The organism is Micromonospora sp. NPDC000442, assembly GCF_042898635.1.
Lineage (GTDB): Bacteria > Actinomycetota > Actinomycetes > Mycobacteriales > Micromonosporaceae > Micromonospora.
Map to the genome: position 1 here is coordinate 344153 of NZ_JBIAYZ010000006.1, position 43011 is coordinate 387163.

The following is a 43011-nucleotide window of genomic DNA, read 5'->3' on the forward strand; positions in this document are numbered from 1 at the left end:
CCACCAACGCCGCCTCCACCCCCTACACCCTCACGATCATGACCTGGGTGGCGGTCTTCTTCACCCCGATCGTGCTGGCCTACCAGGGCTGGACGTACTGGGTGTTCCGCAAGCGCATCGGCGTCGCCCACATCCCACAGCACTGACCGCCGGGCGGGCCCGGGTGTCACCGGGCCCGCCCGCCGTCACACCGCCGCCAGGGCCTGCTCGGCGCGCCGCCGCACCACGTCCAGCACCCGCGCCGCGACGACCAGGTCGTCGGCGGCGAGATCGGCCCACAACCGGGCCCCGATCTCGGCGGAGGCCGCAGCGACCAGGCGCTGCGCCTGCCGCCCGGTCGGGGTCAGCGCCACCTGGGAGGCGTCGGTGGCCAGCGGCGCCACAAGCGTCGCCGCGATCAGCTCGGCAAGCGTGCCGTGCGCCGTCGCGGTCGGCACCTTCACCGCGTCGACCAGCCGACGTGCCGCCTCGGCGCGGGGGAGCGGGGTATCGGCGGCGGCCAGCGCGTTGAGCAGCAACGCCTGCGCGAAGGTCAGCCCGAGCCGGCCCAACTCCCGCTCCAGCACCGCCCGGGTGGCGTAGTGGGTTCGGCCGAGGATCTGCCCGTTGAGGGTGGTGGACATGTCAACCCCTGTTCATTGGTTACACCAACGTTGGCCCGGCCAACGTAGCACGGGTCGTGGGTGCCACCAACGAAACCGCGTACAGTCACCACATGGAGCACCCCAGCGCCCCCAGCCGACTGCGCACCACCCCCAGTTGGCTGCTCACCCAGACCGCCGCCCACGCCGCACGCCTCGTCACCACCGCACTCGGCGCCCACCACGCCCGCGGCTACCACTACCGGCTGCTGGCGACCCTCGCCGAAACCGGCCCCGCCAGCCAGGCCGACCTCGGCCGACACAGCGGCATCGACCGCAGCGACATCGTCGCCACCCTCAACGACCTCGCCGACCGCCACCTCGTACGCCGCCAACCCGACCCCACCGACCGACGCCGCAACATCGTCCACATCACACCCGCCGGCCGACGCGAACTCACCCACCTGCAACACGCCCTCGACACCGCCCAGGACACCCTGCTCGCACCACTCGACCCCACCGACCGCCGCGAACTCGTCCGCCTCCTCGACCTCCTGCTCACCCACCACCACGAACCGAAAGGCTGACCATGCCCCGCACCCACCACTACGCCACCACCGTCACCTGGACCGGCAACCTCGGCACCGGCACCAGCGGCTACCGCGACTACCGACGCGAACACGACATCACCACCGACGGCCGCCCACCCATCCCCGGCAGCTCCGACCCCACCTTCCACGGCGACCGGACCCGCTGGAACCCCGAACAACTCCTCCTGGCCGCCCTGTCCCAGTGCCACATGCTCGCCTACCTGCACCTGTGCGCCGACAAAGGCGTCGTCGTCACCCACTACGTCGACCACGCCACCGGCACCATGACCACCGACAACACCGGAAACGGCCACTTCACCGAAGTCACCCTGCGACCCCACGTCACCGTCGCCGACCCCACCACCACCGACATCGCCACCGCCCTGCACGACGACGCCCACCACACCTGCTTCATCGCCAACTCGGTCAACTTCCCGGTCCGCCACGACCCCGTCACCACCACCTGAACACCCGACACCCAAATTCGGTCGACAGCACCACCACGGCCGTTATCGTCGGCCCGTGCCCGACGTGCGTGAACTCACCCCCGACGACCTGAACGACGCCTGGCAACTCGGCCGGCTCGCCTTCGGCTCCGACCCGCAACCACCCCCACCGCCATCCACCGCCGGCCGCACCCTCTACGGCGCCTTCGACGCCACCGGAAAACTCATCGGCAAGGCCGTCGACCTGCACGACGAACAGTGGTGGACCGGACAGCGCGTACCCGCCGCAGACGTCGCCGGCGTCGCCGTCGCCCCCGAGGCCCGCGGCACCGGAATCGCCCGAGCCCTGCTGACCACCCTGCTCCGCGACGCCCGCGACCGCGGCGCCGCCGTCAGCACGCTGTTCCCCACCACCGCCGCCCCCTACCGCGCCTGCGGCTGGGAGATCACCGGCCAACTACGCACCCTCGACCTGCCCACCGCCACCGTGCCCCGGCACCGCCCCGACCCGCGCCTGACCGTCCGCGCCGGCACCACCACCGACCTGCCCGCCACCGCCGAGCTCTACCGACGCGTCGCCCACCACCGCAACGGCCTGCTCACCCGCACCCACCCACGGTTCACCGCCACCGACGAACTGCCCTACGACGGGCTCACCCTCGTCGAACACGACGGACAACTGCTCGGATACGCCGGCTGGGACCGTGGCCGCGGCTACGGCCCCGACGCCGTACTCACCGTCGAAGACATCCTCGCCACCACCGCCGACGCCGCCCGCGCCCTCGTCGGCACCCTCGCCAGCTGGTACAGCGTCACCCCGACCCTGCGCCTGACCCCGCTACCCGGCGACGCCATCAGCAGCCACCTGCCCCTGGAACGCGCCCGCGAACACGAACGCGACGCCTGGATGCACCGACCCGTCGACCTCGTCCGCGCCGTACAGGCCCGCGGCTGGCCCACCCACACCCGCGGCCAGGTCACCTTCACCCTCACCGACGACCTCGCCGACTGGAACACCGGCACCTGGCAACTCACCGTCGCCGACGGCCAAGCCGACCTGCACCGCACCACCAGCGACACCGACCTGCACCTGACCGTACGCGGCTTCGCCCGCCTCTACACCGGCACCGCCACCGCCCGCACCCTCGCCGAAACCGGACTGCTGCACCACCGCACACCCGACCCGAGCGCCCTGGACCTGCTCGCCGCCGGACCCACCGCCCACCTCATCGACTACTTCTGACAAACGCCGGTGGCCCGGCCCGGCAACCACGTGCCGGACCGGGCCACCGGTCGGATCGAACCCACGAAACCCCTCAGCCCGCCTCGCGCAACTCCGCCAACCGGGCCTCGATCTCCGCCAACTCCGCCCGCAACTTCTCCGCCTGCCGCTCCGCCTCCGACCGCTCCGCAGCCAGGATCTGCTCCACCGCCTCATGCACCCCCGGCACATCCACCAACGCCACCATCCGCAGCGCCTCCGCCGGCTTGAGCACGTACGGCTTGGCCAACACCTTCCCACCCTGCTGCGCCGCCACCGTCCACTCACCCTCGGCATAGGCCAACGTGACAGTCAACCCCGCCGGCCCCTTCGGCTTCGCCGCCTTCACCGCCCGCCGAGCCGGCTTCGCCTCCACCTTCGACCCCGCCGCCTCGTCCACCCTCGGCTCCTCTCCACGCGGCTGCTCCTCCCGGCGCGGCAACTCGTCACCGCGCTGCTGCGGCACCCGGTCCAACACGAACTCCGGCTCCACCACCGCCGGCTCGGCCGGCTCCGGCTCCGGCTTCGACTCCACCGGCCGCCGCCCCGCACCCCGAGGCGCCACTGCCACATCGGTGGGGGAGAAGGGCAACTCGTCACGCCCGAACCGCACCACCACGAACTCGTCGGACGTCGCCGGATCGGTCAACTCCACCACCTGACCCAGCTGACCGGCGATCTGACCGGCCGCCGCCGTGAACACCACCTTCGGCTTACGCCCCGCGGCCAACGCCTCCCGGATGCCGCGCACCTCGTCCTCGGACAAACCCTGACCAGCGGCACCCATCGCCCAACCTCATTCCTCGTACACGTGTTCAGCCGCCTGCCTTGATACCAGCCGCCAGCGACAACCCGAAGATCAGCCCCCCAACGCCCGCAACGCCCGCAACGCCCGATCAGCGTGCTCGTTCATACCCAACTCACTGTGCACCACCTCGATCGCCCGCCGATCGACACCGATCACGAACGTCATCCGCCGCGTACTCAACGGCCCCAACGGCAACCGCCGCCGCACCCCGAACCGGTCCGCCACCACACCGTCCGGATCCGACAACAACGGATAGTCGAACCCGTGCAACCGCGAGAACTCCGCCTGACGCCGCACCGAATCCCGGCTGATGCCCACCCGCTGCGCCCCGACCGCCGCGAACTCCGCCGCCAGATCCCGGAAGTGACAACTCTCCGCCGTGCACCCCCGCGTCATCGCCGCCGGATAGAAGAACAAGACCGCCGGCCCCGACGCCAGCAACTCCGTCAACCGCCGCGGCCGACCCGTCTCGTCCGGCAACTCGAAATCCTCGACCAGATCACCGACACCCACACCCGCCACAAGCCCTCCCCACCGAGACCGTCGCCGCGAGCGTAAGCCATCGACCACCACCGGCCGTGCGCTCGACCACACCGCGCTACCCGCCACCGCGACCACGCCGGTAACGTCCCCGACACCGGCTCGGCGCAGGGGAGAGGTCCATTGACCAACGTCACCATCATCACCGGCGGTAGCCGCGGCATCGGCGCCGCCACCGCCCGCCGCCTCGCCCACACCGGCCAGCACATCGCACTCGGCTACCGCCGCGACCACACCGCCGCCGACACCGTCGTGGCCGAGCTGCGCGCCACCGGCGTACGCGCCATCGCCGTCCCCGCCGACACGCGCGACCCCGACCAGGTCACCGCCCTGTTCGACGCCGCCGCCGAACTCGGCACCCTCACCGGCCTGGTAAACAACGCCGGCATCACCAGCCCGATCGGCCCCTTCACCGACCTCGACCCGGACGACCTGCGCCGCGTCGTCGACGTCAACCTCATCGGCTACGTCCTCTGCGCCCAACAGGCCGCCCGCCGGATGAGCGACGGCGCCGCCATCGTCAACCTCTCCTCCGTCGCCGCCACCCTCGGCAGCCCAGGGGAGTACGTCCACTACGCCGCCGTCAAAGCCGCCACCGACGCGCTCACCATCGGCCTGGCCAAGGAACTCGCCCCCCGCGGCATCCGCGTCAACGCCGTCGCCCCCGGCATCATCCGCACCGACATCCACGCCCTCTCCGGCCAACCCGACCGCCCCGAACGCGCCGCCGGCCGCATCCCACTCGGCCGCCCCGGCGAACCCGACGAAGTCGCCGCCGCCATCGCCTGGCTGCTCAGCCCCGACGCCTCCTACACCACCGGCGCCATCCTCCGCGTCGGCGGCGGCCTCTGACCCGCCATGCCCACCCTCGTACCACCGGTCCGGTCACCGGGCAGCCTGCGCCGTCACCGGCAACCCACCATCGACGGCGACGGACTACGCCTGCGGCCCTGGCAACCCGGTGACCGACCCGCCGTCCGCGCCGGCTACGCCGACCCCGCCATCCAACGCTGGCACTGCCGCACCATGACCGACGAGGAAGCCCACACCTGGCTCGTCTCCTGGCCACACCGCTGGCAGGCCGAAAGCGGCGCCGGCTGGGCCATCACCGACCCCCGCGGTGTCCTCGGCCAGATCAGCCTCCGCCGGCTCGACCTCGCCAGCGGCATCGCCGAGATTTCCTACTGGGTCCTGCCGCACGCCCGTGGCCAGCACGTCGCCGGCCGCGCCCTGACCGCCCTCACCACCTGGTCGTTCGACATCGGCCTGCACCGCCTCGAACTCAACCACTCGACGGCCAACCCCGCCTCCTGCGCCGTCGCCCGACGCGCCGGCTACCCGGCCGAGGGGACCGCCCGAGGCGAAGGCCACCACACCGACGGCTGGCACGACACCCACCGCCACGCCCGACTACGCACCGACCCGCAGGTCGAGCACCGCCCGACCTGAGACCCCGCGCCACCCGCTGCCCAGCGTGAGACCCCGCACCACCTACCACCCGGAGCGTAACCGCCGGCCCGCCACACGGCGGCTACCGGCCGCCGCCGCCCGCACGGACACCAGAGCCGCCGCCAGCCGCCGGACCTCCACCTCGTCGGGCAGCAGCATCCGCGCGCTCCACGGCAGCTGCACCCGCACCTGCCGCACCGACGACCGGGCCCCCAGCAGGCCACCGACCAACGCGGCCACCGTGTCGACGTCACCACCGAGCCGCACCGCCGCGAGCAGCCCACCGCGCAGCGAGTCCGCCCGACGTACGCAGTGCAGCACTGCGGCTACCGTCTCACCGGGATCCAGCGAAACGCCCGTCGCCGGAGGTCGCCAGCCACCCTCGACCACCTCACCGAGCAGCGCCGCCAGCCCCGGTGCCGCACCACACAACCGCTGGGCCACCTCCAGCGTCTCCACCGCCACGTCGAGCAGCGCCGCCGCCGACCCACCTGCCGCCCACGGGCCCGTCACGGACCACGACGCGCAGCCCGCCATCACGCACGCCGCCACCAGCGCCTCCGGTGACCGGTGCGTCGCCCGGGTCAGCTCCACCGTGCGGGCCACCAGCAACTCCGGCCGGGTCGACGGCGTCGACCAGCCCACCGGCAACGCCCGCATCGGCGCACCGTTCGTGGCACCCGCCCGGTCGTCGGGCACCTCACCGAACCGCCGGAAATGCGCCACCGCCGCCCTGGTCGACGGACCCGCGCCCTTCACCGGGTCGAGGGCCGCCAAGCGGGACAGGAATGTCACCGCGTCGGCCTCGCCGCCGGCATCCACCAGACACCGTGCCGCCAGCAGGGTTAGCGCCGTGTCGTCCGACGTCTCACCGGCCGCCCAACGGTCACCGGCCCGTGGCCGTTCGATCTCCTCGTCACCGTCGCCTGTCGCTGGTTTCCCTTCGTACGGCAGACCCAACGCGTCACCGCAGACGTACGCGGTCAACGCGGCGGCCACCCGCTCGACCACCACCGAACCGTCCTCATCAGCAGGACTGGGCACGACCAGAAGCCTATGCTGCGTCCCGCGCCGTCGTTGCCGGGGCAGCGCCACAGGTGCGAGGGTTGGCGGCGAGCCCGATAGCCGGACCGAGTAGGCACGTGGGACGAATGGCAATCATTTACCACGAGGCGAAGCTGACGGTGACGGCGGACGTGGGGTGGGACTTCCTGGACCGCTACACGCGCTCGGAGGTGCACGTCTTCTCAGCCTGCACGAGCGAGCGTCAGGAGGACGACTATCGCGTGGTCACGCTGGCCGACGGCACGGCGGTGAACGAACACGGTGCGCAGTCGGCGCGGTCGTGATGACTCGGTGCGTCACCTGGCGGGATCGTGGGCCGACGAGCCACCTGGGGGCAGGCGGCGGGCAAGTTCGGCACGCAGGACGTCCGTCGCGGGCCGGAGCATGCCAACGTTGACGGTGTAGACAGGCTTGCCGGCGCGGATCCGGGCACGAAGTGTGGTGGTGGGTGCGACCACCGCAGGGAGCAGAGTGACCTGAAGGACCGCGAACGGGCCTGGGCGGTGGACCGTCGCCGACTCGATCATCTGCCAGGGGAGCAGGGCCGTCCGTTGCCGCTCGGTGAGCCGCAGCGCCGAGTCGGCAACCTCGACCGCTGACCAGTTACCTCGGTGCAGCAGGAGCGAGAAACCGCTGAAGAGAACGGCGTAGAGGACGCCCGAGCCGACGCTGACCGCCAGGTCGGTGGGCTTGCCGAGGAAGAGTGTCAGCACGGCTCGGACGAGGGCCCAGGCCAACAAGCCGACCAGCAGCAGGAACAGGAACATGAGGCGGGCGGAGGTGCGGAACACCAGCCCGTTGCTCTGGTCCACGACACATCCTCCCGTCGGCACTGGCGTCGACTGTAGACAGGCGATCCAACCCACGACCGGTAAGTTCGATAATGTACATTATGTAAAGTTGAAGTGGGTGAGCCCCTGCCCCTCGCCGCGTCGGGGCCCACCCCACCGAAGCTCGACGGTCAGTCGGTGGGACCGAAGCTGACCTCGCTGGTCTCGACGGTCCCGGCCTGGCGACCGGGCGCACTGTGGAAGCTCCAGTACAGGTTGGTGTGGGCGATGACCTGCTCCGGCGGCGGTGCGCCGTAGACGGTCAGATCTTCCGTGGTGTGCGCGTCGCCGACAAGCGTCGCGTCGTAGCCCCGCACGAACGCGCCGTGCAGGGTCGACCGGATGCAGGCGTCGGTCTGCGCGCCCGTGACGATCAGCCGGCCCACGCCGCGCTCGGCGAGCACCGTCTCCAGGTCGGTGTCCTCGAACGAGTCGCCGTAGCGCTTGTGCACCAGCGCCTCGCCGTCCTCGCGGACCAACTCGGGCACGTACTGCCAGGCTTCGCTGCCCTGCGGGAGGCCGTCGTCGGAGTGCTGCACCCAGACGACCGGCACGCCCTCGGCGCGAGCCTTACCCAACACCGTGTTGATGTTGGCGATGACGCCGTCGCGGTTGTGGGCGCCCGTCACCACCCCGTTCTGCACATCGATGACGAGCAGCGCCGTGTTGGGTCGCTCGGGCAGGGTCGTCATGGTGCGCCTCCGGTGCCGGTGGGATCGATGACCGCACCGTAGACCCCACCACCGACAGAAACGCTCCCCTCCCCTCGGGCCCGGAACACGAAAATCATGCATAATATGCCTTATGCATGACAAACGGGACGAATCGGTAACAACGCTGATCGAGGAGTTCCTGACCGCCCGGGCCACCCGCAAGCCCTCCCCGCACACCCAGGCGGCCTACCGGCGGGATCTGACCGCCGTCGCCGCGCTCGCCGCGGAGCTGTCCACCCTTCCCCTCCCCCTGGCCGAGCTGCCGGTCGACGCGCTCTCCCCCAGGCTCATGCGGACCGCGTTCGCCCGGTTCGCCGCCGGCCGGGCGGCCAGCTCCGTCGGTCGGGCCTGGTCGACCTGGAACGGCTTCTTCTCCTTCCTGGTCGCCGAGCAGGTGGTGCCCGGCAATCCGATGCCGGCCGTGGGACGTCCCCGCACTCCCCTGCCGACGCCCAAGCCGTTGCGCGGTGAGGACACACCGGAACATCTGCTCACCTCGGTCGCACGGGCCGAGGGACGGCAGCGGGACCCGTGGCCGGAGCGGGATGTGGCGGTGCTGGCGTTGGCCCTGTGCGCGGGGCTGCGACTGTCGGAGCTGCTGGCGTTACGGGTCGATTCGCTCGGTGGCCGCCCCGGTGAACGGCGACTGGAGGTGGCCGGCAAGGGCGGGCGTCCCCGGGTGCTGCCGGTCGAGCCGGACCTGGACGCGGTGCTGGCGAGCTATCTGGACAGCCGTGCCCGCCGCTTCGGCGCGCGTACGGTGCGTCAGGTGTCGCCGCTGCTGGTGGATCGTCAGGGTGCGCCGCTGCGCCGGGGCGGTCTGCAGTACCTGGTGGAGTCCTGCTTCCGGCGGGCCGGGATCGGTGACCGGGTGCCGCGTGGGGCGCGGTTGCACGCGCTGCGGCACACGTTCGCCACCCGGTTGGCCGAGGACGGCGCCGGGGCTGCGGAGATCATGCGGCTGTTGGGGCACGCGTCGTTGGCGTCGTCGCAGACGTACATCGAGGTGACGTCGGGGCAGCAGCGGGAGGCGGTACGGGCCAACCGTACGAACCGGGCGTTGGCGGGGCTGTTCTCGGCTCCTGATTGAGCTGTCCCGGGTGGCCGTGTGAGGGTGCTGGCGCGGCCGGTGGTGTGGCAGGGTGACGGGGACGCGACTGGCGGCATCGGGGATGGGATCGACCATCGGGAAGCTCGTCGTGGAGGTCGTCCGCCTGGGCCTGCCACGGGCGAGGTGAGCCATGTCGATGACGAGCGCGCGGTTGCTGCCGGGTGCGCCGGTGGCGGAGGCGGTTCTGGCCCAGGTGGCCGAGGGTGCGGCGGAGCTGCGGGCGGTGGGGGTGACGCCGACGTTGGCGACGGTGCTGGTGGGCGACGACGAGGCCAGCGCCGGTTACATCCGGATCAAGCAGCGGCAGGCGGCGGAGCTGGGTTTCGCGTCGCCGCACGTGCGGTTGGCGGCGTCGGCGTCGCAGGCCGACGTGCACGCGGTGCTGGCCGACTTCAACTCCGATCCGGGAGTGCACGGGGTGTTGTTGCAGTATCCGGTCCCCGGCGGTCTGGACTACGACCGGGCGTTGCAGACCCTCGATCCGGATTCGGACGTGGACGGGATGCATCCGGTGAACATGGGGCGGCTGGCGTTGGGGTTGCCGGGGCCGCTGCCGTGCACGCCGGCGGCCGTCGAGGCGTTGTTGGCCCACCACGGGGTGCCGGTGGCCGGCCGTGAGGTGGTGATCCTGGGTCGTGGGGCGACGTTGGGGCGGCCGTTGGCGATGCTGCTGGCACAGAAGCGGTCGACGGCGAACGCGGCGGTGACTGTGGTGCACACGGGGGTGGTGGACTGGCCGAGGTACACGCGTCGGGCGGAGATTCTGGTGGCGGCGGTCGGGGTGCCGGGCATCGTGCGGCCGGAGCATGTGCGTCCGGGTGCGGTGGTGGTCGGTGGTGGGGTGCGGTACGCGGGGCGTCGGCTGCTGCCGGACGTGGATGAGTCGTGTGCGGCGGTGGCGGGGGCGATCACGCCGAGGGTCGGTGGGGTGGGTCCGGTGACGGTGGCGATGTTCGCCCGCAACGCGTTGCGGGCGGCGCGGTCAGCGGCTGACCAGGCGGTGCGTTGCCAGGGCGGTGGCGCTGAGGCACTACCCGGTGACCGCGCCCCGAATTAGGGAGGCAGCAGCAACCCTGTAGTTGCCGCCTCCCGCGGGCCGGGCACCGCAACAACCCTGATGTTGCTGGGTCGACGGCGGGTTCGCGGGTCAGGGGCGCGTGCCGAGGTCGACGACGAGGGGCCGATGGTCGGAGATGGTGGACAGTGGGGTGCGCACGGCGGTGACCGGGGGTAGCTGGTCGAAGCCGTGCCGGTCGGCGAGGATGTGGTCGAGTTGGACGCGGGGTTGTGCGGCCGGGTAGGTGGGCCGGCGGGCCAGCAGGCGCCAACCGGAGACGGCACGGGTGGCCCAGGCGGGCAGGTTCAGGTCGCCGAGCAGGATGCGTGGCGCGGGTAGGGCGCGCAGGGCCCGGATGACCTGGCGGAGTTGGCGGACGTTCCAGCCGGCGACGAAGGACAGGTGGGTGGCGGCGACGGTGAGCGGGCCGTGGGGGGTGTCCAGTACGGCGGCGAGGACGACGCGGGGTTCGTCGCGGAGCAGGATGAGGCCGCCGCCCGGGCCGGGCACGTAGACCGGGGAGCGTACCGGGGCGGGGTGCAGCCGGGTGACGCGCCAGCTGGTGACCGGGTGGCGGGAGATCAGGCCGACGCCGTAGCAGGGTTCGCCGTGGCCGTCGTCGTCGTGGGTGAGGGGGCGGAACGCTTCGCCGGGGGTGCCGACGACTGCGGCGGCGAAGCGGTGTTCGGGTGCGCCGAGGGCCTGGGCGGCGATGGCGGTGAGGTCGAGGTTGCCGCTGCGGGACTGGTCACGGTCGACTTCCTGTAGGGCGAGGAGGTCGGCGTCGAGGGCGGCGACGGCGGCGGTCAGTCGGGCCGGGTCGACCAGGCCGTCGGTGAGGGACCGGCCGTGCAGCAGGTTGAACGTGGCCAGGCGCACGCTGTCACCTTAGCGACGGCGTGGGACAGTTGCCCGATGCTGCGGGCTTTGTGCTGTTCGGTGCTGGTGTTTGTGGCAGTCGCCGGGGTGGGGATTTGGTTGCGGCGTCGTCGGGGCCGGTGAGGCTGGCCACAGCCGGCGGTGTGGCGTGCTCGGCAGTGGGAAGAATGGCGGCTCGTGGAGTTGGACCCGGCGACCGTGGTGACGCTGCTGACTGCCGCCGCCCTGGCGGGCTGGGTGGACGCGGTGGTGGGTGGTGGTGGGTTGCTGTTGCTGCCGGCGTTGCTGGTGGCGGCTCCGGGGATCCCTCCGGCGACCGCGCTGGGGACGAACAAGTTGGCGGCGATCGCCGGTACGTCGACGGCGGCGGTGACGTTCGCCCGCCGTACGAAGATCGACTGGGTGGTGGCGGGTCCGGCGGCGGCCCTGGCGGTGGTGTGCGCGGGCCTGGGGGCGGCGTTGGCCGGGGCGGTACCGCCCTCGGCGTACCGGCCGGTGCTGCTTGTGGTGCTGGTGTCGGTGGCGCTGTTCGTGGTGCTGCGTCCCGCGTTGGGGGTGCTGGCGGTGCCGCAGCGGCGGACCCGGGCGCGGGTGGTGGTGGCGGTGCTGGTGGCCGGGGTGGGCATCGCCGCCTATGACGGGTTGATCGGTCCGGGTACGGGCACGTTTCTGGTGTTGGCGTTCACCGCGCTGGTGGGTGCGGATTTCCTGCACGGTTCGGCGATGGCGAAGGTGGTCAACGCGGGTACGAACGCCGGTGCGCTTGTGGTGTTCGCGGTGACCGGGCACGTGTGGTGGCTGCTGGGTGCGGCGATGGCGGTGTGCAACATCGCGGGGGCGTCGGTGGGGGCGCGGATGGCGTTGCGGCGCGGTTCTGGGTTCGTGCGGGTGGTGCTGCTGGTGGTGGTGCTGGCGTTGGTGGCGAGGCTGGGTTACGACCAGTGGGTGGCCGGGTGAGTGTGCCGACGCGGTACGTGTGATCATCGGCGGATGTCGGTGCGCGCGGAACACGACCGGGCTGTCCTGGCGGGGCTGCTGAGCCGGGATCCGGTGTTGCACGCCTACCAGTTGGGCGATCTGGACGACTTCTTCTGGCCGTACACGTCGTGGTATCGGCGTGGTGACTCGGTGGTGTTGCTGTACCACGGCGCGACGCCGCCGACGCTGCTGGCGTTCGCGGGACCGGCGGAGGTCGGTGCGATGGCGGCGTTGCTGGGTGAACTGGCGCCGGTGCTGCCGGCGCGGTTGCAGGCGCACCTGTCCCCCGGTCTGGAGTCGGCGTTGGACGTTGCGTTCCGGGTCACCGCGACGGGGCCGCATCTGAAGATGGCGTTGACGGATCGGACGCGGGTGGCGGCGGTGGGCAACGTGACCACCCGGCCGGGCTGGCGGGGCCGGGGGTTGGGGGCGGCGGTGATGGCCCGCCTGTGCGGCCTGCTGGCCACCGAGGTCGACCATGTGACGTTGAACGTGGCGGCCACCAACAGCGCGGCAGTGCGGCTGAACGAGCGGTTGGGGTTCAGCCGGGTGGCCGACTACGGCGAGTTAACGCTTGTGACGCGGGCGGGCTGAGCGCTCGTGCGTCCGCGGGTGGCGGGTTCAGCTGCGGTGGGAGGAGTCGAAGCGGCCGGCGCGGATCTCGCGTAGGGCGCGGCGGCGGGTTTCGCCGCGCAGGGTGTCGACGTAGAGGCGGCCGGCGAGGTGGTCGGTCTCGTGTTGCAGGGCGCGGGCGAGGAAGCCGCTGCCGGCGATGGTGAGGGGTTCGCCGTGCTGGTCGTAGCCGTGGGCGGTGGCGTGCAGGGCGCGGGGGGTCGGGAAGTACAGCCCGGGGATGGACAGGCAGCCCTCGTCGTCGTCCTGGAGTTCGGTGGACAGCTCCAGCGTCGGGTTGATCATGTGGCCGCGGTGGCCGTCGGCGTCGTAGACGAAGACCTGGGCGTTGACGCCGATCTGGGGTGCGGCGACGCCGGCGCGGCCGGGTGCGCCGAGCAGGGTGTCCATCAGGTCGGTGACCAGGGTGCGCAGTTCGGCGTCGAAGCTGGTGACCGGTTCGCTGGGGGTGCGGAGCACCGGGTCGCCGATGATTCGGATGTCCCGCATCGTCATGTCGGCAAGGTTATCGGTCGGTGGCCTCGGGTGGGTGGGGGCTCGGTTCACCGTCCGGTGAGGGCGGCCCGTACCGGGGTGGTCTTGGCTGCGGCTTCGGCGACCTCGGCGGCGGGGTCGCTGTCCCAGGTGATGCCGCCGCCGGCCCAGACGTGTACGGCGTTGCCGTCGACGGCGGCGGTGCGGATGGTCAGGCCGAGGTCGATGTGGTCGGGGCCGACCCAGCCCAGGGCGCCCATGCTGGCGCCGCGGCCGACGGGTTCGAGGGCGGCGATGTGGTCGAGGGCGGCGAGTTTCGGTGCGCCGGTGACGGAGCCGCCGGGGCAGACGGCGCGTAGCAGGTCGGCCAGGCCGAGTCCGTCGGCGACGTCGGCGTGGATGGTGGACTCGGCCTGCCACAGGTCGCACCAGCGGCGTACGGCGAACAGGTCGTCGACGCGGACGCTGCCGGTGCGGGCGACGCGGGCCAGGTCGTTGCGTTCCAGATCGACGATCATGATGTGTTCGGCGCGTTCCTTGGCCGAGGCGAGCAGGTCGGCGCGGCCGGCGGTGGTGGCCGGGCGGGTGCCTTTGATCGGTCGGGTGGTGAGGGTGCCGCCGCGTACCTCGATGAGGGTTTCGGGGCTGGCGCAGCCGATGGCCCAGCCGGGGCCGGTGAGCACGCCGCCGTAGCGGGCTCCGGGCAGGTGGCCGAGGCGGGTCAGGGCCGGCAGCGGGTCGCCGGTGTAGGGGGCGCTGGCGTGGCCGACGAGGTTGACCTGGTAGACCTCGCCGTGGCCGATGGCCCGGCGGATCGCGGTGACCGCGTCGGCGTGCTGGTGGGGGCTCCAACTTTCGGTCCAGGTGCCGTGCCACCAGGGTGGTGGCGGGCCGGGGTGGGTGGTGTTCGCCTCGGTGTGGGCGTAGACGACGACGGCCACCTCGGGCAGGTCGGCGGGGTTGGGTGCGCCGGGTGGGCCGCCGGTGAGCAGGGCCGCGGCGGCGGCGGAGAGGTAGAGGGCGGCCCCGCAGACTCCGTGCCGGTGTTGGTGGCGGTGGGTGGGGCGGGCCAGGTCTCGCAGGTCCAGGCCGTGTTCGGCGAGGAACTGCTCGGCGTACGCGGCGGGGTCGCCGCCGTCGGCGGGGCGCCATTGCCAGCGGGCCCGTTCGACGAGCCGGCCGCGGCAGGCCGCGGGAACCGCGGGTGGATCGACAACCATCCGTGGGAGCGCTTCCACGACGTCTGGGCGGTTCATGCTCATCCGTTCAGCGGATTCCCGCGCACCACGCGCACATCTGCTCGATGCGGCACGCTTTCGCTTGGTACTGTGCGTCACTGGTCATGTGAACCATGACACAGTGCCCCCACAGTCCGGAGAACCCGATGTGCCAGCACCAACCCACCTGTCCCTCCGCCGAAGCCACCGACCGGGAAGCCGCCAGGGTCATCGCCTGCTTCCGTGAACAGGGTTGGAGCCTGCTCTGCAACGGAGTCATCGTCTTCGAGGACACCGGCGAGCTGCTGCCCGACGGCAGCAGCATCGCACCGCACCGAGGCCCCGCCCGACACGCGCTCGCCGCCTGAGGCGACATAACGATCCGTCACGACGTCTTTCCCGCGCCGACCCAGGCTAGTCCCCCGGTCAGGGACCACCACGACCAGGTCGGCGCGGTACCGGACCCGGTCAGCTCTCGTACGCCTGCGGTGACGGGCACGAGCAGACCAGGTTCCGGTCGCCGTACCCGCCGTCGACCCGACGCACCGGCGGCCAGTACTTCCCCACCCGGTCCACCCCGGCCGGCCACGCGCCCACCGACCTCGGGTACGGGTGCGGCCAGTCGTCGCCGCCGACCATCGCCGCGGTGTGCGGCGCGTTGGCGAGGGGATTGTCCCCGGCCGGCCACTCCCCCGAACCCACCTTGTCGATCTCCGCCCGGATGGCGATCATCGCGTCGCAGAACCGGTCCAGCTCGGCCAGGTCCTCGCTCTCGGTCGGCTCCACCATCAACGTCCCCGCCACCGGGAACGACATCGTCGGCGCGTGGAACCCGTAGTCGATGAGCCGCTTGGCCACATCGTCGACGCTCACCCCGGTCGCCTTCGTCACCGGCCGCAGATCCAGGATGCACTCGTGCGCGACGAGGCCCTTGTTGCCCGCGTACAGCACCGGGAAATGCTCCCGCAGTCGCGCCGCCACATAGTTGGCCGCCAACACCGCCACCCCGGTCGCCCGGGCCAGGCCGTCGGCGCCCATCATCCGCAGGTACGCCCACGGGATCGGCAGGATCCCCGCCGACCCGTACCGGGCCGCCGCGATCGCCGGACGCCCGTCGACCGGCGCACCGGCCGGATCACCCGGCAGGAACGGCGCCAGATGCGCCCGCACCGCCACCGGACCCACCCCCGGCCCGCCCCCACCGTGCGGAATGCAGAACGTCTTGTGCAGGTTCAGGTGCGACACGTCCGCCCCGAACCGGCCCGGCCGGGCGAACCCGACAAGCGCGTTGAGGTTCGCCCCGTCGACGTACACCTGCCCACCGGCGTCGTGCACCTTCGCGCACAACTGCGCGATACCCGTCTCGTACACCCCGTGCGTCGACGGGTACGTCACCATGATCGCCGCGAGGGTGTCACGATGCGTGTCGATCTTCGTGTCCAGGTCGACCAGGTCGACGTTGCCGTCGGCGTCGCAGCCCACCACGACCACCCGCATCCCCGCCATCACCGCGCTGGCCGCGTTGGTGCCGTGCGCCGACGACGGGATCAGACACACGTCACGGTGCTGCTCACCCCGGCTGCGATGCCACGCGCGGATCGCCAACAACCCCGCCAGCTCGCCCTGCGAACCGGCGTTGGGCTGCACACTCACCGCGTCGTAGCCGGTGATCTCCGCCAGCCACCCCGCCAACTGGCCGACCAGTTCCCGGTAGCCGGCGGTCTGCTCCACCGGCGCCAACGGGTGGATGTTGGCGAACTCGGCCCAGCTCACCGGCTCCATCTCGGTGGTGGCGTTCAGCTTCATCGTGCACGACCCCAACGGGATCATGCCCCGGTCCAGGGCGTAGTCGAAATCCGCCAGCCGACGCAGGTACCGCAGCATCGCCGTCTCCGACCGGTGCGTACGGAACACCGGATGGGTGAGGAAATCGGTGGTGCGGGCCAGCCCGGCCGGCACCACCTCAGGAACCTCACCGTCGACATCGTCGACACCGAACGCCGCCCACACCACGGCCAGGTGCGCGTCCGTGGTGGTCTCGTCGCAGGAGACACCGACCCGGTCGGCGTCGACCAGCCGCAGATTCACCCCGCGCCGCTGCGCCTCGGCGACCACCTGCCCGGCCCGACCCGGCACCCGCGCCGTCACCGTGTCGAAGAACGCGACGTCGGCGACCTCGACCCCACCGGCACGCAACCCGGCGGCCAGCCGCGCCGCCATCCGATGGGTACGAGCCGCGATCCCCCGCAGCCCGTCCGGACCGTGGTAGACGGCGTACATGCCGGCCATCACCGCCAGCAGCACCTGCGCGGTACAGATGTTGCTTGTCGCCTTCTCCCGCCGGATGTGCTGCTCACGGGTCTGCAACGCCAACCGGTACGCCGCCGCGCCGGCCGCGTCCCGGGACACCCCGACCAGCCGGCCCGGCAGCATCCGCTCCAGACCCGCCCGCACCGCCAGATAGCCGGCGTGCGGCCCACCGAAGCCCATCGGCACCCCGAACCGCTGGGTGGTGCCGGCGGCGATGTCCGCACCGATCTCCCCCGGCGGCCGCAGCACCGTCAACGCCAACAGGTCCGCCGCCACCGTCACCAACGCCCCGACCGCATGCGCGGCCTCGACCAGCGGGGCGTGGTCCCGCACCGCCCCGGATGCCCCCGGATACTGCAGGTGCAGACCGAAGAACTCCGCCGGCAGCGGCTCGACGTCCAGGTCCAGCACCTGCACCTCGATGCCGAGCGGCTCCGCCCGCCCGGCGATCACCGCGATGGTCTGCGGCAGGGCGTCCGCGTCGACCACGTACACCCGGCTGCCGCTCTTCGACGCCCGCCGCGCCAGGGTCATCGCCTCCGCCGCCGCGGTGCCCTCGTCGAGCATCGACGCGTTCGCGGTGCCCAACCCGGTCAGATCCGACACCATGGTCTGGAAGTTCAGCAACGCCTCCAGCCGACCCTGGCTGATCTCCGGCTGATACGGCGTGTACGCCGTGTACCAGGCCGGATTCTCCAACACGTTGCGGCGGATCACCGCCGGGGTGTGGGTGCCGTGATACCCCAACCCGATCATGGAGACGGCCACCGTGTTACGTGCCGCCAAGGCCCGCAGTTCCGCCAGCGTGTCGTGTTCGCTGGCCGGCGGCGGCAGATCCAGCCGGCCGTGCCAGCGGATCACCTCGGGGATCGCCGCGTCCATCAACTCGTCGATCGAGGCGTACCCGACGGCGTCCAACATGCGGCGCTCGTCGTCGGGGCCGGGACCGATGTGACGGTCGGCGAACAGCTCGGCGGTCATGGGCGCTCCTGCGAGGGCGGGGGGTCGACAGGTCGGCCCTCCCCCTCTGTCACACCCGCGGGCGCTCCACAGTGCCTGACCCGACGTGGTCCTTCTGCCTGAGAGGTTCCGGGGAGGATTTGCCCCTTCGGCGCCGCCCCGGCTGTCGCCAGGCGGTCTCTCCCACGTCGGTGCTACCGGCGCGATCAACGCTACCAGCGGGCCCGACGGCCCGCACCGAAGCCCCTGACCTGCCCCCGACTCACCCGCCGACGGGACTCGGCACCGCCGTCGACGTCGTCGGGCCCACCGGCGGCCCGGCACCGACCAGCCGGTCGGCCAGCGCCGGCAACAGCCGCCCCAACGGCGCCTCCACCCGCAGGCACGCGTACCCGTCACCGCGCGTCGGCCCCTGGTTCACGATCACCACCGGCACGTCCCGCTTCGCCGCCCGCAACACGAACCGGCGACCCGACATCACCGTCAACGACGACCCCAGCACCAGCAGCAGCCGGGCCTGCTCCACCATCGCGAAACACGACTGCACCCGCGTCGCCGGCACCGTCTCGCCGAAAAAGACCACGTCCGGCTTGAGCAGCCCGCCGCAGGCCCCGCAGTCGACCGTACGGAACGCCGCCACCTGCGCGTCAGCGAGATCCACATCACCGTCCGGGTTGACCGCGACGGCCTGCCCGACGAATCCGGGGTTGGCCGCCCGCAGCCGCCCGTCCAACTCGGCCCGGGACGTACGGCGCCAGCACCCCAGACAGACGACCTCGTCGAGCCGACCGTGCAACTCCGTCACGTCACGGCTACCGGCCGCCGAGTGCAACCCGTCGACGTTCTGCGTGATGATCCCCGTCACCAGCCCGCCCTGTTGCAGACGAGCCACCGCCCGGTGCCCCTCGTTGGGTGCCGCCCCGGCGATCAACCGCCACCCCAGGTGGCTGCGCGCCCAGTACCGCCGACGCGCCACCGGATCCGCCAGAAACGTCTGATACGTCATCGGAGTGTGCCGCCGTGCGACACCACTGGGCCCCCGATAGTCGGGAATGCCCGACTCGGTGGACAACCCGGCGCCGCTGAGTACCACCACCCCACCAGCGGCCACCAGGCCCGCCAGCGGCTCGATCAGCTCCTGCACCCACCCATCGTGCCCCAGCGCCGCCGCCGGCGACGAACGCCACCGGCGGCGGCGACGAACCGCCACCGGTGGCAACCACAGCCACCGCCGGCCCGCGCGGCACCCTAACGGGACGGCTCGCGTCAGCGCTGCTGATGCCGAGGCAACGACCGGGCCGCCGCTCCGGCCGCCGCCGGCTGCGCGCCGATGCGCTCCATGGTCCGGGACAACTGCTCACTGCCGTCGTCCAGATGCCGCGCCGCCGCCTGCATGTGCGAGATCATCATCTCGCCGTAGATCCGCAGCGCCTCCCGGGCGGCCACACCGTCGTCGAACGTCGGCCCCGCCGCCACGTGGTAGTCCTGCACCGCCCGCTCCGCCTCCTGACGGGCCTCCTCCACCGCCGCCCGCACATAGCTCTCGTACTGAGTACGGGCGTACTCGGCGACCCGCCGCGCGTAGTCGTGCGCCTGAGCGATGATCTGCTCGGCCTCCCGCTGCGCCGCCGAGAGCAGATTCACCTCCTTGGCCGCCGGCACCTTCGCCGTCGGCTCCGAACTGGGAATCACCCCGTGCCGGTGCAACTCCACATGGTCGTTGAGCCGCTCGTTCTCCGCCCGCAGATTCGCCACCTGCGTCGACAGCAGATCCAACTCATCGGCCACCTGCACCCGGAACCGGTCCACGTCGTTCTGGTCGTAACCGCGACGCCCGAACGACGACGACCCGAACTCCCACCGGCGCACCCGGTCGGCGGTCATCCGCACCTGCACACCACCGGCGACCTGCCCACCGTCGTACCCACCGATCGGGGTCGCACTCACCGCACCGGCCCGCCACTCGCGGCCACGAGGCTCACTCACCGGGCACCTCCGGAATCGTCAGAGACAGCGGGGCCTCCCGCCGCCGTCCGCCACGAGGGGCCGTACCAGTGCCGACCCAGACCCTCGTGATGCACCTGCCCGGCGTGGAAGCCGGAGCGGGTCAGGGTCGCCACCGTGTGCGACACCATGTCGTCGGAACCACACACGTACACATGCCGGGACCGCCAGTCACCGTCGGCCAGCGCCCGGTCCACCGGATACACGAACTCCCCCGGCCGGTTCAGGTCCAACCCCACCACCTGGGTCACGGACAACCACGCGTACGAGGCGGCCAACTTCTCCAACGCGTCACCGTCGTAGAACTCGCTGCGCGAACGCGCCCCCACATACACGTCGACCCGACGCCGGGAACCCTCCGCCGCCACCTGCTCCACCAACGCCTTCAGCGGCGCCCAACCGGTACCACCGGCCAGCAGCAGCAGATCCGCCGAACCGGCCGGACGCAACGTCAACCCGTCACCCACCGGAGCGGCCAGATGCAACTGGTCACCCACCGCGCACCCGTACACCAGCCGCGACGACACCGCGCCGCCCGGCGCCGCCCGCACATGCAACTCCACCGTGCCGTCCGAGCGCGGCGCGTTCGCCGGCGAGTAGTACCGCCACGACCGCACCGCCGGATGCGACACCCCGACCGACTGGCCCGCGGTGAACGGCAACAGATACTGCGGACGCAACGTCAGCACCGCCACGTCGAACGCCCGCCGCTCGTGCCCCACCACCTCCGCCACCCACCACGGTGGACTCGTCGCCTCAGCGGCCTGCGCCGCCTCGGACATCACCTGCGCCACCAGCCCGTACGCCGCCGCCCAGTCCTGCGCCAACTCGTCGGTCCACTGGTCGGCGAGGAAATGCCGCAACGTCGCCAGCAACGCCTCCCCCACCGCCGGGTAATGCTCCGCCCGCACCGCGAACTTGCGGTGGTCGACGCCGAGATCCTGCAAGAAACCCACCAGCCGGTCCACCTGGTCCACCTGGGACACGATGTGACCGAGCGCGGTCACCAGCCGGTCCCGCTGACCCGCCATGTTCGTCGGGAACATCTGCCGGGTCTCCGGATACGCCAGGAACAGCGTCGAATAGAAGTAGAGCGGCACCTGGTCGCCGTGGGCGGCCACCAGCGACCAGCTCTGCTTGAGCCGGGGCACGTCCACGCTCAGGCGCCCGCCTGGTCCCCGCCGGCCACCACCTGGTCCTGCACCTGCGCCAGCACCGCCTGCACGTCGGCGATGATGTCACCCGGCACACCCAGCTGCGTCAACGTCGCCGTCAGATGCTCACCCACCAGGACGTAGTGCGCCACCGGAATGTTCAACGGCTGATGCGCCGACGCCAGGTCCCGGCCCGTGTACTCGTTCGGACCACCGAGCACCACCGTCAGCATCAACGCCAGATGCCGACGCTGCCCCACCATGTCCACCTCGGCGAAGTAACCGGCAAGCTCCGGGTCCGCGAGCACCCGGTCGTAGAACAGCTCAACAGCGGCCTTCACCGAACCCGCCCCGCCGATGCGCTCGTAATGCGAGACCGGAGCGGTCTCCTCGGTAACCGTCACGGTTGTTCCTTCCGTCGTGAGGGGACGCGCGGTGTCAACGCGCGCAACGACGACCCGCCGACGCCGAAACCACCCCACGGCAGTGACAGCCGGCAGACCGTGTCGGACGATAGCGTGCCGCGTCCGTCCCGTCACCGCCGGCCCATCGGATTCCCGGCAACAACCAGACACGAAGAGTCACAAATCTCACCCCGGGTCGTCACCCCGAGACAACCGGACCGCACCCAACGTGATCGACCAGGACCGACGGCGCCACCACCCACGCCACCCCGGACACCGGCCGAACCTCACCAGCGGGGCACGCGACCCCACGACGACACAGTGGAACGCCTCAACCCGCCCGCCGCCGGGCCCGCCGCGCGGCCAACTCGTCGCCCACCGCACCGCCCTCGGCAACCTCCGACGGCCCCGGCTCCACCGGCACCGCCGCCGGCTCCGCCGGCAGATGCGACAACGAACCCTGGATCTCCTTGAACGCGCCACCGATCGCGATGCCGAACACCCCCTGGCCGCCCTGCAACAGGTCGACCACCTCCTCCGGCGAACGACACTCGTACACCGTCGTCCCATCGGAGATCAACGTGATGCCGGCCAGGTCCGCCACCCCACGCGACCGCAACGCCTCGATCGCCTTACGGATGTTCTGCAACGACACCCCGGCGTCCAGCAGCCGCTTCACCACCTTCAACACCACCAGGTCGCGAAACGAGTACAACCGCTGCGTGCCGGAACCCGACGCGTCCCGCACGCTCGGCACCACCAGAGACGTACGCGCCCAGTAATCCAACTGGCGGTAGCTGATCCCCACCGCATGGCAGGCCGTCACACCCCGGTACCCCACCGCACCGTCACCGTCAGTTGCCGACCCGGGCATTCCACCCGGCTCACCCGACACCGCACCCTGATCGGAATTCCGCGGCTCGTACATCCGGACAACCTCCCCGTCAGTGCGGTGCCACGCCGCTTCCGGAACGCGCACCCCTCGACACGGCAACCCTATAGCGACCGCCAGGAGTTACCACGGAGAAACCGTCGCGACACGCCGCGCATCGACAGCGATGACCATCACCATCACCGACAGTCACCGCCCGCGCGGCCTTCCCACCGACACCGGCAGGGCCGAACTCTCAGCCGGCGAAATCCTCCGGGCGAACCTGCTCCAGGAACTCCCGGAACTTCTCCACCTCGTCCTCCTGCTCGTCGGGAATCACGATCCCCGCCTCACTGAGGACCTGCTCCGCACAACGAATCGGCGCACCCACCCGCAACGCCAGAGCGATCGAATCACTCGGCCGAGCCGAGACCCGCACCCCATCACCGATCAACAGATCAGCGAAGAACACGTTCTCCTTCAACTCGGTGATCTCAACCGCCCGCAACGGCGCCTTCAACGCCGCCAACACATCCCGCAGAAGATCATGGGTCAACGGACGCGCCGGCTTGACACCCTGCTGCTCATAAGCGATCGCCGTCGCCTCGACCGCGCCGATCCAGATCGGCAGATAGCGGTCCCCCTCGACCTCCCTGAGCAGGACGATCGGCTGGTTACTGGGCAACTCCACCCGAACCCCGACCACGCTCAGCTCGCGCACCGCTGCCTCCGTGTCGTTGTCACCTACGCCGCACCGCGCCCTTCTCTGCACGGTACACGGACCGCGACACGGCCGTCTCATGCGCTACACGCACCCACGCCCGCGCCAGAAGAGGGGTTACCCCCGCAAGCCTACGCCACTCACCAACCGGCCGATCAGTACGCACAGGCACCTCACCGCCCCAACGTCGAGCGCAACCCCACCCGCACCAACGCCGCATGCAACTGCTGAGACAGCGCCACCAACTCCCGCGCCGTCTCCGCCGCCCGCGCCCGCGCCGCCGGATCACTCTGCCGCACCAACGGCGCCACCAACTGCGCGAACAAACCGACCTCGCGATCCGCCGCCGTCCGATAACCCCGCAGATGCCGCGGCTGGAACCCGTACCCAGCCAGACCCGCCACCGCCCGCGCAATGATCAACGCGTCGCCGTCATACCACCCCGGCGGATCCGACACCACCAACCCGAGCCGCTCCAACTCACCCAACGTCGACTCGTCCAGCCCACTACGCGCCACCAACTCGGCACGATCCAACCGGACCTGCGCCGACTCGACCGACGACGCGGCACGACCCGGCACCTCACCATCGGGACCCACGGCCACCAACGCCGGACGCGACCACTCCGGCACCTCACCGTCAGCGTCCCACCGCGCCAACTGCTCACGGATCACCCGCAACGGCAGATACTGATCCCGCTGCGCCGACAGCACGAACCGCAGCCGCGCCACATCGTCCCAGCCGTACTTCCGGTAACCCGCCGCCGTACGCTGCGGCTCCACCAGGCCCTCAGCCTCAAGAAACCGCAACTTCGAAATCGTCACGTCCGGAAAATCCGCCCGCAACTGGGCCAGCACCTCGCCGATACTCATCAGCGGCTGGCTGCCACCCACCCCGGACGGCCTGGAGGCCGCAGGCTCGTTCACCCCCGGCCGGCCTCACCCTCCGGGCGCGGACCGGCGATGAACACCACCCGGAACTTACCGATCTGCACCTCGTCACCGTTGCTCAACGTCGCCGCCTCGACCCGCTCCCGGTTCACGTACGTGCCGTTCAAACTGCCCACGTCCCGCACCGTGAACGTCCCACCATCCCGGTGGAACTCCGCGTGCCGACGCGACACCGTCACATCGTCGAGAAAGATGTCACTGTCCGGATGCCGCCCACTGGTCGTCACATCGTGATCCAACAGGAACCGGGCACCCGCGTTCGGCCCCCGCCGGACCACCAGCAGTGCCATCCCCGGCGGCAGCGAACCGGACATCCGGCTCGGCACCACATCGGTGTCCGGCCCCTCCAGCGCTTCCTCGAGCGAACCGAGATTGAGCGTCGACGTGACGTCGAGCGGGGGGAACTCGTCGCCTGGGCGAGTCATGGGGACCACCTCACGGAATCTGTTTCGGTCGGCGTCGGGTGACGGCGGGTCTGGCCGCCGGGCTCTCATCCACCCGGCGGCTGGCTCTCCGTGCCCCGAAAGGCTGTCCGCGACGCTCAACTAATGGGTTCTCGGTCGACTGGGCGAGCCTAGCCAGCGCCGAAAAACAGGGCAACCGGACGCGCGGCAAACACCGCCCCGCCCGCACAGCAAAACGCTTAGCTCTCGGTCAACTCGCGATACGCGGTCGCGCTCAACAGAGCATCCACCGCCGCCGGATCCGCAACGGAGATCTCCACCAACCAACCCGCGCCGTACGGATCACTGTTGATCACCTCGGGCGTGTCGACCAACGCCTCATTGCGCGCCGACACCGTACCGGCCACCGGGGCGTAGAGCTCCGACACACTCTTGGTCGACTCGATCTCACCCAACGACTCACCGGCCGCCACCACCGCACCCGCCTCCGGCAACTGCACATACACGATGTCGCCGAGCGCATCCTGCGCGAAATGAGTGATGCCCACCCGGACGGCCCCACCGTCCGCGGCGGCCACCCACTCGTGCTCGGCGGTGTAACGCAGATCCTCAGGAATCACCAGCAGCGTCCTCATCCATCGCGACACCGGACCAACCGGTGCCGGCCCGCCGACCTTCAGGAGACCGGACGGGCATGTTCCAGCGGGCGGGGCACGTGCAGCGCCGAGACCTCGGCAACCTCACGCTCCTCAACGATCACGTTACCGCCGTCGCCAGCCACCGACGCGACCACCCCACCAGGAATGTTGAGCGCCGTACGCATCGTCGCCGGATCACCCAGCACGGTGATGGTGAACGGCCCCGTCAACGGACGCCCGTCCACCACCAACGACCCGTTTTCCCCGTTGAGGAAATACGTCGACGCCACGATCCGCACCGTCGCCTGGTCACCACCGGAGATCTGCATCGCCTCCGCCCCGGCACCCCGCAACTCCTGCACCGCGTCCAGCACCCGCACCGCCGAGATCGGCTTCGCCGCCCCCGCCTGGAACCGCACCGTCAGACCCGGGCCCCGCGCCGGCAACGTACCCGCCAGAATGCCCAACTCGTCCGCCCGCCGGGTCGCCTCCTCCAACGCGGCCTGACGCCCCTGCTCACCCGAACGCAACTGCCGCTGGCTCTCCTCCAACGCGGCGATGTCCTGCCGCAACCGGATCTCCCGCGCCTCCAGGTCGTACAGGATCCGAACCAGGTCCTCCTGCCGCGCCGCCGCCAACGACGAATCCGTCGAGGTCATCTTCAACTGCACCGCCAGGGTGAAACCCAACAACCCCAGCAGCACACCGATCATCACCGCCGCCGAACTGAACCGCCGCCACGGCGACACCACCGCAGCCGGCTCCGCCGCGGCAACCCCCTCGGCGGGCTCCGCCTCGTCCGGCGCGGCCGACGGATCCTCTTCGTCCCCCGACGGGCGCCCCTGCGGCGACAACGGACTCAACTCGTCCGGATCCGGTGCCTCCGGCCGCGGATCCGGCTCCCCCGCCGGGCCATCCGGCCGCGCCGGCTCCGCCGGCTGCGGCCACCCCGTACCCGTCTGCGTGTGCTCGTCACTCACGCCACAAACCTACGCCCGGAACAGGTGCCGACGGATCGCCGCCACGTTGCCGAAGATACGAACCCCCAACACGACCACCACACCGGTGGACAACTGACCGCCCACCCCCAACTGGTCACCCAGATACACGATCAACGCAGCCACCAGCACGTTCGAGATGAACGACACCACGAACTGCTTGTCGTCGAAGATGCGGTCCAGCTTCGCCCGAACCCCACCGAACACCGCGTCCAACGCGGCCACCACCGCGATCGGTAGGTACGGCTGCAACGCCGCCGGCACCGTGGGATCAAGCCACAGCCCGAGCAGCACACCGGCCAACAGGGCCAGCACCGCGATCATCGACCACCTCCGGAGGGACTGGGGGACGTACCCGAGCCGGACGACTCGTCACCACCCGACGACGACACACTCGGACTCACCGCGGGCTCCGCGTAGCGTAGCCGCGGCTCCGGAGCAGCCGGCAGCGTGAGGTCATCGGCGTCCCGCACCGCGAACGACAACCCCGTCACCTTCGCCACCTGACGCATCGTCAACGCGCTCCCGCTGGCCTCGTACCGCTCGCGCATGCCACCCGGCCCGATCGCGCTCACCTCGTACGGCCCCGTCACCGGACGGAAGTCCACCAGGATCGCCTGACCCGCGGAACGGATCGTCGACGTCGACGTCAACCGCTGCCCATTGATCGCGATCGCCTCGGCGCCGGCACCCCACAGATCGTTCGCCACGCTCTGCAGATCGAGATAGATCACCTGGGCGGGACCGGCCTCGGCGCCGCCGAGCGAATCCTGACCACCCGGCGCGTCCGCCAACTCCACCACCACACCGTCACCGCGCACCCGCCCCAGGCCGGTACTCGCCTCCATCTCCCGCAACCGGGCCGCGCGGGAACCACCCAACGCGGCCTCCCGCTGCCGGTTGACCTCCTCGCGCAGCTCCTCGGCCCGCATCGACAGGGCGTCGGTCTCACCCTGCCGCTGCTTGATCTGTGCCACCAGGCCGGAACGGGCCTGCGCACGCCCCGGCTCCTCGGCCATGGTCTGCCGGTAGGCCACCGCGAACAGGAAACCGAGCAGCACGATCACCACCAGGCCGACCGGGCCCACCGACCAGCCCGACCGCGCCGGCCGACCCGTCTTCGCCCGCTGGGCCGCCGCGTCGGCGTAGCCCGGATCCAACGGGTTGTGGAACAACTCGGTGAGGAAGTCCGGCGTGAAGGCCCTCGGCCCACGCCGGCTCTGACCGGGATCGTCGCTGAGTCGATGATTCGCTCGCGACCGCTCGCTCATGCCGCCGCTCCTTGCCGACCGCGTACCGCCCGCACCAACTGCCGGGCCTGGACCACGTACAGCGCGCCAGCGACCCAGTAGAGCACCAGACCCCACCACGCCAACGCCCAGCCGATCGCGCCGGCGACCGCCGCGGCCGTCGGCACCACCGCGGCCAGCAGCAGGATCGGGAAGGCGGCCAGCAGCAGGAAGGTGGCCGTCTTACCGACGTAATGCACCGGCGGCGGCCCGTAGCCGTGCCGCCGCAGCACCCCGAGCGAGCCCAGCAGCAGCACCTCCCGAGCCAGTAACGCGGCGGTGAACTGCCAGGGCACCACGTCACGGGCGGTGAACGCGACCAGGGTGGCGAGGATGTAGAGCCGGTCGGCGAGCGGGTCGAGCAGCTCACCCAGCCGGCTGACCTGCCCGAGCCGCCGGGCGATCCAGCCGTCCACCCAGTCGCTGGTGCCCCCGACAGCCAACACCACGATCGCGGCGGCGTCGGCGCGAGCCACCAGGAACAGGAAAAGGAACAGGGGAACACCCAGCAGGCGGACGAAGCTGATCAGGTTCGGCCAGGTGAGCACCCGATCGGCGGGTCCCCGGCCATCGCCGTCGCGGGCCTGCGGTTGCTCCGCCCGAGCCGCCCGACCCGACACCGAACCTCCTCCGCGACGCGCTCGGGCACTGCGGCCCTGGTCCGCCGTGCGGCGTCGTACGCGTGTCCAGCCGGCTGGTGCCGGCGCCCCCTGTGATCCCCTGCGGGATCCGTCCCCTGACCCGCCGTCCACCGTCGATGATCACGGGCCGGTCGAATGCGCTGCCACTATAGCGGGCCGCTGTCGCGCCCTTGCTGCCCAGCGGGCTCGTGCCGGCCACTGGCTGGTGTGAATGTGACGGGTGTCACCGTGCGTAACGCATCCTAGGATACTAGTCGGAGGGGTGTCAGGCATCGCCGACGGGCGCGTTCACGGTCGTGGCCATCGTCGCCGCCTGCCCGAACGCCGCCAACGCCCACAACAGATCCTGCTGCCCCCGGGCCGGCATCCGTTCGAGTACGGCCCGCACCGCCTCGTGCCGGCGGGAACGCACCTCTGCCAACAGGACCTCGGCGGCCGTGGTCGGGGCCAGGCGCACCTCCCGACGGTCCCGCGGGTCGGCCGTTCGGCGCACCAACCCGATCGCCTCCAGCCGGTCACAGAGCCGGCTGGCCGAGGAGGGGACCACGTCCAGCAACTCGGCCAGTCCGTTGACGTTGATCTCCGAACGGATGCTCAGCAGGGACAGCACCCGCAACTGGGGCGGCGAAACCGCGAGCCGGTGCCGGGAAACGGCCGAGTCGAGCACGCCCACCAGCGCCTCGGCCGCCGCGTCGATCACCGCGGTGAGATCCGGTCGCTCCACCCGATGTCCCCTGCGATTGCCCCGCTGGTCCCGCACCGATCCGCCGGACGGGCCGGTCAACCCTGTTCCCGGCCGACCGAGCCGCGCCAGTCCAGGCAGACGACGACCGCGTCGTCGCGCAGATCGGTGTCCGCGTGGAAGGTCTGCAACTCGCGCATCACCGTACCAACCGCCTCGGTCGGCGGCTGCAACCGCGTGGCCCGCATCGCCCGGGCCATCGCCCGCTCACCGTACGTCTCCCGGCCGCTCGGATCGGCCGCCCACACCCCGTCGGAGACGATGAACAACCGGTCCCCCGGGTCGAGGTCGAACTCCTGCAGGTCATACCGGGTCTCGCCGAACATCCCCAGCGGTAGCTGCTGCTCGAGGGTGACCCGGGACACGGCACCACCCCGCACCCGGACCAGATGCGGTGAGCCGGCGTCCACCGCCCGCACCCGCCCGGTGACACAGTCCAGTTCGAGCAGCAACGTCGCCACGTGCCGGTGGCCCCGATGCTGGTAGTAGACCGTGTCGGAGGCCAGCTCGGCCTGTTCCACCAGACCGCCGCCGGAGCGGCGGGCGTTACGCATGGCGTTGACCGTCACCGACGTCAACAGGGCGGCGGCGAGCCCGATGCCGTCGCCGTTGAGCACGGTGACGGTCAACCGGCCGTCGTCCAGGGACCAGTCGAAGTGGTCACCACCCACCGTGTACGCCGGTTCGAGCTGACCCGCCAGTTGGAAGGAGTCATGGCTGACACTGCGCCCCGGCAGCAGTTCCCACTGCAACTCGGCGGCCATGCTCAGCCGCTCGCCCCACACCGACAGCGGAACGTAGATGCGGCACCGCCCGTCCTCACCGGACTCCCGGACCGGCTGCTGGCTGCTGAAGCAGCGCTGCACCGTACCCTGAACGTCCGGGGTGGCCACAGCGGGCTGGCGCGAGTCGAGCACCGGCCAGAGCCCGCTGATCCGGTAGTCGGCGACGAACACGCTGGTGCCTGACGCCCCGAGCGCCGCCCGGATGGCCACGTCGGCAGCCTCGACCACGCGGTCGGGCGGGGCCTCGCGCAGGGCGCGGGAGATCCCCGTGGGCGCATCCGCCATGACCATCCTCCGAAAAATACTTGCTCTGGGGCAAGCATCATACGGAGGAGGTTTTGCCCATGGTCACCCGACCGACCGCACGGCGACGGCACCGTGAAAGGCGTCCGGCACCTCCGCCGGCCGACCGTCCGGTCGCCAGTGGGTCACCGGCACGATCCCGTCCCGGGTGGGCTGCCACCGGCCGAGCAACGGAGCGAACGCGGCCGGCGGACGCATCCGGAACGCCGGCCCCATCATCGCCAGCGCCTGCGGATACCCGGCGAGTTCCTCGGTGTCGAAGTCGATCGCCAGGTGGCTGCCCGGCGCCACCGACGCGTACAGCTCGTCCAGGGTGCGGGCGAGGGTGTCGTCGTCGAGGAACGCCGCCAGGCCGAGGATGACCACCCCGACCGGGCGACGACCCCAACCCGGCACGAACCGGTGCAGCAGCGCCGGGTCGACGGTGCCGATGTCGGTGGCGTCGCCAAAGCCGTAACCCGCCCGGTCGCTGCCGGCCAGGATGCGCTGCCCGAGACGGATGGTCACCGGATCCACGTCGGTGTAGAGGACCGTCGCGGTGGGTGCCACCTCGTGTACGTTGCCCATCGTCGGCACCCCGGCGCCGAACACCAGGAATCCGTCCACACCGGTGGCGGCGATCGCCCGTACGGCGCGGCCGAGGAAGGCGCGCAGCGCCCGGAACACCGGAGCACACGGGCCGTACGCCTGCTCGAAGGCGCGGGCGGCGGCCACGTCCACCGGATAGTGGTGCGCCCCGCCGAGCCAGAAATCAATCATCCGTGCGGTACTGGGCTGGTCGGGCTCCACCATCGACGACGCTCCTTCCCCGGGCGTCAGCGTACCGACAGCACGTCGCTCGCCGGTATCGCCCCGCTGGCCACCGGGGACGGCGATACTGACCCAAACCGGTCCCGACGACGGGCCCAGCACGGGGAGGCGACGGTGAACTCGGCCAGCGGCGCGGCAGTGGTGGTCGGCGTGGACGGCTCCGAGCCCGCCCGCGCCGCGGTACGACTCGCCGCCGCGGCGGCGGCCCGCCGCGACCGCCCGCTGCGGGTGGTGCACGCCTTCATCTGGCCGACGCTGCACTCCCCCATCCGGCCGGCCACGGAGAGTGCCCCCGACGGGGGTCTGCGGGCGCGGGCGGAACGGATGGTCGCCGCCGCCGTCGACGAGGCCGAGGCGACCGCGCCCGGGCTACGGGTCACCGGCGAGATCGTCGACGGTGAGGCCACGGCCGTGCTGCTCGCCGAGGCGCCCACCGCGGCGATGGTGGTGCTCGGTGACCGAGGTGGCGGCGGATTCGCCGCGCTGGTGCTCGGCTCGGTCGCGGTGAAGCTGGCCGCGTACGCCGATTGTCCGGTGCTGGTGGCGCGCGGTGCGCAGCACCCCGACGGTGCCGTGGTGGTCGGGGTGGACGGCTCCGAGTCGTCCCGCCAGGCCGTGGAGTTCGCCGTCCAGGAAGCCGCCCTGCGCGGCGCCACGGTACTCGCCCTGCACGCCTACCGGCATCCGGTGTCCACCGGCCCGGGTGACATGCAGCCGCTGGTGTACGACGAGTCCGAGTTGCGCGCCGACGAGGACCGGGCGGTGGCCGAGTCGATCGCCGGGCTGACCGAGCGGTACCCGGAGGTGCCGATCACCCGGGAGTCGGTGCGAGGTCGGGCCGCCCGGGTGCTCACCGATGCCTCCCGCCAGGCGCAACTGCTGGTGGTCGGGGGGCAGGGGCGTGGCGAGGTGACCGGGTTGCTGCTGGGTTCGGTGAGCCAGTCACTGCTGCACCACAGCCACTGTCCGGTCGCGGTGGTACGCGGCCCCCGGTGACCGGCCGGCACGGTTGGCGGCGGCCCAGGCGGGTAGACGGGCCGCGTACGCCACCGGCGACGACCAGAGGGGTCACCGACGCCACCGGCGACGACCAAAGGGGAGACAGCGATGCCAGGACCTCGACCCGGCAGCAACGCCTACGACAAGCAGCGTGCCCGCCTCCGCAACGCCATCGACGGCTCGGGCCGGCGCACGCCGGACCAGAAGGCCGACGAGGCGGCCAACCGGATCCTGCGGGAGGATCGGGGCCGGCGCGGCGTGGTGCGGGGCGAACGCGCCTACGGGCCCAAGGGGAACCGCGAGCCCGGGGACCCGAAGAAGTGAGGGCAGCCGACCTGACCGACGGCCTCATCGCCGGGGCCGTCGGCACCACTGCGCTCAACATCGTCACCTACCTGGACATGACGGCCCGGGCCCGCCCGGCCAGCCAGACGCCGGAGCAGAGCGCCGGGAAGCTGGCCCGCGTCGCCCACCTGTCCCTGGGGTCGGCGCAGCAGGCGGACAACCGGCGCAGCGGCCTGGGTGCTCTGCTGGGCTACGGGCTCGGCGCAGCCGCGACGGTCGGCTTCGCGCTGCTGGCGCGGGGTCGCCGGCAGCCGCTGCTGCGGGCGGCCACCCTGCTCGGCGGGGGCCTGATGACGCTGTCGGACGGATCGCTGACCCTGCTCGGCGTCACCGACCCGCGTACCTGGCGGCGCGTCGACTGGGTCGCCGACCTCGTTCCGCACCTCACCTTCGGGCTGACGGCCGCAGCCACCTGGAACCGGCTGCGGCCGTCGAGGTAGGGAATCGGTCAGCGGTCGCTGTCGTCCTCGGCGACCGGCTGACCGCTGGGCCCGTACGGTGACACCTGGCCGTGCGGCACCGGGCGGCCGGTGTCCCCCGGCGACGAGCCACGGTTGCGGGGGTGACCCGCCGGATCGGGGCCCTTGTTGTCCTGGCTGGTCTCGCCGAGGGCGTTGCGCCGGAGTTCCTGCTGCTGCGGGTTCGTCACGGTCGTCTCCCTTCGTCCGGTGCGCGGCGCGGCGCCGCGTCACCCGCGGCTTACCCGCCCCCGTCGGCGGCATTCCGGCACGGTGACCACGGCGAGGGCTAACCGGGTGGTCGGCGGGTACACCCCGAGGATGGGCGACCAACGGGCGCTGGCGCGGGCCCTGCTGACCCGCCGCACGTACGCCGAGGAGGCCGGCATCGCGCTGGCCGACCGACCGGCGCCGCTGTACCAGTTGCTGGTCCTGGTCACGTTGCTCAGCACTCGCATCCGGGCGCAGGTGGGGGTGGCGGCGGCCCGGGAACTCTTCGCGGCCGGCTACCGCACTCCGCAGGCCATGGAGGCCGCCAGCTGGCAGGAACGGGTCGACGCGCTGGGGCGCGGACACTACCGCCGCTACGACGAGCGGACGGCGACGATGCTCGGCTCCGGCGCCCGGCTCTGCCTGGACCGCTGGCACGGCGACCTGCGGCGGTTGCACCGGGAGGCGGCCGGTGAGCCGGCGCAGTTGCGGCGGCTGCTCACCGAGTTTCCTGGTATCGGACCCACCGGCGGGGACATCTTCCTGCGTGAGGTGCAGTCGGTCTGGCCGGAGTTGCGCCCGTACGCCGACCGGCGGGCGGTGGCCGGTGCGCGGCGACTCGGTCTGCCGGCCACCACGGACCGGCTGTCCCGGCTCGTCGACGACGTCGACTTCGGCCGGCTCGCCTCGGCGCTGGTCCGGGTCGCCCTCGGCGAGGAGTCGGCCGGGCAGATCAGCCGCGGTGTGGCGGCCCGCTGAGCGCCGTCACTTCGCCGCGTCGCCGCCGGGTTTGGTCAGATACCACACCAGCAGCGCCGCCAGCAGCGCCAGCACCACCAGCCCGCCGGAGAGGCCGCGACCTTCCTCCGGGGACCGGCCCGTGGTGCCGAAGTAGATCACGGCGAGGCCGGCGAGCACCGCGACGAACTTGCGGATGCCTCGGTCCTTCACAGCTGGCACCGTACGCACCACGGAACCTCTCTGGCTGGTTTATCCGGATTTATCCCCCCGGTGGGGCACACTCAGTCGACCTCCAGGTCGTCGAGGGAGATCTTGTGACTCATCAGCCACCGGGCAAGCGCCGACATGCCGAACAGCCACAGCGGCGCGGACTCGGTGGTGCCGTTCGTCGCGTAGACGGCGAACCGCAGGTCCGGCGCGCGGTACGCCTCGATCCGCCACCGGTGCTGCCGGTCCCGCCAGACCGCGGAGGGATCCATGCCGTCACGGTAGGTGCCCGGCTGCGCCGTCGGCCGACGATGTGCTCAATCCACCACCACCCGGGCATCGTCGGGTAGCCGACGGGTCAGTCCCTGCCGGTCCAGCAACTCCAGCAGTGGCACCGCCACCCGCCGGGTCGTGTCGAGGGCCTGCCGGGCGGCACTGAGGGTGAACGGCTGCGGCAGCCCGGTCAGCACCCGCACCGCCTGCTGCGGTGCGCCCGGCAGCAGCAGCACGTTGCCGGTCAGCCGCAGCAGCGCCCCGGCCCGCACCGCCGCACCGATCTCCCGGGTGCCGAGCCCGACGGCGGCGAGCCGGTCGGCGTCGGGGGCGCGGAACGGATGCGCCGCGTAGTCCTCGCTGACCAGGGCCAGCGCGCGGGCCACCGGCTCGGGCAACCCCGCCGCGCCGGGCGCCACCACCCGACCGGCAATCAGCCGCAGCGGCGGCCGGACCAGGGCTTCGACCAGGCACCGGTCGGGCAGGTCGAGGTGTCGGCGCAGTTCCTCGACCTGGGCACCCGCCGCCAGCGGATGCGTGCGGGCGTACTCGGCCACGGCCCCGGCGAGCCGGTCGCCCAGCCGCCGCCAGTGCTCCGGATCGGCCAGCCAGTCACCGGCCACCGGGGTGTCCGTCACCGGTACGCCCGCCCGGACCAGGTCGCCGACCCGGACCAGGCCCCGCCGACTCAGCTCGCCGGCGAAATCGGGACGGCCGTCCAGGGTGGCCAGCACCGCCGCCCGGGCCGCCGCGGCACCCCGACGCGCCAACGGCGGCGGCAGCACGTCGAGGACGGTGACCCCGCCGGCGACGTACCGGCGGCCCGGATCGCGCAGCAACGCCCGGTCCCCGATCAGCAGCGGCAGCGGACGGCTCAGCCGCAACCGGGCGGTGTCCACGCCCAGTGGGCGGACCCGCACCGGCACCGCGGCCGAACCGACGTGCAGCGTCAGCGTCTCCGGCAGCTCTGCCACCGCCACCCCGGCCAGGCGCACGTCGACCAGGTCGGTGGGGCGAAACCGTCCCGGGGTGAGCAGGGCGTCGCCGCGGCTGATCCGGTCGCGGGACACGCCCCGCAGATTCACCGCCACCCGGGCCACCGGGGCCGCCTCGTCGCAGGCGGCGCCGAGCCGATGCAGGCCACGGATCCGCACCGGTTCGCCGCTGCCGGCCAACTCCAGCTCGTCACCGACGCGCAGCCGCCCGGCACCCAACGTGCCGGTGACCACCGTGCCGCTGCCCCGCACCGTGAAACAGCGGTCGACCCAGAACCGGACCGGTCCGTCGGGCACCGGAACCGGCATCCGGTCGGCCAACCGGTCCAGCGCGGCCCGCAGGTCGGGCAGACCGGCACCGGTGACGGCGCTGATCGTGACCGCCTCCACCGCAGCCAGCGCTGTCGCCGCCAACTCCGACCGGGCCCTGGCCAGAGCCGCAGCCGGATCGGCCAGGTCCGCGCGCGTGACCACCAGCAGGCCGTACCCGACGCCGAGCGCGTCCAGGGCCGCCAGGTGCTCGGCGGACTGCGGCATCCAACCCGCGTCGGCCGCGACCACCACCACGGCGGCCGCCACCGGACCCACCCCGGCCAGCATGTTCGGCACGAACCGCTCGTGTCCCGGCACGTCGACGAACGCGACGGTACGACCCGACGGCAGCGACGACCAGGCGAACCCGAGATCGATGGTCATGCCCCGACGGCGTTCCTCCGCCCAGCGGTCCGGTTCCATCCCGGTCAACGCCCGCACCAGCGTGGACTTGCCGTGGTCGACGTGCCCGGCGGTGGCCACCACCAGCATGGTCAGTCGTCTCCCGGCACGGCCAGCACCGCCGCGCGCAGCAACCCGTCGGCCCGCTCCGGCACGCAACGCAGGTCGAGCAGCAGCCGGCCACGGACCACCCGACCCAGCACCGGCAGGTCGCCGGTACGCAGCGGGCCGGCGTACCGCTCGGGCAGGCTCAGCGCCCACGAGTCCAGTTCGACACCGGGTGCACCGCCGCCGCCGACCACCGCCACCGCCGGCACCACCTCCGCCTTGCGGCCGTCGGCGGCGAGCGCGTCGCGCAGCCGTTCGGTTCGCTCGCGCAGCACCGCCGGGTCGGCGTGCAGCGCCCGGCGGGTGGGGGTGCCCGGGGCACCGAGCGTGCCCGCGAGGGCGGCCAGGGTCAGCTTGTCCACCCGCAACGCCCGGGCGAGGGGGTGCCGACGCAGCCGCTCGACCAGGTCGGCGGTGCCGAGCAGCAACCCGGCCTGCGGGCCACCCAGCAGCTTGTCGCCGCTCGCGGTGACCAGCGCCGCCCCGGCACGCAGGGTGCTCGCGGCATCCGGTTCGTCCGGCAGCAGCGGGTCGGGTACCAGCAGCCCGGAGCCGATGTCGGCGACCACCGGCACGCCGAGCCCGGTCAGCCGCCGCACCGGCACCGCCGAGGTGAAACCGGTGACCCGGAAGTTCGACGGGTGCACCTTCAACACGAAGCCGGTACCCGGCCCGACGGCGGCGGCGTAGTCGGCGAGGGTGGTCCGGTTGGTGGTGCCCACCTCCCGCAGCCGGGCACCGGTGCTGGTGAGCAGGTCGGGCAGCCGGAAACCGTCGCCGATCTCCACCAGCTCGCCCCGGCTGACCACGATCTCGGCGTCGGCGGCGAGCGCGGTGGCCGCCAGCACCAGCGCGGCGGCACCGTTGTTGACCACGTGCACCGCCTCGGCGGCCGGTACGGCGGCGGCGAGCGCATCCAACGCGTCCCGCCCACGGCGGGCCCGCCGCCCGGTGCCCAGGTCCAGTTCGACGTCGGTGTACCCGGCGGCGGCGGTCACCGCGGCCACCGCGGCTTCGGAGAGGGCGGCCCGGCCGAGATTGGTGTGCAGCACCACCCCGGTGGCGTTGAGCACGGCCCGCGGGACGGGTGGCGGCAACGCGGCCAACGCGGCGTCGCGTACCTCGGCGGGGTCGATCTCACCCCGGCGGGCCCGTTCCTGGGCCTGCCGCACCGCGCTGCGCACCCGGTCGCGGCCGACCGCGGCGGCGGCCCCGACCAGCGACGGCTCAGCCAGCAGCGCGTCGGTACGCGGCACCCGGCGTCGCGGGTCGGCGCCGCCGTCGCCCATCGGTTCATCTCCTCGCAGCCTGGCGGAGACGGACGGGAATCGAACCCGCCTGGCCCGGATCCCGGACCACACCGGTTTTGAAGACCGGGAGGGGCACCAGCCGCCTGAACGCCTCCACCGGCCATTGGATCACAGCTCGGCGGCGGGCGTACGGCCGAGGCGACGTCCCGGGGCTACCGCTCGGGCTCGGCCGCCCGCCGGTCGAGCCGGGCCCGCTGCGGCAGCACCGTGTACTTGGGATCGCGGGCCGAGGCGACACCGGCGTGGAAGACCCCGAAGCGGGTGGCCACCGAGGCGGCCAGCAGAGCGGCACCGGAGACCGCCGAGACCAGTCGGCTCCGCCGGCCCAGCACCGCCCCGGCCACCCCGGCGACGGTAAGTGCCCGCCCGGCGCGCAGCAGCCGACCGGCCCGACCCGTCCGGTAGGGCTCACCCAGCAGACCGAGGCGATTCTCCACCCGGTGCGCGCCGAACAGTTCCAGTCCGGCGCCGGCCACCGCCATCCGCCGCGCCGGGCCCGCCTGACCGGGCGGCACGGCGAGCAGACCCACTCCCGCGCCACTGGCGAGCGCGCTGCCCGCGAAAACGAACGGCAGGTCGGCGTACGCCTCGTGCCAGGACGGCACGGCCGTGTCGGCCAGCAGCACCGCGGTGTACGTGCCCAGGGCCGGCGCGGCCACCGCGGCGGCCAGCCCGGCGGCCCGCCCCACCGGCGGCAACGCCCGACGGGCCAGCCCGAGTGGACCCCGAGTGGGCAGCAGCGGCGCCACCTCGGCGACCGCGGCCAGCCCGGCGGCCGGACCGTACCCGGCGAGAATCCAGGTGCCCACCGACATGGGTGAGGTCGGCTTGGCCACCCGCAGCATGTGGTGGAACCGCTCCGGCCGGCCCAGATCCTTGACCAGCAGGCCGGCGCTGGCGGTGACCGCGGCCAACGCGGCGACCCGGCCGGCGCGGCGCACCCCGGTGCGCCCGGTGAGCTGCCCACCCGCCGCGAGCAGGGACGAACCGGCGGCCAGTCCGCCGGTGAACAGGTAAGCGGCGATCTCCCACGTCCACACCGGCGGTTTCAGGATCGGCCGGCCGTAGTAGGAGGTGAACTCGGCCGGCGGCACGGCCAGTTCCTCACCGCCCCGGCGACCGGCCCGGAAACGACGAAAACGGTCGCCGACGGCCGGTCGGTCCGGGTTCACCGCCGACCACCGAGGAACGCGCCGACGGCCGCCGCCGTCATGGCCAGCGCGGCCAGCCCCGCCCGACGCCACATCGCCGGCAGGTCCCTGGTGGTGACCTGCGGATCCGGCGGCAGGCCGTACACCTCCGGCTCGTCGAGCAGCAGGAAGAACGCGCCGTCGCCGCCGACCCCGTCGTCCGGGTCGTGGCCGTAGAGCCGCGCCTGCGGCTCCCCCCGCTCCCGCAACGTGGCCACCCGCGCGGCGGCCCGATCCCGCAGCTCGTCAAGGGGGCCGTACTGGATGGACTCGGTCGGGCAGGCCTGCGCGCAGGCCGGAGTCAGCCCCGCGCCGATCCGGTCGTAGCAGAGCGTGCACTTCCACACCCGACCGTCGTCCACCCGCCTGTCGATCACCCCGTACGGGCAGGCCGACACGCAGTAGCCGCATCCGTTGCAGATGTCCTCCTGCACCACCACGGTGCCGAACTCGGTGCGGAACAGCGCCCCGGTCGGGCAGACGTCGAGGCAACCGGCTCGGGTGCAGTGCTTGCACACGTCCGACATCATCAGCCAGCGGAAGTCGCTGCGCCCCTCGGCGCTGCCGGTACGTCCGGGTGGTCCGGCCGCCGGCATGCCGAGGAACTCGGTCATCCGGGCGGCGGCCGACGGTCCGCCGGGCAGCACACCGGGCTCGGTCCCGGTCGGGTTTGTGGTGCCGGCAGACCGGGCGGCGGAGGCCGCACTTGCCGGGTCGCCGGTCGGGTTCCCGGCGAACGGTGCCGTGCCGTGACCGCCGGGCCGGGGCTGTTCGACGAAGGCGACGTGCCGCCACGAGTTCGCCGTCAGCGCGCCGGTGTTGTCGTAGGACATGCCGAGCAGGTCCAGCCCGGCGGTGGGTACCCCGTTCCACTCCTTGCAGGCCACCTCGCACGCCTTGCAGCCGATGCAGACGCTGGTGTCGGTGAAGAAGCCCATCCTCGGCGGCGCGTCGACCCAGCCGGCCGCGGTCGCCGGATCGGCAGCCGACCCCGACAACGGCGCGGATGCGGCGGCCCGGTCACCCGGATCGGCCATCAACGGTTCCCCTCTCCGTCTTCGGTGGACCCGGGCCGCTCGACCGGCACACCGGGAGTGACCGCCGGCGGTAGGGCACCCGGCACGATGCCGGCCCTGGTGCGGTAATCCTGCACCAGGTCGCGCAACGCCGCCCCGGTGGGCCGGCGACCCGGCCGCACGTCACAGGTGCCGATCTTGCTCTCCTGGATCAGGACGTTCGGGTCCAGGGTGATGCCGAACAGGTCGTTGGCCGAGTCCCCGGTGACCAGCCCCTCGAAGCCGAAGTGGTACGGCAGCCACAACTGGTGGATCACCCGACCGTCCACCGACAGCGGCACCAGCCGGTCGGTGACAAGCACCCGGGCCTCGATCGCCGCGCGGGCGGTGATCAGGTGCGCCCAACCGAGATGATTCAGCCCGGCCAGTGCCGCCAGCTCCGGGGAGACCTCCACGAACATCTCCGGTTGCAGTTCCGCCAGCGGCGCGACGGTCCGGCTCATCCCGCCCGCGGTGTGGTGCTCGGTGAGCCGGCTGACCGTGAACACGTACGGGAAGACCTCGTCGTGCTGCTGCGGCGGGCTCGGATTCGTCGAGTTCACCGGATGGGCGTACATCTTGCGGGTCGGATTGGCCTGCTGGCCGTAGAGCGGGTTACGCACCGGCGACTCGGCCGGCTCGTAGTGCGTCGGCAGCGGCCCGTCCAGCACCCCGCTGGGCGCGTACAGCCAGCCCTTGCCGTCGGACTGCATGATGAACGGGTCGTCACCGGCCAGCGCCGCCGGACCCGTCGCGCCCTCCGGCGGCCGGTACGACGGCGGTTTCGTCACCTCGAAGTCCGGCACGTCGCGACCGGTCCACCGCCCGGCCTCGGCGTCCCACCACACGTACCGCTTCCGCTCGCTCCACGGGCGGCCCTGCGGGTCGGCGGAGGCCCGGTTGTAGAGCATCCGCCGGTTCGCCGGCCACGCCCAACCCCACTCGGCGGCCACCCAGTCCTGCTCGTGCCCGGGCCGCCGCCGGGCCGCCTGGTTCACGCCGTCGGCGTACACACCGGTGTAGATCCAGCAGCCGATCGCGGTCGTCCCGTCGTCCCGGGCCTCGGTGAACGCCGACAACGGACGGCCACTGGCCGTGTCGTATCCGTTGATCTCCCTCAGCACCGCCTCGGCGTCCGGCTCGGCGTGCCGGCCGTGCGTGGGATAGTCCCAGGTCAGGTCGAGCAGCGCGCGGTCGCGCGGCAGGGTCGAGCCGGCCAGCTTCTCCCGGATCCGGCGCCCCAGGTGGTAGAAGAACCACAGCTCGGAACGGGCGTCGCCGGGCGGGTCGACGGCCTTCTCCCGCCATTGCAGCAGCCGCTGGGTCTGGGTGAACGTGCCCTCCTTCTCCACATGGGAGGCCGCCGGCAGGAAGAACACCTCGGTGGCGCACTGCTCCGGCACGATCTCACCGGTGGCGACCTCGGGACCACGCTGCCAGAACGTCGCGCTTTCGATCATGAACAGGTCGCGGACGACAAGCCAGTCGAGGTTGGCCATGCCCAGCCGCTGGGCCCGGCCGTGCGCCGAGCCGACCGCCGGGTTCTGGCCGAGCAGGAAGTACCCCTTCACCTTGCCGTCGATCATGTTGAGCACCTGCTGGTAGGTGCCGTGATCGCCGGTCAGTCGGGGCAGATGGCCGTAGCAGAAGTCGTTGTCGGGGGTGGCCGCGTCCCCCCAGTACGCCTTCAGCAGGCTGGCGGCGTAGGCGCGGGCACCGCCCCAGAAACCCTTCTGGCTCGGGTGCCGGATGCTGTCCACCCAGGCGTCGAAATCGGGATGCCGGGCGTGGTGCGGCATCGGCAGATAGCCCGGCAGCAGGTTGAACAGGGTCGGAATGTCGGTGGAGCCCTGGATGCTGGCGTGCCCGCGCAGCGCCATCACCCCGCCACCGGGCCGACCCATGTTGCCCAGCAGCAGTTGGATGATCGCCCCGGTGCGGATGTACTGCACCCCGACGGTGTGCTGAGTCCAGCCGACCGAGTAGATCAGGCAGCCGGTGCGTTCCCGCCCGGAGTTCTCCGTCCAGGCGCGGGCCAACTCCAGGAACTTCTCCCGGGGTACGCCGCAGACCCGTTCCACCATCTCCGGGGTGTAGCGGGCGAAGTGCCGCTTGAGGATCTGGTACACGCAGCGGGGATGTTGCAGCGTCTCGTCCCGTCGCACCTGCTGGGAGACGGGAGCACCGTGTGACTCGTGGCGCAGGCCCGCTGCGGTCTCCCGCTCCTCGCCGGTGTGGCCACTGCCGGAGTCCCGCTCGTGGCCCGCGTACTGCCAGCTGTCCTGCACGTAGCTGGCGGTCGCCGGGTCGAAGCCGGAGAAGAGCCCGTCGGCGTCCTCGGCGTCGACGAAGTCGTCACTGACGATCGTCGCGGCGTTGGTGTACGCCAGCACGTACTCCCGGAAATCCAGCCCGTTGCTGAGGATGTGGTTCACCACCGCGCCCAGCAGCGCGATGTCGGTGCCGGCCCGGATCGGCAGGTACGCGTCGGCGACGGCGCTGGTACGGGTGAACCGCGGGTCGACGTGGAAGACCTTGGCCCCGCGCCGCTTCGCCTCCATCACCCACTGGAAGCCCACCGGGTGGGCCTCGGCCATGTTGGAGCCCTGGATGACGATGACATCGGCGTTCGCCACGTCCTGCTGGAAGTCCGTCGCGCCACCGCGACCGAAGCTGGCCCCCAGACCGGGGACTGTGGCGGAGTGTCAAATACGGGCCTGGTTCTCGATCTGGAGCGCCCCCATCGCGGTGAACAGCTTCTTGATGAGGTAGTTCTCCTCGTTGTCCAGGGTCGCCCCGCCCAGACTGGCGATCCCCAGCGTGCGGTTCAGCGGCCGACCCTCGGCGTCGACGTCCTCCCACGTCTCGGCCCGGGCCGCGAGCACTCGGTCGGCGATCATGTCGAGCGCGGTGTCGAGGTCCAGGTCCTCCCACTCGGTGCCGTACGGCCGCCGGTAGCGCACCGTGGTCTGGCGCAGCGGGCTGGTGACCAGGCTCCGGCTGGCGGCGCCCTTCGGGCAGAGCCGGCCCCGGGAGATGGGGCTGTCCGGGTCGCCCTCGATCTGCGTCACCTGGTCGTCGGTGACGAAGACCCGCTGCCCGCAGCCGACGGCACAGTACGGGCAGACGGAACGGGCCACCCGGTCGGCGTCCTGCGTGCGGGCGGTCAGCGCGGCACTGCGGGTCGATTGCGCCGCGGCGCCCCGGCCCAGCGCGTCGGCACCGGTGAGCTGCCGGTAGACCGGCCAGCCCAGCAACCTGTCCCGCAGCCCCACGCTCGACACCTCCGGTCTCGACCTTAGGACAGCGCGCCGGGATCGGCGACCCACCTACCGGAACCACACCACGACGTCGCCCCCCGCCCGAAATCGGGCCGGGGGCGACGAAGGTGCCGGTGTGCAGGTCGCCTCTCGGCGAGTGGCGCGACGCGGATCCAGCCGAACGGTATTCCGCGAAGGCAATTTAGGTGAGGCCCGGGGACACTGGATCACACCGACACCCGAGTCAACAGGTTACCCGCTCCGCTTCTTCCTACCCCTGCCGTGACCGCCGCCACAGTGGGTCTGGTGGTTTCCGAAGCTGCCGCTGGCCGGCACCCTGGTTGGGGTGCCGGCCGGCGGTTCTTGTTCCCCCTGTGGAGGAATGTCTTCGGTTGTGTTCCTCGGTCAGCTGGGGTGTCAGCTGTTCCAGTGTTCGGTGACGAGGTCGGCGGCCTGCTGTTCCCACTGGGCGTAGTGGTCGGGGTAGGCCGACACCTGCACGGTCTGCGCGGCCTGGGTCAGGGGCATGT

General features: G+C 72.0%; 50 protein-coding genes, 1 tRNA gene and 2 riboswitches (1 of these 53 running past the window's edge). Of the genes, 16 read left to right on the forward strand and 35 right to left on the reverse strand.

The window, feature by feature from the left end; genetic code table 11:
• A protein-coding gene (cydB, locus tag ACFY2A_RS12745; protein ID WP_387171217.1) for a cytochrome d ubiquinol oxidase subunit II crosses the window boundary here: on the forward strand, positions 1-146 show its final stretch. Its footprint begins 853 nt before the window's first position; only the last 146 of its 999 coding nucleotides appear in the window; the start codon falls outside the window, past its left edge; its stop codon occupies positions 144-146.
• A gap of 39 nt (positions 147-185) precedes the next feature.
• Here cydB and ACFY2A_RS12750 read toward each other — a convergent pair whose 3' ends face one another.
• On the reverse strand, positions 186-623 hold the full coding sequence (locus ACFY2A_RS12750; RefSeq protein ID WP_387171219.1) for a hypothetical protein: 438 nt from the start codon (positions 621-623) through the stop codon (positions 186-188).
• Between the two features lie 92 nt (positions 624-715).
• Here ACFY2A_RS12750 and ACFY2A_RS12755 point away from each other — a divergent pair, with 92 nt between their 5' ends.
• From ACFY2A_RS12755 to eis, 3 genes are read left to right on the forward strand one after another with little or no spacing between them, the layout of a single operon-like run.
• Entirely contained in the window at positions 716-1168 is a 453-nt protein-coding gene (locus tag ACFY2A_RS12755) for a MarR family winged helix-turn-helix transcriptional regulator (RefSeq protein ID WP_387171221.1), read from the forward strand.
• A 2-nt stretch (positions 1169-1170) separates the two neighbouring features.
• Positions 1171-1638: an OsmC family protein gene (locus tag ACFY2A_RS12760; RefSeq protein WP_363920798.1), complete on the forward strand. Its 468-nt coding sequence runs from the start codon at positions 1171-1173 to the stop codon at positions 1636-1638.
• A 55-nt stretch (positions 1639-1693) separates the two neighbouring features.
• Entirely contained in the window at positions 1694-2860 is a 1167-nt protein-coding gene (eis, locus tag ACFY2A_RS12765; RefSeq protein WP_387171223.1) for an enhanced intracellular survival protein Eis, read from the forward strand.
• Between the two features lie 73 nt (positions 2861-2933).
• Here eis and ACFY2A_RS12770 read toward each other — a convergent pair whose 3' ends face one another.
• The gene (locus ACFY2A_RS12770) at positions 2934-3665 is read right to left on the reverse strand and encodes a hypothetical protein (RefSeq protein WP_387171225.1); all 732 of its coding nucleotides are present in this window, start codon (positions 3663-3665) and stop codon (positions 2934-2936) included.
• A gap of 72 nt (positions 3666-3737) precedes the next feature.
• On the reverse strand, positions 3738-4208 hold the full coding sequence (locus ACFY2A_RS12775; protein WP_387171227.1) for a peroxiredoxin: 471 nt from the start codon (positions 4206-4208) through the stop codon (positions 3738-3740).
• A 141-nt stretch (positions 4209-4349) separates the two neighbouring features.
• On the opposite strand from ACFY2A_RS12775, the gene ACFY2A_RS12780 reads away from it, so the two are divergent.
• A complete protein-coding gene (locus ACFY2A_RS12780; RefSeq protein ID WP_387171229.1) occupies positions 4350-5078 on the forward strand; it encodes an SDR family oxidoreductase in 729 nt (242 codons plus the stop codon).
• 6 nt (positions 5079-5084) lie between these two features.
• Complete coding sequence (locus tag ACFY2A_RS12785) at positions 5085-5675, forward strand: GNAT family N-acetyltransferase (RefSeq protein ID WP_387171231.1); 591 nt, start codon at positions 5085-5087, stop codon at positions 5673-5675.
• Positions 5676-5717: 42 nt separating this feature from the next.
• On the opposite strand, the gene ACFY2A_RS12790 is transcribed toward ACFY2A_RS12785, so the two are convergent.
• On the reverse strand, positions 5718-6719 hold the full coding sequence (locus ACFY2A_RS12790) for an ADP-ribosylglycohydrolase family protein (protein WP_387171233.1): 1002 nt from the start codon (positions 6717-6719) through the stop codon (positions 5718-5720).
• A gap of 107 nt (positions 6720-6826) precedes the next feature.
• Here ACFY2A_RS12790 and ACFY2A_RS12795 point away from each other — a divergent pair, with 107 nt between their 5' ends.
• Complete coding sequence (locus ACFY2A_RS12795) at positions 6827-7024, forward strand: hypothetical protein (RefSeq protein ID WP_387171235.1); 198 nt, start codon at positions 6827-6829, stop codon at positions 7022-7024.
• A 12-nt stretch (positions 7025-7036) separates the two neighbouring features.
• Here ACFY2A_RS12795 and ACFY2A_RS12800 read toward each other — a convergent pair whose 3' ends face one another.
• Positions 7037-7552, reverse strand: coding sequence for a hypothetical protein (locus ACFY2A_RS12800; RefSeq protein WP_387171237.1), 516 nt, complete (start codon positions 7550-7552; stop codon positions 7037-7039).
• Between the two features lie 149 nt (positions 7553-7701).
• Complete coding sequence (locus ACFY2A_RS12805; RefSeq protein ID WP_387171239.1) at positions 7702-8262, reverse strand: cysteine hydrolase family protein; 561 nt, start codon at positions 8260-8262, stop codon at positions 7702-7704.
• Between the two features lie 112 nt (positions 8263-8374).
• Here ACFY2A_RS12805 and ACFY2A_RS12810 point away from each other — a divergent pair, with 112 nt between their 5' ends.
• Complete coding sequence (locus ACFY2A_RS12810) at positions 8375-9373, forward strand: tyrosine-type recombinase/integrase (protein WP_387171241.1); 999 nt, start codon at positions 8375-8377, stop codon at positions 9371-9373.
• Positions 9374-9426: 53 nt separating this feature from the next.
• Positions 9427-9510, forward strand: a riboswitch (ZMP/ZTP riboswitch).
• A 14-nt stretch (positions 9511-9524) separates the two neighbouring features.
• Entirely contained in the window at positions 9525-10451 is a 927-nt protein-coding gene (locus ACFY2A_RS12815; RefSeq protein WP_387171243.1) for a bifunctional 5,10-methylenetetrahydrofolate dehydrogenase/5,10-methenyltetrahydrofolate cyclohydrolase, read from the forward strand.
• 90 nt (positions 10452-10541) lie between these two features.
• Here ACFY2A_RS12815 and ACFY2A_RS12820 read toward each other — a convergent pair whose 3' ends face one another.
• Positions 10542-11330, reverse strand: a complete 789-nt coding sequence (locus tag ACFY2A_RS12820) for an endonuclease/exonuclease/phosphatase family protein (protein WP_387171245.1) — start codon at positions 11328-11330, stop codon at positions 10542-10544.
• A gap of 177 nt (positions 11331-11507) precedes the next feature.
• Between ACFY2A_RS12820 and ACFY2A_RS12825 the strand changes: the two genes are divergently transcribed.
• Positions 11508-12287 (forward strand): TSUP family transporter, encoded by a 780-nt coding sequence (locus tag ACFY2A_RS12825; RefSeq protein ID WP_363920824.1) that lies wholly within the window; start codon positions 11508-11510, stop codon positions 12285-12287.
• A gap of 33 nt (positions 12288-12320) precedes the next feature.
• Positions 12321-12902, forward strand: a complete 582-nt coding sequence (locus tag ACFY2A_RS12830) for a GNAT family N-acetyltransferase (RefSeq protein WP_387171248.1) — start codon at positions 12321-12323, stop codon at positions 12900-12902.
• A gap of 27 nt (positions 12903-12929) precedes the next feature.
• Here ACFY2A_RS12830 and def read toward each other — a convergent pair whose 3' ends face one another.
• The gene (gene def, locus ACFY2A_RS12835; protein ID WP_363920828.1) at positions 12930-13436 is read right to left on the reverse strand and encodes a peptide deformylase; all 507 of its coding nucleotides are present in this window, start codon (positions 13434-13436) and stop codon (positions 12930-12932) included.
• Positions 13437-13483: 47 nt separating this feature from the next.
• Positions 13484-14677, reverse strand: a complete 1194-nt coding sequence (locus ACFY2A_RS12840) for a chorismate-binding protein (RefSeq protein WP_387171250.1) — start codon at positions 14675-14677, stop codon at positions 13484-13486.
• Positions 14678-14799: 122 nt separating this feature from the next.
• Between ACFY2A_RS12840 and ACFY2A_RS12845 the strand changes: the two genes are divergently transcribed.
• A complete protein-coding gene (locus ACFY2A_RS12845) occupies positions 14800-15000 on the forward strand; it encodes a DUF5999 family protein (protein WP_093402410.1) in 201 nt (66 codons plus the stop codon).
• Positions 15001-15100: 100 nt separating this feature from the next.
• Here the strand turns inward: ACFY2A_RS12845 and gcvP are convergent, their stop codons facing one another.
• From gcvP to ACFY2A_RS12930, 17 genes are all read right to left on the reverse strand, one after another.
• Positions 15101-17923, reverse strand: a complete 2823-nt coding sequence (gcvP, locus tag ACFY2A_RS12850; RefSeq protein WP_387171252.1) for an aminomethyl-transferring glycine dehydrogenase — start codon at positions 17921-17923, stop codon at positions 15101-15103.
• Between the two features lie 76 nt (positions 17924-17999).
• Positions 18000-18098, reverse strand: a riboswitch (glycine riboswitch).
• A 66-nt stretch (positions 18099-18164) separates the two neighbouring features.
• A complete protein-coding gene (locus ACFY2A_RS12855; protein ID WP_387171254.1) occupies positions 18165-19046 on the reverse strand; it encodes an NAD-dependent protein deacetylase in 882 nt (293 codons plus the stop codon).
• 122 nt (positions 19047-19168) lie between these two features.
• Positions 19169-19888, reverse strand: coding sequence for a DivIVA domain-containing protein (locus tag ACFY2A_RS12860; protein ID WP_387171256.1), 720 nt, complete (start codon positions 19886-19888; stop codon positions 19169-19171).
• A complete protein-coding gene (locus tag ACFY2A_RS12865; RefSeq protein ID WP_363920837.1) occupies positions 19885-21063 on the reverse strand; it encodes a globin domain-containing protein in 1179 nt (392 codons plus the stop codon). Before ACFY2A_RS12865 ends, ACFY2A_RS12860 begins: the two co-directional genes overlap by 4 nt.
• Before the next feature lie 2 nt (positions 21064-21065).
• Positions 21066-21464, reverse strand: a complete 399-nt coding sequence (locus ACFY2A_RS12870; protein WP_363920839.1) for a group 1 truncated hemoglobin — start codon at positions 21462-21464, stop codon at positions 21066-21068.
• Between the two features lie 331 nt (positions 21465-21795).
• Entirely contained in the window at positions 21796-22392 is a 597-nt protein-coding gene (locus ACFY2A_RS12875) for a MerR family transcriptional regulator (RefSeq protein ID WP_387171259.1), read from the reverse strand.
• 199 nt (positions 22393-22591) lie between these two features.
• Positions 22592-23056 carry a bifunctional nuclease family protein gene (locus ACFY2A_RS12880; protein ID WP_013733914.1) on the reverse strand — a complete coding sequence of 155 codons (465 nt, stop codon included), beginning with the start codon at positions 23054-23056 and terminating at the stop codon, positions 22592-22594.
• A 173-nt stretch (positions 23057-23229) separates the two neighbouring features.
• Positions 23230-23928 (reverse strand): MerR family transcriptional regulator, encoded by a 699-nt coding sequence (locus ACFY2A_RS12885; protein ID WP_387171262.1) that lies wholly within the window; start codon positions 23926-23928, stop codon positions 23230-23232.
• A 50-nt stretch (positions 23929-23978) separates the two neighbouring features.
• Positions 23979-24431 (reverse strand): FHA domain-containing protein, encoded by a 453-nt coding sequence (locus ACFY2A_RS12890; RefSeq protein ID WP_093402417.1) that lies wholly within the window; start codon positions 24429-24431, stop codon positions 23979-23981.
• Between the two features lie 218 nt (positions 24432-24649).
• Positions 24650-25030: a glycine cleavage system protein GcvH gene (gene gcvH, locus ACFY2A_RS12895; RefSeq protein WP_387171264.1), complete on the reverse strand. Its 381-nt coding sequence runs from the start codon at positions 25028-25030 to the stop codon at positions 24650-24652.
• A gap of 56 nt (positions 25031-25086) precedes the next feature.
• Positions 25087-26028, reverse strand: coding sequence for a DUF881 domain-containing protein (locus ACFY2A_RS12900; protein ID WP_387171266.1), 942 nt, complete (start codon positions 26026-26028; stop codon positions 25087-25089).
• Positions 26029-26037: 9 nt separating this feature from the next.
• Entirely contained in the window at positions 26038-26370 is a 333-nt protein-coding gene (locus tag ACFY2A_RS12905; protein ID WP_093402419.1) for a small basic family protein, read from the reverse strand.
• A complete protein-coding gene (locus ACFY2A_RS12910; RefSeq protein ID WP_387171268.1) occupies positions 26367-27317 on the reverse strand; it encodes a DUF881 domain-containing protein in 951 nt (316 codons plus the stop codon). The genes ACFY2A_RS12905 and ACFY2A_RS12910 overlap by 4 nt, the downstream gene beginning before the upstream one ends.
• A complete protein-coding gene (locus ACFY2A_RS12915) occupies positions 27314-27955 on the reverse strand; it encodes a CDP-alcohol phosphatidyltransferase family protein (RefSeq protein WP_387171270.1) in 642 nt (213 codons plus the stop codon). Before ACFY2A_RS12915 ends, ACFY2A_RS12910 begins: the two co-directional genes overlap by 4 nt.
• A 286-nt stretch (positions 27956-28241) precedes the next feature.
• Positions 28242-28700 carry a MarR family winged helix-turn-helix transcriptional regulator gene (locus ACFY2A_RS12920; protein ID WP_387171272.1) on the reverse strand — a complete coding sequence of 153 codons (459 nt, stop codon included), beginning with the start codon at positions 28698-28700 and terminating at the stop codon, positions 28242-28244.
• Between the two features lie 56 nt (positions 28701-28756).
• Positions 28757-29788, reverse strand: a complete 1032-nt coding sequence (locus ACFY2A_RS12925) for a PP2C family protein-serine/threonine phosphatase (RefSeq protein WP_387171274.1) — start codon at positions 29786-29788, stop codon at positions 28757-28759.
• 63 nt (positions 29789-29851) lie between these two features.
• Positions 29852-30598, reverse strand: coding sequence for an SAM-dependent methyltransferase (locus tag ACFY2A_RS12930; RefSeq protein WP_387171276.1), 747 nt, complete (start codon positions 30596-30598; stop codon positions 29852-29854).
• A 132-nt stretch (positions 30599-30730) separates the two neighbouring features.
• On the opposite strand from ACFY2A_RS12930, the gene ACFY2A_RS12935 reads away from it, so the two are divergent.
• From ACFY2A_RS12935 to ACFY2A_RS12945, 3 genes are all read left to right on the forward strand, one after another.
• Entirely contained in the window at positions 30731-31612 is an 882-nt protein-coding gene (locus ACFY2A_RS12935; protein ID WP_387171278.1) for a universal stress protein, read from the forward strand.
• Positions 31613-31723: 111 nt separating this feature from the next.
• A complete protein-coding gene (locus tag ACFY2A_RS12940; RefSeq protein WP_093402425.1) occupies positions 31724-31939 on the forward strand; it encodes a phosphatidylethanolamine-binding protein in 216 nt (71 codons plus the stop codon).
• A complete protein-coding gene (locus ACFY2A_RS12945) occupies positions 31936-32400 on the forward strand; it encodes a hypothetical protein (protein WP_387171280.1) in 465 nt (154 codons plus the stop codon). The genes ACFY2A_RS12940 and ACFY2A_RS12945 overlap by 4 nt, the downstream gene beginning before the upstream one ends.
• An 8-nt stretch (positions 32401-32408) precedes the next feature.
• Here ACFY2A_RS12945 and ACFY2A_RS12950 read toward each other — a convergent pair whose 3' ends face one another.
• Positions 32409-32609 (reverse strand): hypothetical protein, encoded by a 201-nt coding sequence (locus ACFY2A_RS12950; RefSeq protein WP_363920862.1) that lies wholly within the window; start codon positions 32607-32609, stop codon positions 32409-32411.
• Between the two features lie 130 nt (positions 32610-32739).
• Here ACFY2A_RS12950 and ACFY2A_RS12955 point away from each other — a divergent pair, with 130 nt between their 5' ends.
• A complete protein-coding gene (locus ACFY2A_RS12955) occupies positions 32740-33387 on the forward strand; it encodes a hypothetical protein (protein WP_387171282.1) in 648 nt (215 codons plus the stop codon).
• Between the two features lie 6 nt (positions 33388-33393).
• Here ACFY2A_RS12955 and ACFY2A_RS12960 read toward each other — a convergent pair whose 3' ends face one another.
• The 8 genes from ACFY2A_RS12960 to fdh form a co-directional block, all read right to left on the reverse strand.
• Positions 33394-33579 (reverse strand): hypothetical protein, encoded by a 186-nt coding sequence (locus tag ACFY2A_RS12960; protein ID WP_363920930.1) that lies wholly within the window; start codon positions 33577-33579, stop codon positions 33394-33396.
• A gap of 71 nt (positions 33580-33650) precedes the next feature.
• Complete coding sequence (locus tag ACFY2A_RS12965; RefSeq protein ID WP_093402430.1) at positions 33651-33848, reverse strand: hypothetical protein; 198 nt, start codon at positions 33846-33848, stop codon at positions 33651-33653.
• Between the two features lie 45 nt (positions 33849-33893).
• Positions 33894-35648: a selenocysteine-specific translation elongation factor gene (gene selB / locus ACFY2A_RS12970; protein WP_387171284.1), complete on the reverse strand. Its 1755-nt coding sequence runs from the start codon at positions 35646-35648 to the stop codon at positions 33894-33896.
• A gap of 2 nt (positions 35649-35650) precedes the next feature.
• A complete protein-coding gene (gene selA / locus ACFY2A_RS12975) occupies positions 35651-36955 on the reverse strand; it encodes an L-seryl-tRNA(Sec) selenium transferase (RefSeq protein WP_387171286.1) in 1305 nt (434 codons plus the stop codon).
• Between the two features lie 20 nt (positions 36956-36975).
• A tRNA-Sec gene (locus ACFY2A_RS12980) sits at positions 36976-37071 on the reverse strand.
• A 57-nt stretch (positions 37072-37128) separates the two neighbouring features.
• Positions 37129-38148, reverse strand: a complete 1020-nt coding sequence (gene nrfD, locus ACFY2A_RS12985; protein ID WP_387171288.1) for an NrfD/PsrC family molybdoenzyme membrane anchor subunit — start codon at positions 38146-38148, stop codon at positions 37129-37131.
• A complete protein-coding gene (locus ACFY2A_RS12990) occupies positions 38145-39203 on the reverse strand; it encodes a 4Fe-4S dicluster domain-containing protein (protein ID WP_387171290.1) in 1059 nt (352 codons plus the stop codon). Before ACFY2A_RS12990 ends, nrfD begins: the two co-directional genes overlap by 4 nt.
• Positions 39203-42496: a formate dehydrogenase gene (gene fdh, locus ACFY2A_RS12995; RefSeq protein WP_387171292.1), complete on the reverse strand. Its 3294-nt coding sequence runs from the start codon at positions 42494-42496 to the stop codon at positions 39203-39205. The genes ACFY2A_RS12990 and fdh overlap by 1 nt, the downstream gene beginning before the upstream one ends.
• Between the last annotated feature and the right edge of the window lie 515 nt (positions 42497-43011).

Coding starts and splice junctions, on each gene's coding strand:
- ACFY2A_RS12750 (WP_387171219.1), bottom strand. CDS start 623: ATGTCCACCACCCTCAACGGGCAGATCCTCGGCCGAACCCACTACGCC.
- ACFY2A_RS12755 (WP_387171221.1), top strand. CDS start 716: ATGGAGCACCCCAGCGCCCCCAGCCGACTGCGCACCACCCCCAGTTGG.
- ACFY2A_RS12760 (WP_363920798.1), top strand. CDS start 1,171: ATGCCCCGCACCCACCACTACGCCACCACCGTCACCTGGACCGGCAAC.
- ACFY2A_RS12770 (WP_387171225.1), bottom strand. CDS start 3,665: ATGGGTGCCGCTGGTCAGGGTTTGTCCGAGGACGAGGTGCGCGGCATC.
- ACFY2A_RS12785 (WP_387171231.1), top strand. CDS start 5,085: ATGCCCACCCTCGTACCACCGGTCCGGTCACCGGGCAGCCTGCGCCGT.
- ACFY2A_RS12795 (WP_387171235.1), top strand. CDS start 6,827: ATGGCAATCATTTACCACGAGGCGAAGCTGACGGTGACGGCGGACGTG.
- ACFY2A_RS12805 (WP_387171239.1), bottom strand. CDS start 8,262: ATGACGACCCTGCCCGAGCGACCCAACACGGCGCTGCTCGTCATCGAT.
- ACFY2A_RS12810 (WP_387171241.1), top strand. CDS start 8,375: ATGCATGACAAACGGGACGAATCGGTAACAACGCTGATCGAGGAGTTC.
- ACFY2A_RS12815 (WP_387171243.1), top strand. CDS start 9,525: ATGTCGATGACGAGCGCGCGGTTGCTGCCGGGTGCGCCGGTGGCGGAG.
- ACFY2A_RS12830 (WP_387171248.1), top strand. CDS start 12,321: ATGTCGGTGCGCGCGGAACACGACCGGGCTGTCCTGGCGGGGCTGCTG.
- def (WP_363920828.1), bottom strand. CDS start 13,436: ATGACGATGCGGGACATCCGAATCATCGGCGACCCGGTGCTCCGCACC.
- ACFY2A_RS12840 (WP_387171250.1), bottom strand. CDS start 14,677: ATGAGCATGAACCGCCCAGACGTCGTGGAAGCGCTCCCACGGATGGTT.
- ACFY2A_RS12845 (WP_093402410.1), top strand. CDS start 14,800: ATGTGCCAGCACCAACCCACCTGTCCCTCCGCCGAAGCCACCGACCGG.
- gcvP (WP_387171252.1), bottom strand. CDS start 17,923: ATGACCGCCGAGCTGTTCGCCGACCGTCACATCGGTCCCGGCCCCGAC.
- ACFY2A_RS12875 (WP_387171259.1), bottom strand. CDS start 22,392: ATGTACGAGCCGCGGAATTCCGATCAGGGTGCGGTGTCGGGTGAGCCG.
- ACFY2A_RS12885 (WP_387171262.1), bottom strand. CDS start 23,928: ATGAGTATCGGCGAGGTGCTGGCCCAGTTGCGGGCGGATTTTCCGGAC.
- ACFY2A_RS12890 (WP_093402417.1), bottom strand. CDS start 24,431: ATGACTCGCCCAGGCGACGAGTTCCCCCCGCTCGACGTCACGTCGACG.
- ACFY2A_RS12905 (WP_093402419.1), bottom strand. CDS start 26,370: ATGATCGCGGTGCTGGCCCTGTTGGCCGGTGTGCTGCTCGGGCTGTGG.
- ACFY2A_RS12910 (WP_387171268.1), bottom strand. CDS start 27,317: ATGAGCGAGCGGTCGCGAGCGAATCATCGACTCAGCGACGATCCCGGT.
- ACFY2A_RS12925 (WP_387171274.1), bottom strand. CDS start 29,788: ATGGCGGATGCGCCCACGGGGATCTCCCGCGCCCTGCGCGAGGCCCCG.
- ACFY2A_RS12930 (WP_387171276.1), bottom strand. CDS start 30,598: ATGGTGGAGCCCGACCAGCCCAGTACCGCACGGATGATTGATTTCTGG.
- ACFY2A_RS12940 (WP_093402425.1), top strand. CDS start 31,724: ATGCCAGGACCTCGACCCGGCAGCAACGCCTACGACAAGCAGCGTGCC.
- ACFY2A_RS12955 (WP_387171282.1), top strand. CDS start 32,740: ATGGGCGACCAACGGGCGCTGGCGCGGGCCCTGCTGACCCGCCGCACG.
- ACFY2A_RS12965 (WP_093402430.1), bottom strand. CDS start 33,848: ATGGATCCCTCCGCGGTCTGGCGGGACCGGCAGCACCGGTGGCGGATC.
- selB (WP_387171284.1), bottom strand. CDS start 35,648: ATGCTGGTGGTGGCCACCGCCGGGCACGTCGACCACGGCAAGTCCACG.
- selA (WP_387171286.1), bottom strand. CDS start 36,955: ATGGGCGACGGCGGCGCCGACCCGCGACGCCGGGTGCCGCGTACCGAC.
- ACFY2A_RS12990 (WP_387171290.1), bottom strand. CDS start 39,203: ATGGCCGATCCGGGTGACCGGGCCGCCGCATCCGCGCCGTTGTCGGGG.